General features: G+C 70.6%; 52 protein-coding genes and 1 pseudogene. 36 read left to right on the top strand and 17 right to left on the bottom strand.

What is annotated here, in order from left to right; all coding sequences use genetic code 11:
• Nucleotides 1-134: 134 nt before the first annotated feature.
• The 4 genes from VGR06_RS10490 to VGR06_RS10475 are packed head-to-tail and all read left to right on the top strand — an operon-like array spanning nt 135 to nt 4,901.
• Nucleotides 135-2,033 (top strand): SCO2524 family protein, encoded by a 1,899-nt coding sequence (locus VGR06_RS10490; RefSeq protein WP_327558807.1) that lies wholly within the window; start codon nt 135-137, stop codon nt 2,031-2,033.
• Complete coding sequence (locus VGR06_RS10485; protein ID WP_327558806.1) at nt 2,034-2,945, top strand: SCO2523 family variant P-loop protein; 912 nt, start codon at nt 2,034-2,036, stop codon at nt 2,943-2,945.
• Entirely contained in the window at nt 2,942-3,976 is a 1,035-nt protein-coding gene (locus VGR06_RS10480) for an SCO2522 family protein (RefSeq protein WP_327558805.1), read from the top strand. Before VGR06_RS10485 ends, VGR06_RS10480 begins: the two co-directional genes overlap by 4 nt.
• A complete protein-coding gene (locus VGR06_RS10475; protein ID WP_327558804.1) occupies nt 3,960-4,901 on the top strand; it encodes an SCO2521 family protein in 942 nt (313 codons plus the stop codon). Before VGR06_RS10480 ends, VGR06_RS10475 begins: the two co-directional genes overlap by 17 nt.
• 42 nt (nt 4,902-4,943) lie before the next feature.
• On the opposite strand, the gene VGR06_RS10470 is transcribed toward VGR06_RS10475, so the two are convergent.
• On the bottom strand, nt 4,944-5,774 hold the full coding sequence (locus VGR06_RS10470; protein ID WP_327558803.1) for a hypothetical protein: 831 nt from the start codon (nt 5,772-5,774) through the stop codon (nt 4,944-4,946).
• Between the two features lie 220 nt (nt 5,775-5,994).
• On the opposite strand from VGR06_RS10470, the gene VGR06_RS10465 reads away from it, so the two are divergent.
• Nucleotides 5,995-6,648, top strand: coding sequence for an N-acetyltransferase (locus VGR06_RS10465; RefSeq protein ID WP_327558802.1), 654 nt, complete (start codon nt 5,995-5,997; stop codon nt 6,646-6,648).
• On the opposite strand, the gene VGR06_RS10460 is transcribed toward VGR06_RS10465, so the two are convergent.
• From VGR06_RS10460 to VGR06_RS10435, 6 genes are all read right to left on the bottom strand, one after another.
• On the bottom strand, nt 6,645-7,331 hold the full coding sequence (locus VGR06_RS10460) for a hypothetical protein (protein WP_327558801.1): 687 nt from the start codon (nt 7,329-7,331) through the stop codon (nt 6,645-6,647). The genes VGR06_RS10465 and VGR06_RS10460 overlap by 4 nt on opposite strands.
• Nucleotides 7,332-7,406: 75 nt before the next feature.
• Complete coding sequence (locus VGR06_RS10455) at nt 7,407-8,660, bottom strand: ATP-binding protein (protein ID WP_327558800.1); 1,254 nt, start codon at nt 8,658-8,660, stop codon at nt 7,407-7,409.
• Between the two features lie 149 nt (nt 8,661-8,809).
• A complete protein-coding gene (locus VGR06_RS10450; RefSeq protein ID WP_327558799.1) occupies nt 8,810-10,690 on the bottom strand; it encodes a UvrD-helicase domain-containing protein in 1,881 nt (626 codons plus the stop codon).
• A gap of 87 nt (nt 10,691-10,777) precedes the next feature.
• Entirely contained in the window at nt 10,778-11,236 is a 459-nt protein-coding gene (gene rnhA / locus VGR06_RS10445; RefSeq protein WP_327558798.1) for a ribonuclease HI, read from the bottom strand.
• 90 nt (nt 11,237-11,326) lie between these two features.
• Nucleotides 11,327-11,530 (bottom strand): cold-shock protein, encoded by a 204-nt coding sequence (locus tag VGR06_RS10440; protein WP_327558797.1) that lies wholly within the window; start codon nt 11,528-11,530, stop codon nt 11,327-11,329.
• Nucleotides 11,531-11,725: 195 nt separating this feature from the next.
• On the bottom strand, nt 11,726-12,403 hold the full coding sequence (locus tag VGR06_RS10435) for an MBL fold metallo-hydrolase (protein ID WP_327558796.1): 678 nt from the start codon (nt 12,401-12,403) through the stop codon (nt 11,726-11,728).
• Between the two features lie 119 nt (nt 12,404-12,522).
• On the opposite strand from VGR06_RS10435, the pseudogene VGR06_RS10430 reads away from it, so the two are divergent.
• Nucleotides 12,523-13,590 (top strand): annotated as a pseudogene (locus tag VGR06_RS10430) (acyltransferase family protein); the annotation flags it as partial.
• Nucleotides 13,591-13,649: 59 nt separating this feature from the next.
• On the opposite strand, the gene VGR06_RS10425 reads toward VGR06_RS10430, so the two are convergent.
• The gene (locus VGR06_RS10425) at nt 13,650-14,453 is read right to left on the bottom strand and encodes a maleylpyruvate isomerase family mycothiol-dependent enzyme (protein WP_327558795.1); all 804 of its coding nucleotides are present in this window, start codon (nt 14,451-14,453) and stop codon (nt 13,650-13,652) included.
• A 170-nt stretch (nt 14,454-14,623) separates the two neighbouring features.
• On the opposite strand from VGR06_RS10425, the gene uvrA reads away from it, so the two are divergent.
• Nucleotides 14,624-17,503, top strand: coding sequence for an excinuclease ABC subunit UvrA (gene uvrA, locus VGR06_RS10420; protein WP_327558794.1), 2,880 nt, complete (start codon nt 14,624-14,626; stop codon nt 17,501-17,503).
• Nucleotides 17,504-17,635: 132 nt separating this feature from the next.
• Here the strand turns inward: uvrA and VGR06_RS10415 are convergent, their stop codons facing one another.
• A complete protein-coding gene (locus VGR06_RS10415) occupies nt 17,636-18,520 on the bottom strand; it encodes an oxidoreductase (protein WP_327558793.1) in 885 nt (294 codons plus the stop codon).
• Between the two features lie 9 nt (nt 18,521-18,529).
• On the bottom strand, nt 18,530-18,868 hold the full coding sequence (locus tag VGR06_RS10410; protein WP_327558792.1) for a luciferase family protein: 339 nt from the start codon (nt 18,866-18,868) through the stop codon (nt 18,530-18,532).
• A gap of 80 nt (nt 18,869-18,948) precedes the next feature.
• On the opposite strand from VGR06_RS10410, the gene VGR06_RS10405 reads away from it, so the two are divergent.
• The 4 genes from VGR06_RS10405 to VGR06_RS10390 all read left to right on the top strand — a co-directional run bounded on the left by VGR06_RS10405 (nt 18,949) and on the right by VGR06_RS10390 (nt 21,440).
• Nucleotides 18,949-19,524, top strand: coding sequence for a hypothetical protein (locus tag VGR06_RS10405; protein ID WP_327558791.1), 576 nt, complete (start codon nt 18,949-18,951; stop codon nt 19,522-19,524).
• Between the two features lie 148 nt (nt 19,525-19,672).
• Nucleotides 19,673-20,245: a sigma-70 family RNA polymerase sigma factor gene (locus tag VGR06_RS10400; protein WP_414637220.1), complete on the top strand. Its 573-nt coding sequence runs from the start codon at nt 19,673-19,675 to the stop codon at nt 20,243-20,245.
• The gene (locus VGR06_RS10395) at nt 20,242-20,961 is read left to right on the top strand and encodes an anti-sigma factor family protein (protein ID WP_327558790.1); all 720 of its coding nucleotides are present in this window, start codon (nt 20,242-20,244) and stop codon (nt 20,959-20,961) included. The genes VGR06_RS10400 and VGR06_RS10395 overlap by 4 nt, the downstream gene beginning before the upstream one ends.
• A 32-nt stretch (nt 20,962-20,993) precedes the next feature.
• Nucleotides 20,994-21,440 (top strand): polyketide cyclase, encoded by a 447-nt coding sequence (locus VGR06_RS10390; protein ID WP_327558789.1) that lies wholly within the window; start codon nt 20,994-20,996, stop codon nt 21,438-21,440.
• Nucleotides 21,441-21,570: 130 nt separating this feature from the next.
• On the opposite strand, the gene VGR06_RS10385 is transcribed toward VGR06_RS10390, so the two are convergent.
• Both VGR06_RS10385 and VGR06_RS10380 read right to left on the bottom strand, forming a co-directional pair.
• A complete protein-coding gene (locus tag VGR06_RS10385) occupies nt 21,571-22,023 on the bottom strand; it encodes a (2Fe-2S)-binding protein (RefSeq protein WP_327558788.1) in 453 nt (150 codons plus the stop codon).
• Nucleotides 22,024-22,034: 11 nt separating this feature from the next.
• The gene (locus VGR06_RS10380) at nt 22,035-24,203 is read right to left on the bottom strand and encodes a xanthine dehydrogenase family protein molybdopterin-binding subunit (protein ID WP_327558787.1); all 2,169 of its coding nucleotides are present in this window, start codon (nt 24,201-24,203) and stop codon (nt 22,035-22,037) included.
• A 181-nt stretch (nt 24,204-24,384) separates the two neighbouring features.
• Here VGR06_RS10380 and VGR06_RS10375 point away from each other — a divergent pair, with 181 nt between their 5' ends.
• Together VGR06_RS10375 and VGR06_RS10370 are read left to right on the top strand one after the other, a co-directional pair.
• Nucleotides 24,385-25,596: a helix-turn-helix domain-containing protein gene (locus VGR06_RS10375; protein WP_327558786.1), complete on the top strand. Its 1,212-nt coding sequence runs from the start codon at nt 24,385-24,387 to the stop codon at nt 25,594-25,596.
• Nucleotides 25,593-27,233: a long-chain fatty acid--CoA ligase gene (locus tag VGR06_RS10370; RefSeq protein WP_327558785.1), complete on the top strand. Its 1,641-nt coding sequence runs from the start codon at nt 25,593-25,595 to the stop codon at nt 27,231-27,233. The genes VGR06_RS10375 and VGR06_RS10370 overlap by 4 nt, the downstream gene beginning before the upstream one ends.
• 195 nt (nt 27,234-27,428) lie before the next feature.
• On the opposite strand, the gene VGR06_RS10365 is transcribed toward VGR06_RS10370, so the two are convergent.
• Entirely contained in the window at nt 27,429-28,820 is a 1,392-nt protein-coding gene (locus VGR06_RS10365) for a cation:dicarboxylate symporter family transporter (RefSeq protein ID WP_327558784.1), read from the bottom strand.
• Between the two features lie 157 nt (nt 28,821-28,977).
• Between VGR06_RS10365 and VGR06_RS10360 the strand changes: the two genes are divergently transcribed.
• Nucleotides 28,978-30,543, top strand: coding sequence for a sensor histidine kinase (locus VGR06_RS10360; protein ID WP_327558783.1), 1,566 nt, complete (start codon nt 28,978-28,980; stop codon nt 30,541-30,543).
• Nucleotides 30,540-31,217 (top strand): response regulator, encoded by a 678-nt coding sequence (locus VGR06_RS10355; protein WP_327558782.1) that lies wholly within the window; start codon nt 30,540-30,542, stop codon nt 31,215-31,217. Before VGR06_RS10360 ends, VGR06_RS10355 begins: the two co-directional genes overlap by 4 nt.
• Nucleotides 31,218-31,491: 274 nt before the next feature.
• Here the strand turns inward: VGR06_RS10355 and VGR06_RS10350 are convergent, their stop codons facing one another.
• Nucleotides 31,492-32,265: an aminotransferase class IV gene (locus VGR06_RS10350; protein WP_327558781.1), complete on the bottom strand. Its 774-nt coding sequence runs from the start codon at nt 32,263-32,265 to the stop codon at nt 31,492-31,494.
• A 289-nt stretch (nt 32,266-32,554) separates the two neighbouring features.
• Between VGR06_RS10350 and infC the strand changes: the two genes are divergently transcribed.
• From infC to pheT, 6 genes are all read left to right on the top strand, one after another.
• On the top strand, nt 32,555-33,148 hold the full coding sequence (infC, locus tag VGR06_RS10345) for a translation initiation factor IF-3 (RefSeq protein WP_327558780.1): 594 nt from the start codon (nt 32,555-32,557) through the stop codon (nt 33,146-33,148).
• 52 nt (nt 33,149-33,200) lie between these two features.
• Nucleotides 33,201-33,395, top strand: coding sequence for a 50S ribosomal protein L35 (gene rpmI / locus VGR06_RS10340; RefSeq protein ID WP_327558779.1), 195 nt, complete (start codon nt 33,201-33,203; stop codon nt 33,393-33,395).
• A gap of 68 nt (nt 33,396-33,463) precedes the next feature.
• On the top strand, nt 33,464-33,838 hold the full coding sequence (gene rplT / locus VGR06_RS10335) for a 50S ribosomal protein L20 (RefSeq protein ID WP_327558778.1): 375 nt from the start codon (nt 33,464-33,466) through the stop codon (nt 33,836-33,838).
• 157 nt (nt 33,839-33,995) lie between these two features.
• The gene (locus VGR06_RS10330; RefSeq protein WP_327558831.1) at nt 33,996-34,808 is read left to right on the top strand and encodes an RNA methyltransferase; all 813 of its coding nucleotides are present in this window, start codon (nt 33,996-33,998) and stop codon (nt 34,806-34,808) included.
• Between the two features lie 130 nt (nt 34,809-34,938).
• Entirely contained in the window at nt 34,939-36,006 is a 1,068-nt protein-coding gene (gene pheS / locus VGR06_RS10325; protein WP_327558777.1) for a phenylalanine--tRNA ligase subunit alpha, read from the top strand.
• A gap of 3 nt (nt 36,007-36,009) precedes the next feature.
• Nucleotides 36,010-38,523, top strand: a complete 2,514-nt coding sequence (pheT, locus tag VGR06_RS10320) for a phenylalanine--tRNA ligase subunit beta (protein ID WP_327558776.1) — start codon at nt 36,010-36,012, stop codon at nt 38,521-38,523.
• A 157-nt stretch (nt 38,524-38,680) separates the two neighbouring features.
• On the opposite strand, the gene VGR06_RS10315 is transcribed toward pheT, so the two are convergent.
• Nucleotides 38,681-39,373 (bottom strand): DNA alkylation repair protein, encoded by a 693-nt coding sequence (locus tag VGR06_RS10315; RefSeq protein ID WP_327558775.1) that lies wholly within the window; start codon nt 39,371-39,373, stop codon nt 38,681-38,683.
• Between the two features lie 137 nt (nt 39,374-39,510).
• Here VGR06_RS10315 and VGR06_RS10310 point away from each other — a divergent pair, with 137 nt between their 5' ends.
• Nucleotides 39,511-41,115, top strand: a complete 1,605-nt coding sequence (locus tag VGR06_RS10310; RefSeq protein ID WP_327558774.1) for an alpha/beta fold hydrolase — start codon at nt 39,511-39,513, stop codon at nt 41,113-41,115.
• A 154-nt stretch (nt 41,116-41,269) separates the two neighbouring features.
• Nucleotides 41,270-42,361 (top strand): winged helix DNA-binding domain-containing protein, encoded by a 1,092-nt coding sequence (locus tag VGR06_RS10305; RefSeq protein ID WP_327558773.1) that lies wholly within the window; start codon nt 41,270-41,272, stop codon nt 42,359-42,361.
• Here the strand turns inward: VGR06_RS10305 and VGR06_RS10300 are convergent.
• Together VGR06_RS10300 and VGR06_RS10295 are read right to left on the bottom strand one after the other, a co-directional pair.
• The gene (locus VGR06_RS10300; protein ID WP_327558772.1) at nt 42,354-43,562 is read right to left on the bottom strand and encodes a Shedu immune nuclease family protein; all 1,209 of its coding nucleotides are present in this window, start codon (nt 43,560-43,562) and stop codon (nt 42,354-42,356) included. The genes VGR06_RS10305 and VGR06_RS10300 overlap by 8 nt on opposite strands.
• Before the next feature lie 7 nt (nt 43,563-43,569).
• Nucleotides 43,570-44,394 carry an SDR family NAD(P)-dependent oxidoreductase gene (locus tag VGR06_RS10295; protein WP_327558771.1) on the bottom strand — a complete coding sequence of 275 codons (825 nt, stop codon included), beginning with the start codon at nt 44,392-44,394 and terminating at the stop codon, nt 43,570-43,572.
• 109 nt (nt 44,395-44,503) lie between these two features.
• On the opposite strand from VGR06_RS10295, the gene argC reads away from it, so the two are divergent.
• From argC to tyrS, 13 genes are read left to right on the top strand one after another with little or no spacing between them, the layout of a single operon-like run.
• A complete protein-coding gene (gene argC / locus VGR06_RS10290) occupies nt 44,504-45,532 on the top strand; it encodes an N-acetyl-gamma-glutamyl-phosphate reductase (RefSeq protein WP_327558770.1) in 1,029 nt (342 codons plus the stop codon).
• Nucleotides 45,529-46,680, top strand: a complete 1,152-nt coding sequence (gene argJ / locus VGR06_RS10285; RefSeq protein WP_327558769.1) for a bifunctional glutamate N-acetyltransferase/amino-acid acetyltransferase ArgJ — start codon at nt 45,529-45,531, stop codon at nt 46,678-46,680. The genes argC and argJ overlap by 4 nt, the downstream gene beginning before the upstream one ends.
• Nucleotides 46,677-47,576, top strand: coding sequence for an acetylglutamate kinase (gene argB, locus VGR06_RS10280; RefSeq protein ID WP_327558768.1), 900 nt, complete (start codon nt 46,677-46,679; stop codon nt 47,574-47,576). The genes argJ and argB overlap by 4 nt, the downstream gene beginning before the upstream one ends.
• On the top strand, nt 47,573-48,763 hold the full coding sequence (locus VGR06_RS10275) for an acetylornithine transaminase (protein WP_327558767.1): 1,191 nt from the start codon (nt 47,573-47,575) through the stop codon (nt 48,761-48,763). Before argB ends, VGR06_RS10275 begins: the two co-directional genes overlap by 4 nt.
• Nucleotides 48,756-49,673, top strand: a complete 918-nt coding sequence (gene argF, locus VGR06_RS10270) for an ornithine carbamoyltransferase (RefSeq protein WP_327558766.1) — start codon at nt 48,756-48,758, stop codon at nt 49,671-49,673. Before VGR06_RS10275 ends, argF begins: the two co-directional genes overlap by 8 nt.
• Nucleotides 49,670-50,188 (top strand): arginine repressor, encoded by a 519-nt coding sequence (locus tag VGR06_RS10265; RefSeq protein ID WP_327558765.1) that lies wholly within the window; start codon nt 49,670-49,672, stop codon nt 50,186-50,188. The genes argF and VGR06_RS10265 overlap by 4 nt, the downstream gene beginning before the upstream one ends.
• Nucleotides 50,188-51,384 carry an argininosuccinate synthase gene (locus tag VGR06_RS10260; protein WP_327558764.1) on the top strand — a complete coding sequence of 399 codons (1,197 nt, stop codon included), beginning with the start codon at nt 50,188-50,190 and terminating at the stop codon, nt 51,382-51,384. Before VGR06_RS10265 ends, VGR06_RS10260 begins: the two co-directional genes overlap by 1 nt.
• Entirely contained in the window at nt 51,384-52,793 is a 1,410-nt protein-coding gene (gene argH, locus VGR06_RS10255) for an argininosuccinate lyase (protein WP_327558763.1), read from the top strand. The genes VGR06_RS10260 and argH overlap by 1 nt, the downstream gene beginning before the upstream one ends.
• Nucleotides 52,778-53,401, top strand: coding sequence for a VOC family protein (locus VGR06_RS10250; protein ID WP_327558762.1), 624 nt, complete (start codon nt 52,778-52,780; stop codon nt 53,399-53,401). Before argH ends, VGR06_RS10250 begins: the two co-directional genes overlap by 16 nt.
• 52 nt (nt 53,402-53,453) lie before the next feature.
• On the top strand, nt 53,454-54,038 hold the full coding sequence (locus VGR06_RS10245) for a helix-turn-helix domain-containing protein (RefSeq protein ID WP_327558761.1): 585 nt from the start codon (nt 53,454-53,456) through the stop codon (nt 54,036-54,038).
• On the top strand, nt 54,023-55,273 hold the full coding sequence (locus VGR06_RS10240) for an MFS transporter (RefSeq protein WP_327558760.1): 1,251 nt from the start codon (nt 54,023-54,025) through the stop codon (nt 55,271-55,273). The genes VGR06_RS10245 and VGR06_RS10240 overlap by 16 nt, the downstream gene beginning before the upstream one ends.
• Nucleotides 55,274-55,283: 10 nt before the next feature.
• A complete protein-coding gene (locus VGR06_RS10235) occupies nt 55,284-55,937 on the top strand; it encodes a DNA-3-methyladenine glycosylase (RefSeq protein WP_327558759.1) in 654 nt (217 codons plus the stop codon).
• Nucleotides 55,938-55,985: 48 nt separating this feature from the next.
• The gene (gene tyrS / locus VGR06_RS10230) at nt 55,986-57,260 is read left to right on the top strand and encodes a tyrosine--tRNA ligase (RefSeq protein ID WP_327558758.1); all 1,275 of its coding nucleotides are present in this window, start codon (nt 55,986-55,988) and stop codon (nt 57,258-57,260) included.
• The last annotated feature ends 411 nt before the right edge of the window (nt 57,261-57,671 follow it).

The following is a 57,671-nucleotide window of genomic DNA, read 5'->3' as shown; positions in this document are numbered from 1 at the left end:
CGGGGTTACGGGTACCGGGAGGTCATGGCAGTGCTAGCGTATCGCCGGCCCCGAGACGGTCGTCTGACGCCGGGCAGCCGCACCTTCGCGCGCGAGAACCCCAATCGGCTTGACATTCCTCCAGGACGGCTAGCGTGAGAATCCAACCGCGACGACAGCTCCTCGACGTCTGGAGCTCGGTGGTTCGTACCGCGTTTCAGGACGGCCAGTGGACCTGGGGCGGCCGCGACGAGTCGAACTCCATCAGCGACGCCGAGCAGCTGCTCTGCCTGCTGTACCCGGCGACGGAGCTGACCAACCTCGCGCTCGACCGCCCGGACAGCATGGCCGACGACGTGGCCGCGACGCTGAGTCCTCTCGGTGGTCCCACCACGATCCCGCAGCGGCTGGTCGCCGTGCTCGAGGAGTACATCAAGCGGTACACCGGCGAGGACGGGGAGCCGGACTTCGCCGGCGGCAGCTACCTGCGCACCGCCGCCGACAACGAGGCCGGTCCGGACTCGTCCGGACCCGGAGTCACCGACGAGCAGCTGCGGATCGGTGTCGTCGACTCCTACTCGATGTCGGTGACGCTGTGCCTGGCCGCCCTCGGCTTCCTCGGCGTGTTCCGGCCGCAGGCCGGCCGGCGCCAGACCGGGCTCGCCGAACGGGTCGAGCGCCTCGAGGGCGCGTTCCGCGACCGGCTCACCTGCGCCATGATCGGTCTGCTGCGCAGCTTCGTGGTGAACGCCGTGACGCTCAACGATCCGGAGCACCACCACATGCTCCGGATGATGAACCAGAACAACTCGTCCGACGAGGTGGTCCGGGACCAGCTGTCGGACCGGCTGCTCCGGGTGCGCACCCGGCTGCTCGACGACGTCCGCATCGGTGTCAACGTCGAGGTTGGCCTGGACGACGAGTCCAAGCTGTTCGAGTGCGGGTGGGGCTGGGGCGTCGTGCGGAACGCGACCGAGGTCAAGATCGCGCTCGAGGGCACCAGCCGGATCAACCAACCGTTCATCGGCAGCCAGGACGGCGTCGCCGACCCGCGCCCGTACCTGTACTCCACAGTGCTGGCGCTGGACGGCATCAACGACCTTCGGTCGTCCCGCACCCGTGAGCTCGGCCTGCTGACCGACGAGCAGCGCACGCTGAACGAGGCGCTGCAGCTGCGCTGGGACCTGACCCAGCGCTACTGGGCCACGATCGCCCGGTTCGGCGGCGGGAAATGGCCGCTGGAGGACATCCCGTGGCAGACGTCGGACGGTGAGGAGAAGGACTACTTCAGTCTCCTGGTGTCCGCCGTGCTGGTGCAGGACCTGGAAAACCGCGAAGCCACCGACGACGACCTGAACCGCCTGGTAGCGATCTTCGAGTCGCTCGCCCAGCGCGGTCGCATCACCCGCCGGGTCACGCAGAACGACCCCGCGGTGCGGATGCACGTGCCGGGCGAGCAGATCCGCCTCGGCGGCACCGCCGCCCTCGGCCCGCAGCTGTACTGGACCATCGCGGACTTCGCGCCGCTGCTGCTCAAGCGCGCCGTCCAGTCGGCCCGGCTGTCCGCCAACGTCGACGCCCGCGACCAGCTCATGCAGGTGGCCGAGGCGACGATGGACCACCTCAACCGGCGGCGGATCTCGCACGGCCCGGCGGCCGGGCTCTGGGACGACCCGGCCGAGGCGCTGTTCCCCCATGAGGACCGCAAGCCCATCGACGCGCCCTCCTGGTACCTCACCGAGCGGGTGGTCGAGGCGCTGGTGACGGCCGCCCGCACGTTCGCCGACCCACCGCTGCGCAGCCCGCAACTGCGGTCCCGCGCGCTCGAGGTGCTGCACGAGGCCGACCACCTGCTCAACAAGGAGATGCTGGACGCCGGCGCCGACGACAACCCGGCCCGGCGCGCCACGTTGACCGGCATCGAGGCCACCCTCGCCCGCGCCCGGCGCATCGTCATCCAGCAGCCCGGCACCGCCAACGCGCTGGCCAACGAGGCCCTGCGCAAGCTGGACGAGCTGGCCGTCGCCCACCTCGACGCGACGAGGAGCATGTAGATGCTGGTTTTCGCGGCGTCGGACAAGGGCGGCACCGGCCGGTCGGTGACCAGCTGCAACATCGCCTACCACCTCGCGCAGCGCAAAAGCGTGGCGTACCTCGACTTCGACTTCGGCTCGCCCACCGCCGGGGCGATCTTCGAGGTGGCCAAGGTGGAGCGTGGCATTGACGGCCGGGTCGGCACGCACTCGTATCTGAACGGCGTCGCCTCCGACCCGCGCCAGGTGGACATCTGGCAGAGCTCCAGCCGCACGCACCTGCGCACCGCGAACACCCGGGCCCACCGGCTCGTGCTCTTCCCGGGGGACCGGGGCGGCGCCGAGTTCCCCAACTCGGTCGAGCGGGTCGAGCGCTGCATCGAGCTGTTCGTCAAGCTGGACTCCGAGTTCGACGTGTGTGTGGTCGACCTCAGCTCCGGCCGGTCGGTGGCGGTGGAGATGGTGCTGAAGGCGACCGCCTCCACGCCGCTGCGCTCGCTCGCCGCGCGCTGGCTGGTGTTCCACCGCTGGACCCAGCAGCACATCGTGGCCGCGCACAGCCTCGTCTTCGACGCCCGCGGGTTGCTGGAGGTCGGTAAGCAGGCCGGCCACGACCAGGACGAGCTTTTGGACTCCATCCGGTTCGTCCGCACCGCCGTACCCAACCTCAACTCGCACCTCGCCACCGACAACGCCGCCCAGGCAACCTGGCTGCGGGCGTGCGACGAAGAGCTGAAGAAGCTCGCCAACCGTCACAAGCTGGGTCGCAGCCGGACCTTGGGGCAAACCCCGATGGAGCCGGTGCTGCAATGGCGGGAACAAGTGATCTCGGACGCGGACGTGGCCGCCAACATCGCCAACGAGGCGACGGTCACCGCGTTCCGGGAGCTTGCCGACAAGCTGACCGACAACACGTGGTGGGAAAAGCTGTGAGTACGCCGGATTCCGTCACCTATAGCGAGGCGGCCGAGCAGAACGAGCCGCGGCACCTGCAGCTAGCCCACCTCTCCATCGAGGTGGGTCACTTTTACATGAAGGACCTCCTCGACGGCGAGGACCGGATCCGGGCGCAGTTTCGCCGGGTGGCGCCGTGGATTGACGCGGCCATCGCGAGCGTGGCGGCCGAGTTCGGCCCGCGGCCCCGGGTGAGCACCTGCTTTCTGATCGACGACTATTTCGGCAGCCACACCAATCCCGCCGAGATCATGAAGAAGCTGCTGCGGATCGCGGACGAGTGCGGCATCAGGTTCGACTACATCGCCAGGGAAGCCGGCTGCGCGGTGGCCGAGAACGTGCCGCTGGCCGAGCTCACCGCGGCGATGCTGCTGCCCGAGCCGCCGGTGGGCACCAACGGGTCCCGGCCGCCGCTGCACGAGACCGGCTGGCTGTGCAACGGCGAGCGGTCCGCCGACTCCGACGCCGACCAGGCCATGCAGGTCCAGGAATGGCGCCCGCCGCAGGAGTTCGGCCGGCGCAACCATTCGATCTTCGTGGACGTGGAGCTGTGGAGCTGGAAGGAGCGGGTGGAGAAGGCCGACGGCCGGCTCGTCTCGCAGCGCACCTGGTCCTGCCCGTTCCTCGCCGCCGTGTGGCATCTGCTCCGGCTGGGCATGCTGCGCCACTACGGCGAACCGGTCGCGCAGCCCCAGCTCTGGGCGGATGACGCCGACTGGCCGGAGCACTGGAGCGACCTGCCCACGGTCATCCAGCTCAGCCCGGCGGCCGCGCCGTTCTCCGCCTACCGCACCGCGTCCATCCTGCCGCGCTCCTACCTCGCCATCGAGAACGCGGTGGACGTGATCCTCGGCCACCTCGACCTGGACCGGGCGGTGATCCACCAGGTGGTCGACCGGGGCCGGACGGAGAAGCTGGCCGTCCCGGAGGACATCCGCCGGCGGGTTTCGCACATCTTCGTCGAGGACGTCGACGAGAGTCTGGGAACGCCCGATGCTGATCGTGGGTGAGGTCCGGACCAGCCTGCTGCGCACGTCCAGCCGGCTGGGCCGGGCCGAGGTGGTCGACCTGCTCGGGCTCAAGCCGGGCCAGCGGGTGCTGGTCACGGACCGGCCGGTCAACCGGTCGGTGTCCCCGGACGTGATGGTCGGTGTGGACTGCCGGCTGGCGACCGAGCCCCTGACCCGGGCCCGCGGCATCGGCACGGTGGCCGCGCACGCGGTGGTCACCGGCGGGCTGGTGCTCCAGTCCTCGGCGAAGGCGCGGCTGGAGAAGGCCGCGGCCAACCACCGGCTGGCCTGGGCGCACTACGCCAGCCAGCGCGGCGTGGTCGAGGTGATCAGCAGGGCCGACGTGCCCCAGCTCGCCCGCGGGCACCGCACGGTCGTGCCGGACGGAGCCGTGCTCGATCTCGGTGCGGTGAGCGAGTACCTGATCGGCAACGTCCAGCGGCGGCCGCAGCTCGACCATCAGATCGCGATGCGGTCCCGGTCCACCCGGGTGCGCTGGACCGCGACCGTGGCCGAGGGCGCCGACCCCGCCGTCCGGCTGCATGTGGACGACGACGTGCGGCGCACCGTCGAGCTGAGCCTGCCCCCGGCCCTGCTCGAGACCGCCGAACGGTTCTGCGAGGACCTCGCGCTGCACGACTGGCTGATCACCACGCTCGCCGGGGCGATCGACCAGGCCGACCGGGACATGGCGCTCGGCGTGGACCCGATCAAGACGCTCACCAGCGCCGTCGAACGCCTGGTGCACCTCTGGATGCCCGGCGCGCACGTCGACCTGCCGCTGCGCTCCCTGTGGGCGGCACTCGAGACCAGCCCCGGCTTCTCGCTCCAGTGGAACGCGCAGGTGGCCCGGATCCGCGACCTGATCGCGGTGCGCACGCTCGAGGCCCTGGAGCGCGTCGGCCAGCACGACGCCAGCTGGTGATGTGCCGGGAGTGAACGTGACGTTGCTTCCCTCCGACCCCGTCTAGATCCGGAACCACCGGTGTACCAGCAGGGCGAAGAACACGCTCAGGGAGACCGCGCTGACGTAGCTTTCGGTGACCAGGAGCATCTGCGCGGTTGCGGACAGCTCGTCGGAGCCCTGTGGGTCGAGGTAGTTGGTGACGCTCAGGTAGATGCCGTGCCAGACCGAGCCGGGCACGGTCAGCGCGACGCCGAGGGAGAACACCACGAGCTGGATCGCCACCCAGGCCAGCAGGCGGTACGGCTTGTACCCGTAGCCGCACAGCGTCCAGGAGACGGCCAGCAGCGCTTTCGGCAGGCCTGGGCCGGTCGACTTCTGCCGGAACCGGGTCCGCTCGTACAGGCAGCGGTCGCGGCCGGCGTTGTCGCTCAGCAGCAGGTAGATGCCGGCCGCGCGTTCGAACGCGAGCGCGGCGTGCAGGAGCAGGCCCTCCTTGCCGCAGGCCGCGCCGATCCGCTCGAGGATCGCGGCCAGCCGGCCGTTCTGCGCCTGGGTCAGCCGCAACGGTCCGCGTGACTCCACCTCGGCGGCCATCAGCGCGGCGAGCAGCGCGCGGCACCGGTCCTCGGCCGACGTGTCGTCGTCGCGCTCGCGGTAGAGGTGGACGAACGCCAGGCTTTCCCGGTTGCGCGGCCCCGGCGGCGGGTAGCGGTCGAGCACGTCCGCGGTGTAGTGCTCGAACCGGTCCAGCAGCATGATCTCCTCGGCCCGCTCCAGCCTGCCGTCGGCCTTCGCGGCGTCCACCAGCTCGGCGTAGTGATCGACACGGCGGATGATGGCGGTGGTGACGGCGTCGACGAACGCCGAGGGTTCGGACGGGGATGCGGGCATGAGTTGACGACCAGGCGTGGCTCAGCGCGCGGCGAAACCGCCGGACGACCTGGCCCGGGACCAGGCGGGCGGACCGGAAGCTCCCCGACTGCGACTCATGGCCTCATTATCATCTAGCGACCGGAGCACCGAATGCGCCATTCGGGTGGTAATCGAGCGGAATTCGGCGGCCGGTTGGCGTATCACGGTCACCGTGCGGGGCGGGCGATGGTCCGGTCGCGTGGATCCCCGCGGGCTTGGCAGTGATGTTCACGGGATTGTCATGGCCGGGAACGGCCGTATTATGGTCACTGGGTGGGGCGTAGGCATCCCGCACAGTAATGCTGCCTTTGTGGCCGTGTGCGCCGGCCGCGCCAATCGAGAGAGATCTGGAGGCGAAATCGTACCCCGTCAGCGCGAACCTCATGACACGGTCGTCGGTGGCCCGATCGATGACCGGGATGTCCTTATCCGGAAGGCAAGATCGTCTGATCTCGAGGAGTTGGAGGCGCTCGACGGCTATCCGTACTTCGTGCTGCGGCAGATGTTCGACGTCTACGGAGACTTCTGGATGGTCGCCGACTACCCTGCCGACCACCCCGCCGACCTGCTCGGCTACGCGCTCGTCGCGCCCTGCCCCGACCGGGAGTCGGCCTGGCTGCTCAGCGTTCTGATACGTTCGGACTATCGGCGCCGCGGATACGGTCGATACCTCGTCCATTCATGCCTGGACGCACTCCGCTCGGCGAATTTCCAGCAGGTGCGCCTCACCGTCAGTCCCATCAATACTATTGCTGTCAAGCTTTATGAATCCCTGGGGTTCATCACGAAGTCCTTCCACGAGAACTATCTCGGCCCGGGCGAGGATCGGCTACTGATGGAACTCGACCTCTAAGGCCGCGGAAACTGTGCCGCGACCTCAGCCAGCGCCTTCAGGATGTCGGGCGCCAGGTGGCCGCCGGCGGGCTCGGCCTCCGCGACGGCAACCTGGCTGCCGGTGCGCGCGGAGCCGTAATGGCGGCCGGTGAACCTGATGTCCGCCAGACCCAGCAGCCCGGATGACAGCGGTTTGATGTCGCCGGTGCCGTAAACGTCGATAAGCGCCGTGAAGTCACCGGCCTGGCCGCGTGTGCGGAATCCCACCCACGCGACGGACACCACCGCGTTGTTGCCGGCGCCGTCGCCGACGGCGAACAGGATCCGGTCCAGCGACGTGCACGGCGTCCGCAGGAAGAACTGCCGCACCTGCCCGAACGACGCCGCCAGGCACTTGGCATCCTGCTTGGCCGTCTTCTTCAGCTGACGCATCCCCAGGCGCTGCCAGGCTCCCTCGGCGTCGCCCTTCCTGGCCGCCTTGCCGGCGTCGGCCTTGCGCGCCGCGAGGTTCGGCGCACTCGCCGACGACCCGGCACCGCCCCGGCTGGCGAACAACGAGGCCGCCTCCCCGCCCGCACCGGCGACGCCCAGCACCCCGGCCACCAGCACCCCCGCGGCCACCAACGGGCCAGCTCCGCCCTTCTTGGGGGTGATCGGTCTTGTTTTGCCGTTCTTCTGGTAAAACCCGGCTGGCTGGGTCATCGCGCCCTCCCCGCCTCGATCCGGCGAGAGTAGGCCGCGCACCGGCGGGTCAGCGTGTCAAATGAGGCGCGGTACTCAGGGGGCGAGGTGCCACACCGCGTCCAGCGGCAGGGCTCGGATCTTCGCGCCGAACGGCAGGGTCTGCGCCCCGGTGTAGAGCACGATTCCGGCGACGAACCGGTCGCCGAGGAGGTTCGCCAGGTTCCGCAGGCCGCGCAGGTCCTCGGTGCGCACGGTGGCGCCGGCCTTGACCTCGACGCCGACCACCCGGCCGTCCGGGGTCTCGAGCACCGCGTCCACCTCGAGCTTGTCCTTGGTCCGGTAGTGGAAGAGCCGGGCCCGCTCGTCCGACCAGGTCAGCTGGCGGGCGAGCTCCATGACCACGAGGTTCTCCAGCATCGGCCCGGCCGCGCCGCCGGGCTCGCCGAGCCGCGCGGCGTCCTGGCCCACCAGATGAGCGGCGATCCCGGTGTCGACGAACGCCAGCTTCGGGGTGCCCACGGCCCGCTGCGTCTGCCCGGACGACCAGGCGGGAACGCTCTTGATGAGGAACACCGAGGACAGCAGCTCCAGGTAGCGCACCAGGGTGGTCCGCGGGATGCCGGACTGGTTGGCCACCGCCGCCGGGACGAGCAGGCCGCCGGTGCGCCCGGCGAGCAGGCCGAGCAGCTTGAGCAGGTCACCGTGGCGCTCGATGCTGGCCAGCTCCAGCACGTCCCGTTCGATCAGCGTGGACAGGTAGGAGTCGAAGAACGCCGTGCGTCGCCGGGGAGCGCGGCGCACCGCCTCGGGAAAGCCGCCGACGACGGCGCGTTCCAGATAGTCGCGGCGGCGCAGCGCCGAGGAGTGGTCGATCGTCGGGCCGTGCCGGAAGGCCGCGTCGACGAACCGGTCGGGCCCGCCGCTGATCTCGCCCTGGGAGAACGGCCACAGCTCGATCACCTCCATCCGGCCGGGGAGCGCGTCCGGCAGCGTGCGCAGCGCCAGCACGCGGGACGACCCGGTCAGCAGGAACCGGCCGGGCGCCGGATCCAGGTCCACCCGCACCTTGATCGGCCGGAGCAGCTCCGGGACGAGCTGGATCTCGTCGATGACCATGAGCCCGTCATGCTCGACGAACCCGGTCGGGTCGTCCCGCGCCGCCCGCAGCGTCGCCGGATCATCCAGCAGGCGGTTCACGGTCCCCGCCCGGTCGCCGGCGGCCAGCCTGGTCAGCGTGCTCTTCCCGGCCTGCCGTGCCCCGTTGACCAGCACGATCCGGGTGTCCGACAGTGCCTCGCGCACCAGCGCCTCGGCGCGGCGCGGGATCAGACCGGGTAGTTCGACCACGGCTCGATTGTTCCGGACAATCAAGATCAACGGTCAACTGGACACGCCTTTGGTGGTCATTTAGCCGCCGCCATCGTGGTCACATAGACGGATGCCTAGCGGTCACCTGGCCGCCGGTGCTGATGTCGAGGCGCCCGCGCATCCCCGGCTCACCGGTCGGTGTTGGGCTCCGCCACGGCCCACCACAGGAAGTCTCGGGCCCGGGTGGCGGCCACCAGGTGCTGCCGTTCCTGCCGCATCCGGGTCTCCTCCTCGATGGCCGTGCCGGTCGCGGCGTTGCGGGTGAAATGGACGGCCAGGACGGCCTGGAAGTCCAGCCCCTTGGCCCGGTGGACCGTGCCGACCTTCAACCGGTCGTCGGGCTCTCCCTCGTACTGCTCGAGCGGGAGGAACGCGATGCCGGCCTTGCGCAGGACGGCTGTGCACTGGTCCAGGTCACGGCGCTGGAACGCGATCAGCGCCGTGTGTCCCAGCAGAGGCGCCGGCAGGGCGCTGATCGTCTCCACCAGCGCGCCCGGCAGGTCGCGCTCGGGCCCGCGCCAGGATCTGGCCTCGCCGCCCGAGTTGGCGACCTCGGCGTCCCGCAGCGCGACGCCCGCCGCCCCGTCCAGGTCGTCGACCTCGTTCACCGCGTCGAACCGCTGCGCGAAGCCCAGCACCTCGGCCCGGTTGCGGTAGTTCACCCGCAGCACCTCCCCGCGGCCCTGTATCGGGATGCCCGCATCGGACAGCCGCCACCCGCCCGGGTACACCTGCTGCTGCCCGTCCCCGACCAGGAGCAACCGGTTCTGCCCGTCCCCGGCCAGCTGCCGCAGCAGGCGCAGGCCGTTCAACGTGATGTCCTGCACCTCGTCCACCACGACCGCCGCGTACGGCCGCTCGACCGGCCGGGCGGTGAGCTCGGCCAGCGCGATGCTGATCATGTCGTGGTGGTCGTGCAGCCCCTTCGCCGCCAGATTCTCCTGGTACCCCTCGAACAGCCGCCACACCAGCGCGCGCTGCGCGGCGTCCAGCCGGAGGGTGCGTCCCCGCCTCGGCACCCGGACGTACTCCTCGAGGGTCTGGATCCCCCGACCCTTGATCACCCGATCGATCTCGGCCTGCCAATAGGGCGGTGACTTCTCCAACAATTCCAGGGGTGCGCGGTGCGCCATCCAGGCCCGCCCGAACGCGGTGTCGACCTGGCTGGGCACGACGGTTATCTCCCGGCCCCGCGCAGTCAGAAACTCGCGAATCCACGCGTGCAGGTTGGTGAACTCCACCCGGTCGGCCACCTCCGGCGCCAACCGCCGAAACGACTTCTGGTGCACCAGCGGCAGGGTCCGCACGAACGCCGTGAACAGCAGCGGACCGGTGCTCTGCATGGCCAGGTAGCGCAGCCGGTGCAGGGCGACCACGGTCTTGCCGGTCCCGGCCGGACCACTGATTCTTGCCGGGCCCATGTAATCCCGCTTCACGACGGCATTCTGCTGCGGATGAAGAAAGCTCATCCAGGTGTCGAATGGCCGCTGCTGAGCCTTCTCCAGGTTCTGGTCGGTAACGTCCTTTTCCTCGATCAGTTTGGACTGGTCCTGTTCGCGCTCCGGCGGCGACACCCGTAAGTACCGGAACCCGGGCAGTCGCGCGGACACCTGGTCGGCAATCGCCCCCACCTGACGGCGATCCAGATGTACCGCGTCCCGATCGAATAGTCGCGGCAACTCCAGCTCGCTCAGCAACCAGTACCGCCTGCTGTGCGCGCCGTCCCTGGGGCTTCCACCGGGAACGATGACCACGTGCCGAACGCCCGCCGCCAGCACCTGCCCGCGCGACCCTCGAATGTCGGCGCACCGTTCCTCGGCGTGCCGCATCACCTCGTGGGCGATCACCGCATCGGGTGGCTCCTCGCCAATCATCGCGGCGAACAACCCACTCGGTCCGATCAGGAAGGCATCCGCCTGCCGCGCCCCATCATCCCGAACGAACAGATGCCAACCCTCAGCCGTGCGCACGAGCAACGCGCTCAGCACCCTTCGCCGCAACGCGCTCATCTCCGGGAGGGTCCGCCCGATCAGCTGGTCAGCCTCGCGCTGAACCTTCCGCCGTCCGTGTTCGCTCAGAGCCATAAAGGCGATTATCTAGCCCCGCGCATTCGCCGCGGCGAGAGCCTCCCGCATCCCCTGCACCGCGAGGCGGTCGGCCCGCTCGTTGTCCGGATGCCCCGCGTGCCCCTTCACCCATTCCCACTGCACGTCGTGCACCGCCGCGGCGGCCTCGAGCCGCTGCCACAGATCGGCATTCTTCACCGGCTCCCGGCCCGCCGTCCGCCAACCGTTCCGTTTCCACTGTGCCATCCATTTTGTGATGCCATTGCGGACGTAGGTGCTGTCCGTGTAGAGCCGCACCACGGACGGCCGCGTCAGGCTTTCCAACGCCCGAATGGGAGCGGTCAGCTCCATCCGGTTGTTGGTCGTCCGCCCGGCCTCGCCGCCGCGCAGCTCCTTCTCGTGCCGGCCGGACCTGAGCAGGGCACCCCAGCCGCCCGGCCCCGGATTGCCGCTGCACGCCCCATCCGTGTAGATCTCCACCACCGCCACGCCCGCGAACCTATCGGCTCCGCGCCCCGAACACGGGCAAGCCCCGCCCGGAAAACCGGACGGGGCTTGCGTGCCTGGAGTTGAGCCAGGTCAGATGATGGTGATGCGGGTGGCTTGCGGGCCCTTCTGGCCCTGGCCGACCTCGAACTGCACGCGCTGGTTCTCCTCGAGCGACTTGAAGCCGCTGCCCTGGATCTCCGAGTAGTGCGCGAAGACGTCGGCGCCGCCGTCGTCGGGGGCGATGAAGCCGAAGCCCTTCTCGGAGTTGAACCACTTCACGGTGCCCTGAGCCATGCTTTCTCCTGCAGTCAGCGGTAACGAGTCGCCACCGGTGCGGCGACCCGGGTGTCTGCGGCGGGGGCCTTCTCCGACCAACTGGAGGGATTACACACGCCCGCAACAACGTTTCGCGAGCGCGCGCAAACACGAACACAAAACGAACAACCCAAAACGCAGCCTAGCACGTGACCGGCTCACCCCGCGCCGGCCTCACCACCCGCGTTCCCGCCACTCGTCCAGATGCGGCCGCTCCGCCCCGAGCGTCGAGTCGTCACCGTGCCCCGGGTAGAACCAGGTCTCGTCCGGCAGCTCGCCGAAGATCCGCGACCGCACGTCCTCGAGGAGAGAGGTGAAGTTCTCCGGGGACATGGTTTTGCCGACGCCGCCGGGGAAGAGGGAGTCGCCGGTGAACAGGTGGGGGTGGCCGGTGGGGTCGCGGTGGACGAGGGCGAGGGAGCCGGGGGTGTGGCCGCGGAGGTGGATGACGTCGAGGGTGACGTCGCCGACGGAGATGGTGTCGCCGTGGGTGAGGAGGAGGTCGGGGGGAACCGGGAGGGGTCCGGCGTCCTCCGGGTGGGCGGCGGTGTTGGCGCCGTAGGCCCCGGCGATCGCCCCGAGGGCCTGCCAGTGGTCGGGGTGCTGGTGGGTGGTGAGGATGGTGCGCAGGGTGGGCCGGTCGTCGGCGTGGCCGATGAGGTCGGACAGCCGTTCCGGGTCCGCGGCGGCGTCGATCAGCAGCGCCTCGCCGGTCGCGCGGCAGACGAGCAGGTAGGCGTTGTTGTTCATGGGGCCCACCGACAGCTTGGTGATGGTGAGCGTGGGCAGCACGCGACGGGCGGCGTGGCCGCCCGGTTCGACGTGGCCGGTGTAGTCGTCGACGATCTCCACGGTCGCTGACGGTAGCCTATGGCGAACTTACAGCTCTAGTTAAGGCACTTCACAGGTTTGCGCCATAGCTTCGACGGGAAGAGAGATTGTGACCGACTGTTGCCGACACCTGTGAGCCTGTGCCGAATTCCACGCCCGTGAGCCCTGCCCGGACCCAGCGCAAACTGAGCTGGGACGTTCTGCGGGTCGTGGCGGTGTGCTCGGTGATCTTCCAGCACATCACCCACCAGGCCCCGATCAACCATCCGGAGCTCGGCCCGTACCCGGTGACGCTGCCGCTGCAGTTCGGGGCCAGCACGCTGATGGTGATCTCGGCGTACTTCGTGTGCGTCACCGTGCGTCGCGGGGAGACGGTGCGCTGGCTGGGCAAGCGCCTGGCCCGGGTGCTGCCGGCGTACCTGGTGGCCGTCGTGGTGACCTACCTGGTGTCCCGGATCGCCGCGATCATGATCAACGGCTACCGGTTCGGCGGTCCGCTGTCCCTGCTGTTCGGGCACCCGCTGCCGGCCAGCGGCGGCCCGGCCTTCCCGTGGTACATGCCGAGCCTGGCGGACCTGGTCGGCAACCTGCTCATGGTCCAGGCCTGGTCGCCCGGCCTGCACTGGATCGACGCCTCGTACTGGACGCTGCCCGCCCAGGTCATGGCGTTCACCGCGGCGGCGATCCTGTGGCGGCGGGGGCGGTGGAGCGGCCGCCGGCTGCCGGTGTTCCTCTGGACCATGGTGGTGGCGCCGCTGGTGATCCGGTTCCTCTGGCGCGGCGACGACGCCGCACAGTGGATCAAGTCCGCCTTCGACGGGCTGGCCCTGCACCGGGTGGCGCTGTTCGGCGCCGGCGTGGCCATCTGGCTGTGGACGTCGAAGCGCATGTCCGGCGCGCACCTCGCCGCCTATCTGGCCGCGGTGCTGGTGGCCCAGGACGCGCACGCCTACTTCACCGACACCCCCTCGACCGTGGCCTTCGGCGTCATCCTGCTGGCCATCGTGGCGGCCGCCGGCGGGCCGGACTGGAGCGTCGGGCCGCTGCGCCGGTTCGCCCCGGTGATCACCTGGCTGGCCGCGATCTCCTACGGGCTGTACCTGGTCAACCAGGAGCTCGGTTTCGTCGTGGCGCGGGTGCTGCTGAACGCCGGTGCCGGCGCCTGGTGGCGGATCGTGATCTGTGCCGCGGTGATCATCATGCTCGGCTGGCTGATGACCCGGTTCGTGGAGAAGCCGGCGTACCGCTGGCTCACCGGTGCCGGACCTCAGCCCCAGGCGGCGAGGTCGGGCAGCTTCCCGGTCAGGCCGGTGCCGCTGCCGCGCCCGGTCAGCCAGGCCACCATGGCCGGGGCCGGACCGCTGATCTCCTCAGAGCTGATGGCCGCCGGCACGCGGATGTCCCAGCTGCGCTGACGCCCGCCCGGCAGCTCGAAGCGGACCCGCACGGGGTCGCCCTCGGCGCGCGCCGCGTGCGGGTAGACCGCCGACTCCAGCAGCAGCTCGAGATGCCCGGGCGGGATGTCCTCGAACGCCACGCCGGCGTCCAGGTCGACCAGGTGCACCCAGACCTCGAACAGCCGCATCCACGGAACCTCGCCGGCCGGGAACGTCCGCCCGGTGCGATGGGCGATCGTGGCCCGCCAGTCCGCGCCGGCAAGGCGCCCGGCGTAGTCGTCGAGCCGGCCGCAGGCGGCCAGCAGATCCTCCCGGATCACCTGGGCGAGCCGCTGCGCACCCTCCTCGATGTCGGCGTCCCGGTCCGCGCGGCTGAGGTACATCGGGTGCTCGATCCCGGTCCGTGCCCAGGTGAGCAGGTTCACCAGGGCGTCGGCGTTGCGGGCGAGGTGGGTGACCACGTGCGCCCTGGTCCAGCCGGGGAGCTTGCTGGGGAGCGCGACCTCCCGGTCGTCCAGCCCGGAAACCACGCCGTGGAGCCGTTCGGTGGCCTCGCGCACCGCCGACAGCCCGGTCCGGGCGCGCTCCAGTGCCGACCGATCGGCAGAGCTACGCTGGGCGGGCACGGTGTCGTGCTCCACCGACGTTCCCGGTGTGGTGCTTGATCCCGTCATACCGACATCCCCGGCGCGATCGGTTGTTGGAAGTTGACAGCCTATTACGGCTTTACCAACGACCGGAACCGTCCGGTGGCGGTTGGCGGACAGGTACCGCACGGAATTGTCGGTGCCCGGTCCTAGCATGGCCGTGGCCCAGCCGTCACAGCTCGACCGAAGGGAAATCAGTGGCCGACCGCCTCGTCGTCCGCGGTGCCAGGGAGCACAACCTGCGCGGCGTCGACATCGACCTGCCCCGGGACAGCTTGATCGTTTTCACCGGGCTGTCCGGCTCCGGCAAGTCGAGCCTCGCCTTCGACACCATCTTCGCCGAGGGCCAGCGCCGTTACGTCGAGTCGCTGTCGGCCTATGCCCGGCAGTTCCTCGGTCAGATGGACAAGCCGGACGTGGACTTCATCGAGGGCCTCTCGCCCGCGGTGTCCATCGACCAGAAGTCCACCAGCCGCAACCCGCGCTCCACCGTCGGCACGATCACCGAGGTCTACGACTACCTGCGGCTGCTCTACGCCCGCGCCGGCAAGCCGCACTGCCCGATCTGCGGTGAGGCGATCAGCAAGCAGACCCCGCAGCAGATCGTCGACCAGGTGCTGGCCATGGACAGCGGGGTGCGCTTCCAGGTGCTCGCACCGGTCGTCCGCGGCCGCAAGGGTGAGTACGTCGACCTGTTCTCCCAGCTGCAGTCCCAGGGTTACGCCCGGGCCCGGGTGGACGGCGTGGTGCATTCGCTGACCGACCCGCCGAAGCTGAAGAAGCAGGAGAAGCACGACATCGCCGTGGTGATCGACCGGTTGCAGGTGAAGGCCAGCGCCAAGCAGCGGCTCACCGACTCGGTCGAGACGGCGCTGCGGCTCGCCGACGGCCTGGTGGAGCTGGAGTTCGTCGACCTGCCGGAGCACGATCCGCACCGGGTGCGCGGGTTCTCGGAGAACCTGGCCTGCCCCAACGGACATCCCCTCGCCATCGAGGACCTCGAGCCGCGGTCGTTCTCGTTCAACTCGCCGTACGGCGCCTGCCCGGTGTGCACCGGGATCGGGGTCAAGAAGGAGGTCGACCCCGAGCTGGTGGTGCCGGACGACGAGCTGTCCCTGGCCGACGGGGCGATCGCGCCGTGGGCCGTCGGCCAGACCGCCGAGTACTTCGAGCGGCTGCTGGCCTCCCTCGGCGAGGCCGTCGGGTTCCGCATGGACACGCCGTGGAAGCGGCTCTCGGCCAAAGCGCAGAAAGCCGTGCTACACGGCGTCGACGAGCAGGTGCACGTCCGCTACAAGAACCGCTACGGCCGGGAGCGCTCGTACTACGCCAGCTACGAGGGCGTGATCCCGTTCCTGGATCGCCGGCTGGACCAGACCGAGTCCGACTACATGCGGGAGAAGTACGAAGGGTACATGCGCGAGGTGCCCTGTCCCGCGTGTCAGGGCACCCGGCTCAAGGCGGAGATCCTCGCGGTCACGCTGGAGCACGCGGTGCTGGGCCCGCGGTCGATCGCCGAGGTGTGCGCGCTGTCGGTGCGGGAGTGCTCCGAGTTCCTCGACGGGTTGTCGCTGGGCCAGCGGGAGAAGATGATCGCCGGCGCGGTGCTCAAGGAGATCCAGGCGCGGCTGCGGTTCCTGCTCGACGTGGGGCTGGACTACCTGTCGCTGGACCGGGCGTCGGGGACGCTGTCGGGCGGCGAGGCGCAGCGGATCCGGCTGGCCACGCAGATCGGCTCGGGCCTGGTCGGCGTGCTGTACGTGCTGGACGAGCCGTCGATCGGGCTGCACCAGCGGGACAACCACCGTCTCATCGAGACGCTCACCCGGCTGCGCGACCTGGGCAACACGCTGATCGTGGTGGAGCACGACGAGGAGACCATCCGCACCGCCGACTGGGTGGTGGACATCGGGCCGGGGGCGGGGGAGCACGGCGGCGAGATCGTCCACAGTGGATCCTTCAAGGAGCTGCTGGCGAACCGGCGCTCGCTGACCGGGGCGTACCTGTCGCGCCGCGAGGAGATCCCGGTGCCGATGATGCGCCGGACGGTCAACCGCAAGCGCCAGCTCACCGTGGTCGGGGCGCGGGAGCACAACCTGCGCGGGATCGACGTGTCCTTCCCGCTCGGCTGCCTGGTCTCGGTCACCGGGGTGTCCGGCTCCGGGAAGTCCACTCTGGTCAACGACATCCTGGCCACGGTGCTGGCCAACAAGCTCAACGGCGCGCGGCAGGTGCCCGGCCGGCACACCCGGGTGCGCGGGCTGGACCTGGTGGACAAGCTGGTGCGGGTCGACCAGTCGCCGATCGGCCGCACCCCGCGGTCCAACCCGGCCACGTACACCGGCGTGTTCGACAACATCCGCAAGCTGTTCGCGGCCACCACCGAGGCCAAGGTCCGCGGCTACCAACCGGGCCGGTTCTCCTTCAACGTCAAGGGCGGCCGCTGCGAGGCCTGCGCCGGCGACGGCACCATCAAGATCGAGATGAACTTCCTGCCCGACGTCTACGTCCCGTGCGAGGTCTGCAAAGGCGCACGCTACAACCGCGAGACCCTCGAGGTGCACTACAAGGGGAAGACGATCTCCGAGGTCCTCGACATGCCCATCGAGGAGGCCGAACGCTTCTTCGAGCCGATCAAGGCCATTCACCGATACTTGAGCACGCTGGTGGACGTGGGGTTGGGCTACGTCCGCCTCGGCCAGCCCGCGCCGACCCTCTCCGGCGGCGAAGCCCAGCGGGTGAAGCTGGCGTCCGAACTGCAGAAGCGCTCCACCGGGAAGACCGTGTACGTCCTCGACGAGCCCACCACGGGCCTGCACTTCGAGGACATCCGCAAGCTCCTCGGGGTGATCAACGGCCTGGTGGACAAGGGAAACACGGTCATCGTCATCGAGCACAACCTCGACGTGATCAAGACCTCCGACTGGATCATCGACATGGGGCCCGAGGGTGGTTCCGGAGGGGGAACGATCATCGCCGAGGGCACGCCGGAGCAGGTCGCCGAGTTGGAGGACAGCTACACCGGCCAGTTCCTCTGCCAGGTCCTGGGCGGTGAGACGGCAGCAGTCGCGGGGTGAGGTAGGAGCGGGTCCGTTCCAGCACGCGAGTCGTACCGTCTGGCAACCGAGTCGTACGTTCCAGCAACCGAGTCGTATCAGCTGGCAACTGAGTTGTACGTTCCGGCGGGCGAATTGTATTTCCGAGGCTGGTTAGGTTTGGGGGGTGAGTTTGTAGATGACGTCGGTGAGGTGTTCGGAGAGTTCCCAGAGGCGGCGGGCTACTTCTTCGTTGTGGGAGGCGGCGTTGGAGCGGACAACTTTGGGGTGACCGCGGTTTTCCATGAAGCCGTCGGGGCCCAGGTAGGTGGCGGTGGGGACGTCCATGGTCGCCGCGTAGAGGGTGGGGAGGGCGCCCATTTCCGCTGATTGGGCCAGGCGGTTGCCCAGGGACATTACTTTGTCTTGAATTGATTCTGTGTGGGATTGGAGGTTGGTGGCGGCGTAGCCGGGGTGGGCGGCCAGGGATTTAACCGGGGAACCGGCTGCCGTGAGGCGGCGGGAGAGTTCGTAGGTGAAGAGGAGGTTGGCGAGCTTTGACTGGGCGTAGGCGAGCCAGCGTTGGTAGCGGCCGCTTTCCCAGTTGAGGTCGTCGAGGCGGATGCGGCCCAGGCGGTGGACGCCGCTGGACACCGTCACCACTTTGTCGCGGATGCGGTCGAGGAGCAGCCCGGTGAGGGCGAAGTGGCCCAGGTGGTTGGTGCCGATCTGCATTTCGAAGCCGTCGGCGGTGCGGCGGAGGGGGAGGGCCATGACGCCGGCGTTGTTGATCAGCACGTCGAAGGGGTCGGACAGGGTTGACGCGAAGGAGCGGATCGAGGAGAGGTCCGCCAGGTCGAGGGGGCGGACTTCGACGGTGCCGGCCATGGTGGCAGCGGCGGCTTCGCCCTTGGACACGTTGCGGCAGGCGATGATCACATGGGCGCCGGCGCGGGCCAGTTCGCGGGCGGTGGCGGCGCCGAGGCCGCTGTTGGCGCCCGTGACGACCACCGTTCGGCCGGATTGCGCGGGTATGTCGGCGGCTGTCCACTTGGCCATGGGGTGAGCCTAGTGGGGTGCGCGGGGTGTGGCGCCCGGTGGCGCGCGGTGGGCGGAGGCGGCGAGCTCGACGAAGTGGACGGCTCGAGTCAGGCCGTCGGGGCCGGCGATGTCGACGGTGATCCAGTCGGAGGTGGCCGGCCGCAACGTCACCGTGGGGTCGGCACGCAGCGACGTGCGTAGGGAGCGGATCAGGGCGCGGGTGAGGCGGACGTCGAGCAGGGTGTCCGTCTCGAAGTGGGCGATCTCGGTGCCGTTGACCCAGTAGGCGAGGTCGGGTTTGTAGCGGGACTGGCTTTCCAGCACGCCGTCGATGGTGGTCAGGGCGGCGCGGACGGGCTCGGTCATACCCGGAAGAAATCATGATGAACCGGTCTGGGCAACCGTTCGTGTGGAGGGTGTTGAACCACGTAGCAGGAGGTTGACCCATGATCCGCACCCGAGTCGGCATCGTCGTCGCCACCGCGGCGGCCGGGTTGCTGGCGCTGTCCGCGTGCGGCGTCAAGGAGACGATCAGCGGCTCGCCGCAGCCGGTGGCCGCACAGCAGCAGGCTCAGCCGGCGGGGCAGCAGCAGCAGCAACCGCAACCGGCGGAGCCGCGGGCGGCCGAGGCGAAGTTGGCGGTGGCCGAGGTCGGGTCGCTGGGTGCCGTGGTCACCGACCAGAACGGTCGGACGTTGTACCGGTTCGACAAGGACAAGGCGAAGCCGCCGACCTCGAACTGCAACGGGGACTGCGCGAAGACGTGGCAGCCGTTCACCGTTCAGGACCTCGGCGAGGTCCAGTTGAGCAATGTCGACAAGAGACTGGTTGGCACGGTGGCCAGGGCCGACGGAACGAAGCAGCTCACGCTGGGCGGCTGGCCGCTTTACCGCTACACCGGGGACCGCGCCGCCGGGGACGCCAAGGGTCAGGGCGTCGGCGGCACCTGGTTCGCCTCGACTCCGCTGGGCAAGAAGGCGGAGGCGGCCGCGGCGGTACCCGATGCTGGTGGCGGTTACTGACAGGCCCCGCCGGGCGGGGGCGCTCCAGCCCCTTCCGCTCCCGCCCGGCGGATCCGTACCGAAGGGTGGACATGCGTCATGGACCGGTCCAGTACTGTTCTCGCCGACCACGGTGGTGTCCGATTCAGCCGGGCAGGTGAGGGCAGGCGTGACGTTCCCAGGCTTGCGATCGCGCCAGAAGCGCGCCAAGCAGGAACCCCGCGCGCCGGGCGAGGACCTGATCCGGTTCCTGTACCAGGAGCACGGCCGCAGCGTGCTGGCCTACGCAACCCGGCTGACCGGGGACCGGGCCGCCGCCGAGGACGTGCTCCAGGAAACCCTGCTGCGCGCCTGGCGGCATGCCGAGGACCTGCAGAACGACAGCAAGGGCTCGGTGCGCGGCTGGCTCCTGACGGTCGCACGCAACATCGTCACCGACCGGGCCCGGGCGCGTGCGTCCCGGCCGCAGGAAGTCGGCGAGCCCGTTGACGTGCCAGCCGCCGAGCCCGACCACGCCGAGCGCGTGGTCAACTCGATGGCCGTGCTGGGAGCCATGGACACGCTTTCCGCCGAGCACCGGGAGGTGCTTGTGGAGATGTACTACCGGGGTCGCACGGTGACGGAAGCCGCGCAGGTGCTGCGCATACCGCCGGGTACCGTGAAATCGCGGTCCTACCACGCCTTACGCGCCCTGCGGGTGGCGCTGGCCGGACGTTCCGGAGCAAGGGAGGTGCCAGGATGAACCCGGTCGATCATGACCACTCGATGCTTGGCGCCTACGCCCTCGGTGCGCTCGACCCCCGTGAGGCGCAGCTGGTGCACGAGCACCTGACCGGCTGCCCGGACGCCCGGCGCGAGGTGGCCGACCTGACCGATCTCCGCGGGGCGATGGACGACATTCCGCCGGAGGCGTTCCTGGACGGCCCGCCGGACGGCGGCGATCTCACGTTGCAGCGCACGCTCCGGGCCGCGCGCACCGAGCATGCCGGGTCCTTCCGGCCGATGCAGGCCCCGGCCCGGCGCTCCCGGACGGGCCTGGTGGCCGCGGCCGCCGCGGTGCTCGTCGCGGTGGCGCTCGGCGGCGGGATCCTGATCGGCCGGCAGACCGCGCCGTCCGGTGGCAACGTGGCCGAGTCCGGCACGAACGTGCCCGGGGCCGTACACCGGGAGGCCAAGGACCCCGAAACCGGGGCGACCCTCAAGATCGACCTGGTGAAGCAGGCCGGTTGGGTGCGGGTGCACGCGTTCGCCTCCGGCATCCCGAAGGGCGAGCCCTGCCAGCTTCTGGTGATGCCGCGGAACGGGCAGCCGGTGCTGGCCGGGAGCTGGCTGGTGTCCGACGCGGGCGCGAAGAACGGCACGCCGCTGGACGGCACGGCGCTGATCGACCCGGCTCAGGTGGAGTCGATCGACGTCTACACCACGGACGGCCGGAAGTTCGTGTCGGTACCGGTCTGAACCACGTGGTGCGGCGGAGGCGTACTGATCACGTGTCGCTGAACGAGTACCGGTTCCGGAACGTGTGGTCCCTGGAGGTGGCCGCGGCCAGGCTGTTCGGTGCGCTGGTCGACCTGGCGAACTATCCGGCGTGGTGGCCGGACATCCGCTCGGTCAGCCGGGTCGACGACGACACCGCGGAACTCACCTGCCGTGCCCTGCTGCCGTACGCGCTGGTGTTCCGGCTGCACCGGACCGAGCAGGACGAGCGGGCCGGCCGGCTGCGCGTCGACATGACCGGCGACCTCGAGGGTTACGTGCAGGGGATCGTGGCCCAGCACGAACCGCGCCGGGCCCAGCTGGAGATCGCCCAGCAGGTCGTGGTCAACAAGCGGCTGCTGCGCCGGCTCGCCCCGGTGGCCCGGCCGCTGTTCCGCGCCAACCACGCCGCGATGATGCGCCGCGGCCACCGCGGCCTGCGCACCTACCTCGCCGGTTAGGGCGTGTTTCAGACGTGGTGGGTTGTGCCTGGGGCTGGGTTGGGTGAGTGAGTTCGCATGGCTCGCCGGGGTGGTCCGGTGAATGCGTCTTTCCTCGCACTGGGCGTGAGAAAGGACGCCTTCATCGCACCTACCCGGCAGCTGCGCGCTTGATGGCTTTGCGGATCCGGTGGTAGGTGCCGCACCGGCAGACGTTGTCGATCGTGTCGATGTCGTCGTCGGTCGGGTTCGGCTTGGTGGCAAGGAGAGCGGCCGCGGCCATGATCTGACCGGCCTGGCAGAAGCCGCACGCGGCGACGTCCTCCTCGAGCCAGGCCTGTTGAACCGGGTGCAGGGTGTCACCCTCGGCGAGGCCCTCGATCGTGGTGACCCGCTGGCCGGCGCAGTCCGCGACCGGGGTCACGCACGGGTTGAACGCTGCACCGTTGAGATGGCTGGTGCAGGCCCGGCACACCCCGACGCCGCAGCCGTATTTCGGCCCGGTGACCCCGAGGATGTCCCGCAGCACCCACAGCATCGGCATGTCCGGCGGCGCGTTGACGGTCACCGGCGAGCCGTTCAGCACGAACGTGTAGTTGGGCATCGAACGCTCCTTCAGCCGGCGATCGGGAAGCTGCGCGGACGGGTTCCGGTGGCCCGGGCGTAGGCGTTGGCCACCGCGGCGGCGGCCGCCGGGAAGCCCAGTTCGCCCGCGCCGCCGGGTTTTCCGGTGCTGGGCGGCATGACGTGCACCTCTGTCTGAAGTGGACTGTGCCGCATCCGGGCCCACTTGAAGTCGGTGAAGCTGGACTCGCGCACCGCGCCGTTGTCGATGTGGTTGCCGGCGCGCAGGGTGGCCGAGATCCCGTCCACCACCACGCCGGCCAGCTGCGCCTCCAGCCCGCGCGGGTTGATCGCCCGGCCGACGTCCACCGCGACCACCGCCTTGGTCACCCGCGGCTCGGTTCCGGTCGCGTCGAGTTCCACCAGAACCGCCGCGCAGCCCTTGTACTCCTCGTGGATCGCCACACCCTGGGCGTGCCCGGGTGGCAGCGCGCGCCCCCAGCCGCCCTCGGTGGCCACCTTCTGCACCACCGCCCGCTCGCGCGCGCCGGACAGCCGCGCCAGCCGGAACGCGACCGGGTCCTGGCCGAGCCGCCGGGCGATCTCGTCGACCATGATCTCGTCGGCCACCGCCACCGCGCCGGAGTAGATCGACCGCCACGAGCTGGTCGCCACCCCGAGCGGGACCTCGCCCAGCAGGTAGGTCTCGACGCCGAAGTTGTACGGCATGTTCTGGGTCAGGTGGAACACGGTCTGCGCGAACGGTCCCGGCAGCAGGCCGGCGCCCAGCGCGGTGATCACGTCGCCGAAGCCGTGCCGCAGATCCAGCTCCACCGCGCCGACCCGGTGCTCGTAGGACAGCACGGTGCCGAGCAGGTAGGTGGCCCGGACGCGGTGGAAGCTGGCCGGGCGCATCCGGCCGTGGTGCATGTCGTCGGCCCGGGTGTAGAGCAGCTTGACCGGCCGCCCGATCGCCTTGGACACCAGCGCGGCCTCGGGCCCGGCGTCGAAGAACAGCCCGCGCCCGAACGAGCCGCCGCCGCGGATCGGGTGCAGCGTCACCGCGCTCTGCGGCAACCCGACCGCGGCGGCCACCGCGGCCTGGGCGGGAATCGGGCTCTTCGAGCGCATCCACACCTCGGCCCGGTCGGCGCGCACGTCGGCGATCGCGCCCATCACCTCCAGCGGCGCGTGGTTGAGGAAGGCGAAGCTGAACTCGCCCTCGACGGTGAGCGTGCCCAGCGGCGGCAGCACGAACGGCGGAGCCGCCGCGCGCAGTCGGGTCCGAATGTCGACATCCGACATTCCGGCAACGGGCCCGGGGTTCCAGGTGATCTTCAGCGCGTCCCGGGCCTGCTGCGCCTGGTCGAAGGTCTCCGCGGTGACCGCGACGCCGGTCGGGATCCGGGTCACCGCGAGGACTCCGGGCATGCCGCGGGCCACCGAGTCGTCCACCGAGGCGACCGTGCCCCTGATCGTCGGCGGCCGGGCCACCACGGTCGGCTTGGCGCCGGGCACGTCCAGGTCGTGGGTGTACCTCGCCCGCCCGGTGACGATGTCCAGCGCGTCGATCCGGTTGCGCGGCGTGCCGATCACCGTGAACCGCGTGGGATCCTTGGGTGCCGCGGAAACCTCCGGCAGCAGCACCCGCGCGGCGTCCGCGGACAGCGAGCCGTACCCGGCGGTCCGACCGTCCGGCGCGATCACCATCGTGTCGCGTGTGGACAGTGAGCCGGCCGGCAGGCCCCAGCGGTGCGCGGCGGCGGTCACCAGCCGGGCCCGCATGGCCGCGGTGACCTCACGCATCGGTTGGTACAGCACGGAGACCGACGCCGAGCCGCCGGTGAGCTGGTTCATCAGGTTGGCCGGCGTGGCGTCCTGCAACCGCACCTCGACGTCGGCCAGCCGGGCGTCCAGCTCCTCGGCGACGATCATGGCGAACGTGGTCGTGATGCCCTGGCCGACCTCCTCCCGCGGCAGCTGAACGACGACGCGGTTGGCCGGGGTGATCTCGACGACGAGGTTGTGCACGGTCGGCGCGGCGGCCAGCACCAGGGCGTCGGTGAGGTCGACGATGTCCGGCAGGCCGGGGGTGGCCTCCGACGCGGTTTCCGCGGACAGCGACGCGCCCATGGTGAGCGTGGGCGCGGCGATCACGTAGGTGAGGAACCGCCGGCGTCCGACGGCCGGCTGGTCAGGTGTGGCGGTGGGCTCGGCCATCGGGGAAGCTCCTCGTCAGCGCCGACTCGGGTGAATCCACATCAGACTCAATAGTCGCAGCGCCGGACCGGCCGATCACTGGTTGTAGCGCTCAGTCCAGGCCACTGCTCCTTGTGCGCATTGCACATCCTCCAGACGGCGGAATCTTGCCGTTCGGGGGCAAAACGAGCATCGTGACTCCATGGCAGCGCTGGAGAGTGTCGAGGATGTCGAGGCGGGCCCCGGGCTGATCGGGGTGCTGCGCGACCGGCTGGACGGGATCGCCGACCGCTGGGTCGGGCACATCGTCGCGAAGAACTCCGCCTACCTGGACACCGCGCTGGTGTCGCTGCCGGATCTGCGCAAGTCCTGCCGGGACAACACCGACGCGGTGCTGCGGCTGCTCACCGGGGATGCCGGCGGCGAGCCGTACGCGGTCATCCGGGCCGGCGCCCGGCGGCAGGCCGAGCGGGGAGTCCCGCTGGACTCGGTGCTGCGCTCGTACCGGCTGGCCGGCCTCGCCGTCTGGCAGGAGCTGGTGGACTGCGCCGCCGGCGACCCGGCCCTGCTCGAGCTGGCCGGCTCGCTCTGGCTGATCATCGACGAGGTCTCCGCCGAGGCCGCCACCTGCTACCACTACCACCGCACCGAGCTGGAGCTGCTGCGGATGGCCGAGCAGCGCCGCCGCGCCATGGTCGACGAGCTGCTCCGCGGCCGCGGCCGGGACGCCTCGTTCCTGGAGGACGCCGCGGTCAAGCTGGACCTGCCGGCGGACAGCCCGTACCTGGTGTTCGCGGTGGAGCCGACGTCCGCCGGCCGGCCCGGCGTGGAGATGGCCGCGGAAACGTTGGCGGCCGGCGGTTTCCGGTCGGTCTGGCAGGTCAGCGGGGAGGTGCTGGTCGGGTTGGTGGCGCTGGAGAAGTCCGGCCCGGAAGCGGTGCTGCGCCGGCTGCGTCCGGCCATGCGCGGCCGTGGCGGCGCCGGCCCGGTGGTCGCCGGGCTGGGCCAGGTCGACGAGGGCTTCCAGCTCGCCTCCATCGCGATGGCCACCCTGCCGGCCGGCGCGCCCGGTCTGGCGACGCTCGAGGACCACCTGCCGGAGGCGCTGCTGGTCCGCTCCCCGGACCTCGCCGACATGCTGGTGCGCGAGCTGCTCGGGCCGGTGCTGGACCTGCCCGGGCGGGAAGGCCGGCACCTGCTCACCACGCTCGCCGTGTGGATCGACACGAACTGCTCGGTGGCGCACACCGCGACCCGCCTCTACTGCCACCGCAACACCGTGCTGAACCGGCTCAACCGGCTGGAGGGGTTACTCGGGCGGCCGTTGAAGGGCCGCGCCACGTTCGTCGCCGTCTCGCTCGCCCTCACCGCGTGGGAGCTGCGCAACGTCCGGGAACGGGGTCGCGAGCGGTGAAGAGCACCATGCAGGACGCCCCGCTCACGGTCGCCCGGATGCTGCGCTACGGCACCACGGTGCACGCCGACAGCCGGGCCGCGACCTGGACCGGGACGGCGGCGCGGTACCGCTCCTACGGGGAGCTGGGCCTGCGCTGCGCCCAGCTGGCCAACGCGTTGCGCGCCCTCGGCGTGACCGGCGACCAGCGGGTCGGCACGTTCATGTGGAACAACGCCGAGCATCTCGAGGCTTACCTCGCGGTGCCGGCGATGGGCGCCGTGCTGCACACGATCAACCTGCGGTTCTCCAAGCACCAGCTGGTGTACACGATCAACCACGCCGAAGACCGGGTGATCCTGGTCAACGAGACGGCGCTGCCGCGGTTCGCCGAGCTGCTGCCGGAGCTGCCCACCGTGGAGCACGTGGTGGTCGTCGGCAGCGGGCGCCCGGCGGTCATGCGCAGCGCCGGCAAGCTCACCCACGACTACGAGGAACTCCTTGCCGCACAGTCGGTCCACTACGACTGGGAGGACCCGGACGAGGACAGCGCGGCCGCGCTCTGCTACACCAGCGGCACCACCGGGGAGCCCAAGGGCGTCGCGTACAGCCACCGGTCGATCTACCTGCACAGCATGGCGGTGAACACCCCCGCGGCGCACGGCATGAGCCCGCTGGACGTGCTGATGCCGGTGGTGCCGATGTTCCACGTCAACGCCTGGGGCATGCCCTACGCCGCACTGCTTGCCGGGGCGGGACTTCTGCTGCCGGACCGGTTCCTGCAGCCGGAGTCGCTGGTGGCCATGATCGTGCGGGAGCGGCCGACCATGGCCGCCGCGGTGACCACCACCTGGTCGGGCGTGCTCGAGCACCTGCGCGCGCACTCTGGGGATGTCTCGTCGCTGCGCATGGTGCTGGCCGGCGGCGCCACCTGCCCGCCCTCGCTGATGCGGGAGTTCCAGGAGCGGCACGGGGTTCGCATCGTGCAGGGCTGGGGGATGACCGAGACGTCGCCGATCGCCGCGGTGGCGCACCCGCCGGCCGGGGTCAGCGAGGAGGACGCCTGGCACTACCGGATCACCCAGGGCCGCCTGCTGCCGTCGCTGGAGGCGCGGCTCATCGGTGCGGACGGCCGCCCGATCCCGCACGACGGGAAAAGCGTGGGGGAGTTGGAGATCCGCGGCCCGTGGATCGCCAGCTCCTACTACAAGCCGGAACCCTCCGACCGCGAGGCCCCGTCCCGGTTCACCGGCGGCTGGCTGCGCACCGGCGACATCGGCACGCTCACCCCGGACGGCTACCTGACGCTGACCGACCGGGCCAAGGACGTGATCCGCTCCGGCGACGAGTGGATCTCCTCGGTGGAGCTGGAAAGCCAGCTCATGACCCATCCCGCGGTGGCCGAGGCCGCCGTGATCGCCGTCCCCGACGTCCGCTGGCAGGAACGCCCGCTCGCCGCTGTGGTCTTCCAGGCCGGCCGCTCCGCCACCGTCGCCGAGCTGCGCGACTTCCTCGCCGGCCGCATCGACTGGTGGCAGGTCCCCGAACGCTGGAGCGTCATCCCCGAGGTCCCCAAGACCAGCGTCGGCAAGTTCGACAAGAAGGAGCTCCGCCGCCGCTACGCCGACGGCACCCTCGATGTGATCATGCTCGACTAACCGTGTGTTGGCTTCTCACGTCGCCATGTTTGCGCGTGGCGTCGGTGAATTGGCCCCTGGCGCGGAACACGGGCCGACATGGCCGCGCCACAAGCCAACATGACTGCGCCTGATGCCAACACGCCGACGCCAGGGACCAACACGCCCGGTCGCGGTGGGCCGCCTTCCGACGGAGCAACCCACCGCGACCTTTCCTTACCCCCTTACCGCGGGCGTGGTCTCGCCGTCCGCGCCCGCGGCCGACCGGTCGCCGCCGTCGTCGACCATGGTCGCTTCGTCGAACGGGTCCTCGCCGGCCAGCACGCGGCCGGCCCGGTCCCGGTCGAACTCCTGGGTCCAGACGCCGACCAGCACGGTGGCCACCGCGTTGCCGGCGAAGTTGGTCAGCGAGCGGGCCTCGGACATGAACCGGTCGATGCCGACGATCAGCCCGACGCCGCTGACCAGGTCCGGCCGGTGTGCCTGCAACCCGCCGGCGAGCGTGGAGAGCCCCGCTCCGCTCACCCCCGCGGCGCCCTTGGACGCCACGATCATGAACAGCAGCAACGAGATCTGCTCGCCGAGGGTCAGCGGTGTGCCCTTCGCGCTGGCGATGAACAGCGTCGCCATGGTCAGGTAGATGGCCGTGCCGTCGAGGTTGAACGAGTAGCCGGTGGGCACGGTGATGCCGACGACCGGCCGGCTCACGCCGAGGTGCTCCATCTTGGCGATCAGCCGGGGCAGCGCCACCTCGGAGGACGACGCGCCCAGGATGAGCAGGAACTCCCGGCCCAGGTACCGGAGCAGGGCAAGGAGGTTGACCCGGGCCACGGTCCAGAGCAGTGTGCCGAGCACACCGAACACGAAGATCACGCAGGTGATGTAGAACCCGAGCATGATCACCGCGAGGCTCTTCAGCGCGCTCCACCCGGTGGCGCCGACCACCGCGGCGATCGCGCCGAACGCGCCGACCGGGGCCGTCCACATCACCATGGCGAGGATCTTGAAGATCAGCCGCTGGATGTGCTCGATGCCGCGCAGGATCGGCGCGCCCGCACCGCGGAGCGCCAGCAGCGCGAACCCGACGAGCAGCGAGACCAGCAACGTCTGCAGCACGTTGCCCGCGGTGAGCGAGGACAGCAGGGTGTCCGGGATGATGTTGAGCAGGAACTCGTTGGTGTTCTGGGGCGGTGCGGCCGGCGGTGCGCCCTGCTTGAGGCCACTGCCGGGGTTGAGCACGTTGCCGACCAGCAGCCCGATGATCAGCGCGACCGTGGACATCACCAGGAAGTAGCCGATCGCGAGCGCGCCGACCTTGCCGACGGTCGCGGCCTTGGCCACCCGGCCGATGCCGAGCACGATCGTGCAGAAGATGATCGGGCTGATCATCATCTTGATCAGCTTGACGAACCCGTCGCCCAGCGGTTTCAACGACTTCGCGAACTCGGGGAAGGCGAAGCCGACCACGATGCCGAGGAGCACGGCCAGGATCACCGCGAGGTACAGGTAGTGGGTGCGGTCGCCGCTGCGCCGGGGCGCCGCCTCTGAGGTCGTGGACACGGCCCGCACTATCCGCTCGGGTATGACCCGGGTCACGTTTCCGTACATATCGTTCACACCCTGAGGGGCATTCAAAATGCCGGTCTAGCGAGGGTGGGCCGCCGGCCCGCCCGAGTGGTCGGCCCCACCCACCAGCCAACTTGATCCATGCTCTACCGTGCCGTGGCCTTTGAATGTTCCTCGTTTCGAGTTGGACACTGTGGCCATGAGCCTTGCCCGACAGCTGCTGGTGCTGCAGGTGATCATCGTGAGCCTGCTGGTGGCCGGCGTGGCGGTGTTCGTCTATGTCGACGTGGCCGAGCACACCGAGGACGCCGCGCGGGAGAAGTCGGTGTCGGTGGCGAGCACCGTCGCGGACGCGCCGTCCGTCGTCGAGGCGGTGGCCTCCGCCGATCCGAGCGCGGTCCTGCAGCCGATGGCCGAGGAGATCCGGTCGGACACCGGCGTCGACTTCATCACGATCATGAACCCGGCCGGCCGGCGGTGGACGCACCCGAACCCGGCGATGATCGGCGGCCAGTTCCTCGGGCACACCGAGCAGGCCCTGGCCGGCCAGGTGTTCACCGAGACCTACACCGGCACGCTCGGCCCCTCGGTGCGGGCCGTGGTCCCGGTGTTCAGCGCGGACCACAAGGTGGTGGCCCTGGTCAGCGTCGGCATCACGGTGGAGGCCATCGCCGGGCAGATGCGGGACCGGCTGGTGCCGCTGCTCATCGCGGCCGGCATCGCGCTCGCCGTCGGATGCACCAGCACCTACCTGGTGAGCCGGCGGATCGGCCGGCAGACGCACGGGCTGGCGCCCGCCGAGTTGGGCCGGCGGATCGACTACCACGAGGCGATCCTGCACGCGGTGCGCGAGGGGTTGCTGCTGGTCGACAAGGATCGCCGGGTGACCCTGTGCAACGACGGCGCGCGCGAGCTGCTGGACCTGTCCGGCGGCGTGGAGGGCCGGCGGGTCGACGAGCTCGGGTTGCCGGAGGCGCTGGCGGCGAGCCTCGCCGGGGTGGCGCACGACGAGATCCGGCTGACCGACCGCCGGGTGCTGGTGGTCAACTCCGCGCCGGTGCACGCCGGCGACCGGGCGCACGGCAGCGTGGTGACCCTGCGGGACCACACCGATCTGCAGGCGTTGACCGGGGAGCTCAACTCGGTGCGGGGCTTCGCCGAGTCGCTGCGCTCGCAGGCGCACGAGGCGGCCAACCGGCTGCACACGGTGGTGTCGCTGGTCGAGCTCGGGCGCACCGCGGAGGCGGTCGAGTTCGCCACCGCGGAGCTGCGGATCGCACAGCGGCTCACCGACCGGGTGGTGGGTGCGGTGGCCGAGCCGGTGCTGGCGGCGCTGCTGCTCGGCAAGGCGGCCGAGGCCAGCGAGCGCGGCGCGGCGCTGGTGATCACCGAGGACACCGAGATCGACGAAACCGCGCTCGACGGCGACGGCGCCCGGGACGTGGTGACCATTCTGGGCAACCTGATCGACAATGCGCTGGACGCCGCGCTCGAGGGCGGTGACCAGCCGAAGGTGTTCGTGACCGCGCGGACCGAGGGCGGCGAGCTGGTGCTGCGGATCGCCGACACCGGCCGTGGGCTGGATCCGGACCGGATGCACGAGGCGTTCGACCGCGGCTGGTCCACCAAGCCCGGCAACCGCGGACTGGGGCTCGCCCTGGTGGGCCAGGCGGTCCGGCGCAACCGGGGCACCATCGAGGTCGGCAGCGACGGGGGAGCGGTGTTCACCGTCCGGCTTCCGGTGCGGCCGGGAGTGCCTGCGTGATAAGGGTTCTGGTGGTCGAGGACGACCCGGTGGCGGCCGAGGCGCACCGGCAGTACGTCGACCGGGTGGACGGGTTCACCGTGACCGGTGTCGTGCACACCGGTGCCGAGGCCGTCCGGGCTCTCAAGTGCCAGCCGGTCGACCTGCTGCTGCTGGACTTCTACCTGCCGGACGCGCACGGCCTGGACGTGTGCCGGGCGGTGCGGGCGGCCGGGCACACGGTCGACGTGATCGCGGTGACCTCGGCGCGCGACCTCGCGGTGGTGCGGGCCGCGGTGTCCGCCGGCGTGGTGCAGTACCTGTTGAAGCCGTTCACGTTCGCAGCCATGCGCGACAAGCTCGAGCGCTACGCACGGTTCCGGGCCGGCGTGGACCGCACCGGCCAGGCCACCGGTCAGTCCGAAGTAGACAGTCTACTGTCGACGCTGCGCGGGACGGAAAGCCCGCCGCTGCCGAAGGGTATGAGCGCACCCACCCTGGACGCGGTGGTCTCCGCGCTGCGCGCCGCGGCGGACGGCTTGTCCGCGGGCGCGGCCAGCGACGGCATCGGCGTGTCCCGGGTGACCGCGCGACGCTATCTGGAATACCTGGCGGACAACGGGTTGGCCGTCCGTCGGCTGCAGTACGGCCAGGTCGGTCGGCCAGAACTGTGGTACCACTGGAGATCCGGCTAATGTGCCCCGCCTGAAATTCGTGGCGTAAGTCCGCATGGTGGTCGCGGTTCACCAGGGGCGGCGGTGTCCGATTGGGGCGAATCCGCCGGCCAAGATCGCTGTGCTCGTGTCCTGAAGGGGGCCTTCGGGACGTTGAGCGTCCTGAAGGTCACCTTCAGGACATCGCCCACCGTTTGATCACACCAGCCTCGCCAGCACCCAAACCAAGATCCACACTGGGCGCTCAGTCGTCGGTATGTCACGGATTTAGCGCGCGAATCTCTGACTCGGGACACTAGATCACGTCCCACGGCACGGTCTCCCAGGCCGCCGCCATCAGCTCGGCCAGTTCGCCGGTGCCGGCGAACTCCACCTCGCCGATGCTCGCCACCGGCTGTCCGGCCCAGCTCGAGTACGTGATCACCGCACCATGGAGCTCCGCGAGGTCGCGGACGTACACCGGGCGGGTCACCGAGGGGATCCGGGGTTTCAGCAACTGCATGGTGACGCCGGCGAGCTGCGGAGCGTCCGGCCAGACCACCTGCTCGCCGTCCCACAGCGCGAGGTTCCAGGCCGTGCCCTCGGAGATCCGCCCGGTCTCGTCGGCGAACAGCGCGTCGTCGAAGCCGTCGGCCTGGGCGAGGCGCCAGTGCCGGATCAGGCCCATCGTGGCGACGTGCTTGATGTGCGGCAGATCCCGGACGTAGGTCGTGGTGCGCAGGCGCCACGCGGGTTGCGGGCCGTCCGGCATCGGGTCGCCGACCGACACCAGCACCGAGGGCCCGGCGTCCACGCGCTGGTTGCGGCCGCCGCCGAACACGGTCACCCGGACCGTGGCGTCCCGGTCGTCGCCGAGGGCCGCCCGGATCCAGCCGCGTACGGTCGACCCGTCCACGGGCTCGGCGAACAACTCGCGGGAGGAGTCCTCGAGCCGGCGCAGGTGCACGTCCAGGCCGGCCACCCGGCCGTCGCGGACCTGCATCGACGTGAAGTGGCCGTAGTTGACCGTGGCCAGCCGGTGCAGGTCTCCCGTGGTCGCCGGGGCTCCGTTGATCTCCGCTCGCACCATGGTGATCATGCTGCCAGGTGCGGTACGGAGATGTCGGTTGCCGGTCTGATACCCTGATGGGTGCGACCTGCCCCAGGAGGGGCGGCAAAGTGGAGCCCCGCTCCCACCCGCGTCACCAACTCAGGTGGCCGGGTCCGATCGCGGTGACCGAGGTTGGGTCACGGTGTCCCGGCTCCACGCCGGGCTCGGTCGGATTGCGGGCCCCGTTCGCCAGTTGGCGGCGGGGTTCGGTGTTGTCAGGGGCGTCACGAGGCTATCCGGGCCGCGCGCGACGTACAGAGAGAAGTGAATGACCCTGACCTCGGATCGAGGAGGCCCCATCAGCTCCGAGCAACGTATCAACGACCGCATCCGAGTACCCGAGGTCCGGCTGGTCGGACCGAACGGCGAGCAGGTCGGAATCGTCCGCATCGAGGACGCGCTCCGGCTGGCTCAGGAAGCGGATCTGGACCTCGTCGAGGTCGCCCCGCAGGCCCGGCCGCCGGTCTGCAGGCTCATGGACTACGGCAAGTTCAAGTACGAGAGCGCGCAGAAGGCCCGCGAGTCGCGTCGCAACCAGCAGCTCACCGTGATCAAGGAGCAGAAGCTCCGCCCGAAGATCGACACGCACGACTACGAAACCAAGAAGCGCAACGTGGTCCGGTTCCTGGAGCACGGAAACAAGGTGAAGGTCACGATCATGTTCCGGGGTCGCGAGCAGTCCCGGCCGGAGCTCGGCTTCCGGCTGCTGCAGCGGCTGGCCGACGACGTGGCCGAGCTCGGTTTCGTCGAGGCGTCGCCGAAGCAGGACGGCCGGAACATGATCATGGTGTTGGCGCCGCACAAGGTTCAGAAGACGCGCCAGCGGGCGACGACGCCGAGCGGGGAATCCGATCCGCAGTAGGACCACCCGGACCGTCCTGAAACTCACCGCAACACAGATCAAGGAATGACACATGCCCAAGCAGAAGACCCACTCGGGGATCGCCAAGCGGGTCAAGGTCACCGGTAGCGGCAAGCTGCTCCGCCAGAAGACTGGTCTGCGCCACCGGCTGGAGAAGAAGTCGAGCGAGCTGACCCGCCGTCTCTCCGGCACCACCGAGGTGTCCAAAAAGGACCGTCGCCGCGTGAAGCGGCTGCTCGGCCGTTGAGCCGACTTCTCGTAGACCTTTGACCACCCCGGGCGGAACCCCGCCCACGAGATCGACAGGACGGACCAGTGGCACGCGTCAAGCGGGCGGTGAACGCCCACAAAAAGCGCCGCACGACCCTCGAACTGGCCAGCGGCTACCGCGGGCAGCGTTCCCGGCTCTACCGCAAGGCGAAGGAGCAGGTGCTCCACTCGCTCAACTACGCCTACCGGGACCGGCGGGCCCGCAAGGGTGACTTCCGGCAACTCTGGATCACCCGGATCAACGCCGCCGCGCGACAGAACGGCTTGACCTACAACCGGTTCATCCAGGGCCTGCGGGTCGCCGGCGTCGAGGTCGACCGCAAGATCCTCGCCGAGCTCGCGGTCAGCGACCCCACCGCGTTCGCCGCGCTGGTCGCCGTCGCCCGCGAGAACGCGCCGGCCCAGGGCAAGGCTTCCTGAGCACCAATACTCGGCGACGGCCCCCGTGAAGGCTCACGGTTTCCGAGGGCAGGCCGGAGGCCTGCCCTCGGAAACCGTCCCACCCCAGACCAACCGCCAGTCGACCACGCAAGGGAGGGTTACGAGCCTTCACCCTGAGTCCGGCAGAGTTCGTCCACTGTATACAGAGCGGACGCCCCGGGTCGTTGCCGCCCGGCACCTCACCAAGCGCTCCGCCCGCGACCGCTCCGGCCGGTTCCTCGTCGAAGGCGCCCAGGCCGTCCGCGAAGCCCTCGTCTTCGGCACCGTCCACGAGCTCTTCGTCACCCCCACCGCCGCCGCCCGCAACGCCGACCTCGTGGAAGCCGCCGCCGGCGCCGACGTCCGGGTCTCCCGCATCACCGAGCGCGCCGCCGACGGATTGTCCGTAACCGTGACGCCCCAAGGCATCGTGGCCGTCTGCGACCAGGTCGACATACCGTTGGCCGACGCTCTCGCCGGTTCCCCGAAGCTGGTCGCCGTGCTCGTCGGCGTAGCCGACCCCGGCAACGCCGGCACCGTCACCCGCGTAGCCGACGCCGCCGGCGCCAACGCCGTGATCTTCGCTGGCGACACCGTGGACCCGCACAACGGCAAATGTGTCCGCGCCACCACCGGCAGCCTCTTCCACCTCCCCATCACTCGATCGCGTGATATCAACCAAGCATTAGCGGTTTGTCGATCGGCGGGCCTTAGGCTGGTCGCCGCGGACGGGAACGCTGACGACGAACTCGACTCCGCCGACCTGACCCTCCCCACCGCCTGGATCTTCGGCAGCGAAGCCCACGGCTTACCAGAAGAGGTGCACCCCGCCATCGATCAGTCCCTCCGGGTCCCGATCCACGGCCGGGCCGAAAGCCTCAACCTGGCTACCGCCGCAGCGATCTGCCTCTACTCCAGCGCTACGGCCCAGCGGGCAGGGAGCGCCACGAGCCAAGGAGGAAGACCATGACCCCGCCTCCACCCAGGCGTGGAGTAACCGGGTTCGGACGGGCAGTACCCATCACCTAAGATCGGGGCTGCTCATCGGCTGACCAGGGCCCGTGAGCCGGCCACCATGATCCCGGGAGCTTTCACCAACCATGTCCGGAGCCAACGACTCCTACGACCCCAAAGAGGTCGCGGCGCTCGCGCCGGAGACGCTGCAGGCTGCCGTCGAGCGGGCGCGTGAGGAGTTCGCGGGCGTGACGGACCTGGCGAAGCTGGCGGCGATCAAGCCGCAGCACCTGGGGGACAAGTCGCCGCTGCTCGTCGCGCGCCGGGAGATCGGCGCGCTGCCGCCCAAGGCCAGGGCGGAGGCCGGAAAGCGGGTCAACGAGGCGCAGGTGGCGGTGAAGGCGGCGTTCGACGAGCGGATGGCGCAGCTGCAGGCGGAGCGGGACGGGCGGGTGCTGCGCGACGAGAAGGTCGACGTGACGCTGCCATGGGACCGGTATCCACGCGGGGCCAGACATCCGATCACCACGCTGAACGAGCGCATCGCGGACGTGTTCATCGGGATGGGCTACGAGGTGGCGGAGGGGCCCGAGGTCGAGACCGAGTGGCTCAACTTCGACGCGCTGAACTTCAAGAAGGATCATCCGGCGCGCACCACCCGGGACACCTTCTACATCGCACCGGAGAACTCCGGCATGGTCCTGCGCACCGAGACCTCGCCGATGCAGATCCGCGGGCTGCTCGAGCGGAAGCCCCCGGTCTACCTCATCGCTCCTGGCCGGGTGTTCCGGACCGACGCCCTCGACGCGACGCACACCCCGGTGTTCACGCAGGTCGAGGGGCTCGCCGTGGACAAGGGCCTGACCATGGCCAACCTGCGGGGCACGCTGGACGCGTTCGCCCGGGCGCTGTTCGGCGAGCAGGCCAGGACCAGGTTCCGCCCGCACTACTTCCCGTTCACCGAGCCGTCGGCCGAGGTCGACGTGTGGTTCGCGGAGAAGAAGGGCGGCCCCGGCTGGGTGGAGTGGGGCGGCTGCGGCATGGTCAACCCGAACGTGCTGCGCGCCTGCGGGGTGGACCCGGAAGCCTATTCCGGCTTCGCGTTCGGCATGGGGGTCGAGCGCACCCTCATGTTCCGCAACGGCATCCCGGACATGCGGGACATGGTCGAGGGTGACATGCGGTTCACCCTGCCGTTCGGAACGGAGGCCTGACCGGTGCGGCTTCCCGTCAGCTGGCTGACCGAATATCTCGAGACGGACGAGAAACTCACGCCGGAACAGATCGCCGACGCGTTCGTGCGGCTCGGGATGGAGGTCGAGGACGTCCACCCGCTCGGTTCGGTGACCGGCCCGCTCGTGGTCGGCCGCGTGGTGGAGATCGAGGATCTCCCGGACGTCAAGAAGCCCATGCGGTACTGCACGGTCGAGGTGGCCGAGCCGGAGGGCGACGACGCCGAGGAGGAGCTGGCCGCACGCACCCGCGGGATCGTCTGCGGCGCCACCAACTTCGTCGAGGGCGACCTGGTCGTGACGGCGCTCCCCGGCACGGTGCTGCCCGGCGGTTTCACCATCGCCGAACGCAAGGCGTACGGGCGGACCAGCCAGGGCATGATCTGCTCGGCGCGCGAGCTGGGCCTCGGCGAGGACCACAGCGGCATCCTGGTCCTTCCGCCCGGGGAGGCCGGAGCCGGCGACGACGCGATCGAGCTGCTCGGCCTCGATGACACCCTGATCGACCTGGAGATCACGCCGGATCGCGGCTACTGCCTGTCCCTGCGCGGCCTGGCCCGGGAGCTGGCTTGCGCGTTCGACGTCCCGTACCGCGATCCCGCGGCGGTCGACGTGCCGGAGGCCGACGGCGAGTCGGTCGGCGTCACGATCGAGGACCCGGAGATCTGCCGGCGGTTCGCGGTGCGCCGGATCACCGCGGTGGACCCGACGGCGCCGACGCCGTGGTGGATCCGCCGCCGCCTGATGCTGGCCGGAATCCGGTCCATCTCGCTGGCCGTGGATGTCACCAACTACGTGATGCTCGAGGTCGGCCAGCCGATGCACGCCTACGACACGCCGTCGCTGCACGGCGCGATCAGCGTGCGGAACGCCCGGCCGGGCGAGAAGCTGACCACGCTGGACGACGTGGAGCGCGCGCTCGACCCGGACGACGTCGTGGTGTGCGACGAGTCCGGTCCGATCGGTCTTGCCGGCGTGATGGGCGGGGCCACCACCGAGATCCGCACCGACAGCACCGACATCCTGCTCGAGGCCGCCATCTGGAACCCGGCTTCGGTGGCCCGCACGGTGCGCCGGCACAAGCTGCCCAGCGAGGCGTCCAAGCGGTTCGAGCGGATGGTCGACCCGGCGCTGCCGCCGGTGGCGCTGGAGATCGCCGCGCGGCTGCTGCGCGAGCACGGCGAGGGCACCATCCGGCCGGGCCGCACCGACGTGGGCGAACCGCTGTCGCTGCCGCCGATCACGATGCCGATCAACCTGCCGGACCGGGTCGCCGGGGTGAACTACGAGCGCGGCGTGACCGCCCGCCGGCTTCAGCAGATCGGCTGCCAGCCCACCGTGGAGTCCGGCCCGGACGGCACCACCCTGGTGGTCGCCTTCCCGCCGTCCTGGCGCCCGGACCTGGAGCAGCCGGCCGACCTGGTCGAGGAGGTGCTGCGGCTGGAGGGCTACGACACCATCCCGTCGGAGCTCCCGGCGGCCGCCCCGGGCACCGGGCTCACCCTGGCCCAGCGCCGGCGCCGCAGCGTGTCCCGGGCGCTGGCCGAGGCCGGCTACGTCGAGGTCCTGCCGTTCCCGTTCGTGTCCGAGACGGTCTGGGACGCCTTCGGCCTGGACGCCGAGGACAGCCGGCGGCGCACCCTGACCGTGCTCAACCCGCTCGAGGCCGACCGTTCCCAGCTGACCACCACGCTCCTGCCGGGAATGCTGGACATCGTGGTGCGCAACGTTTCCCGGGGCGCGCGGGACGTGGCGCTGTTCCACCTCGGGCAGGTCGTGCAGCCCAAGGCGCAGCGGGTGCCGGTGCCGGAGCTCGGCGTGTCCCAGCGGCCCACCGACGACGAGTTGGCGGCCCTGCTGGCTTCCCTGCCGCAGCAGCCGGTGCACGTCGCCGTGGTGCTGGCCGGCAACCGGCAGCGGGCCGGCTGGTGGGGCCCGGGGGAGAAGGCCACCTGGGCGGACGCCGTGCAGGCCGCGCACATCGTGGCCGCCGCCTACGGCGTGACGCTGCGGGTGCAGTCCTGGGAACTGATGCCCTGGCACCCCGGGCGGTGCGCGCAGCTCCGGGTCGGCGACTGGCCGGTCGGCCACGCCGGCGAGCTGCACCCGAAGGTGGTCGAGGCACTCGGCCTGCCCCAGGGGACCGTCGCCCTGGAGCTCGACCTGGACGCCCTTCCGCTCGCCGAGACCCGCCCGGTGCCGCGCGTGTCCCCGTACCCTCCGGTGCTGCTCGACGTGGCGCTGGTGGTGGACGAGTCGGTGCCCGTCGCCGAGGTCGCCGAGTCGCTCCGCACCGGCGGCGGCGACCTGCTCGAGGACCTGAGCCTGTTCGACGTGTTCACCGGCGACCAGGTCGGCGTGGGCAAACGGTCCCTGGCCTACTCGCTGCGTTTCCGCGCCCCCGACCGGACCCTCACCCTCGACGAGGCCACCGTCGCCCGCGACGCCGCGATCGCCTCGGCCACCAGCCACCACGGCGCCACCCTCCGCACCACCTGAGGTCTGTGCCTGTCGTGCTCGGGCGGAAGATTGACATGGCTTGCGCCTGCCAACGGAACCTCAGGGGACCGTGACGGCACTCAGCCACAATCCACCACACCACCGCAGCGTTCCCCAGGAACGCAACCACCGTGAGAAATTCCGGAGAGGCGGACTGTCACAGGTGCTTCAAGGCTTCTCGGCGGGACAGCGGCGAGAGGCCGGGGTGGGCGGCCACGAAGGAGCGGACCCAGCCGGGCTCGGTCTTGGCGAACTCGCGCAGCGCCCAGCCGATTCCCTTGCGCAGAAAGAAGTCCGGGTGGTCCACGTTGGCCTCGACGCAGTCCGACAGCAGCGCCACGTCGGTGTCGTCCTTCGAGCCGAGCTGGCAGATGATCGAGGTGCGGCGCTTCCACCGGTTGCGGTCCCGGCTCCAGGCCCGCATCACCGGCGCGAGCTCGGCGGGGTACGCCCGGACCAGCGGGCCGATCCGGCGGTTGGCCACCTCGTCGACGAGGTCCCACCAGGCACCGGTGACGATCAGCTCCTCGTAGAGCGGCAGCAGGCCGGGCTGCTGCCAGCGCCGGTACGGGCGGAAGTCGGTGAGATCCACCGCCAGGTAGCGCTCCTCCCGGTACTCCGCGCCGCGCCACAGCTCCAGCACCGTGGCCGTCCACGTATTCACATCCGACAATAAGTGTGCGGCGAACAACCGCGTGGCAAGCTCCTTGCGGGCCGGCTTCTGCACCCCCCGGAACGGCATCAACGACTTCATATAGCGCTGCATCTCCGGCGCCTTCGCCGGGTCCGCCAGCTCGGCGAGTCCGGTGCGGACGGCGGTGACCAGTCCGCTGTCGGCTAGGTTGGGCACCTCGCTATCCTGCCGGGTCACGATCCGATAAAGCGACGAACGTCGTGTTCCCAAGTTGAATGCGTGCCGGGCAAGCTCTGCCGCATGTCGTGGATCGGTGCTGTTCGCGACGGGAATAAGGGACGAAAAGGGGAAACGTGAAGAAACTAGTTGCCGCAGTAGCGGCCGCCGGGGCGATGGTCGGCGGCTTGCTGGCGGTGCCTTCCGCGGTGGCCGCGCCCGGCCCCGCGGCCGACTACACGCCGCCGCCGATCAACTGGGGAGCGTGTCAGCACCCCAGGCTCATCAGCGCCGGCGCGGAGTGCGGGTTCGTCGAGGTTCCGCTCGACTACGCCAAGCCGTCCGGCACCAAGATCCAGCTCGCGGTGTCCCGGGTCAAGCACAAGACGCCGGACTCCGAGGCGCAGGGACCCATGCTGGTCAACCCGGGTGGCCCGGGCGGCTCCGGCCTGATCTACGCCATCTTCGGCGAGTTCGTGCCGGACGGCGGCGGCGACGCTTACGACTGGGTCGGCTTCGACCCGCGCGGGGTCGGCTCCAGCCGGCCGGCGCTGAGCTGCATCCCGGACTACGCCGGCTACAACCGGCCGTTCTACGTGCCGATCACGCCGAACCTCGAGCGCACCTGGCTCAAGCGGTCCCAGGACTACGCCAACGCCTGTGACAAGGCGCAGAGCTCGCTGCTGGACCACCTCAAGACGATCGACTCCGTGCGTGACATGGACAGCATCCGCAAGGCCCTGGGCGCGCCGCAGATCAACTACTACGGGTTCTCCTACGGCACCTACCTCGGCCAGGTCTACGGCACGCTGTTCCCGGACAAGTTCCGCCGGGTGATCTTCGACGGCGTGGTGGACCGCACCCGGGTCTGGTACGACGCGAACATCGACCAGGACATCGCGTTCGACGCCAACATCAAGATCTACTTCGACTACGTGGCGAAGCACGACGACGTCTGGCACCTCGGCAAGACCGGCCGGGACGTGGAGCGGCTGTTCTACGGCGAGCAGGCGAAGCTGCTGCGCCAGCCGGCCGACGGCAAGATCGGCGCCGACGAGTGGACCGACATCTTCCTCTCCGCCGGCTACTACGTGTACGGCTGGGTGGACATCGGCAACGCGTTCGCCGCCTGGGTGCACGACCACGACGCGCAGCCGCTGGTCGACCTGTACGGCTCGCCGCCGTTCAACGACAACAGCTACGCGATCTACCTGGGCGTGCAGTGCACCGACGTGCAGTGGCCGCTGGACTGGAACAAGTGGCGCCGGGACAACTGGATCACGTTCCTCCGGGCTCCGTTCGAGACCTGGGGCAACGCCTGGTTCAACGCGCCGTGCGTGTACTGGAAGGGTGACGTCGGCACGCCGGTGCGGGTCGACGGCCGCCGGGTGCAGAGCGCCCTGCTGATCGAGGAGACCCACGACGCGGCCACGCCGTTCAACGGCGCGCTCCAGGCGCGGAAGGACTTCCCGGGCTCGGTGCTGATCGAGGGCGTCGGCGGCACCACGCACGCCGGCTCGCTCTCCGGTGTCACCTGCACCGACGACAAGATCGTCGCCTACCTGAAGACCGGCGCGCTGCCGGCCCGCAAGCCGGGCAACCGGTCCGACGTGCAGTGCGACCCGGTTCCGGCACCCGAGCCGGACCAGGCCTCGATCGCGTCGAAGTCGGTGTCGGCCTCGTCGTCCGAGATCAACTCGGTCGCCGACCTGCACCGCGAGTTCTTCAACTCCATGCGCTGAGCCGCCTCTCCGGAATTTGACTCCGGTGGTTGCGTCTCGGCGAACGCTGCGGTTGTCGGGGTGGATTGTGGCTGAGTGCCGTCACGGTCCCCTGAGGTTCCGTTAGCTGGGCGCCCCGGCCGAAATGGTCGGGGCGCCCGGTTAGTCTCCGGGCATGCCGGTCGAGGTGCTCACCAGCCGCGAGCTGAACCGCGCCCTGCTGGCCCGCCAGCTGCTGCTCAAGCGGGTGGACCGGCCCGCCGTCGACGCGGTCGAGCACCTGGTCGGCATGCAGGCGCAGTCGCCGAACGCGCCGTACCTCGGTCTGTGGTCCCGGTTCGACGGGTTCGCCGTGGCCGACGTGTCGGACGCGATCCTCGACCGCCGCCTGGTCCGGGCGAGCCTCATGCGCGGCACCATCCACCTGGTCAGCGCCCGCGACTGCCTGCTGCTGCAACCCCTGCTGCGCTCGATTTTCGCCCGTGCGGTGCAGAACTCGCCGCTGCTGCCGCCGCCGGCCGAGGTCGACGCCGTGCTGAAGCTCGCCGGCGACCTGCTCGACGAGGCCCCGCGCACCCTGGCCGAGCTGCGCGTGCTGCTCGGCGAGCGCCGCCCCGACCTCGATCCCGAGTCGATGGCCCGCGCCGCCCGCTATCTGCTTCCGCTGATCCACGTGCCGCCCAAGGGAATCTGGGGTCGTGGCGGCCAGGCCCGGCTCACCACGATCCAATCGTGGCTCGGCCGCGACGTCGACCCGGACGCCCGGCTCGATGCCGTCATCCCGCGCTACCTCGCCGCGTTCGGCCCCGCGTCGGTCAAGGACATGCAGACCTGGTGCGGCCTCACCGGCCTCCGCGACGTCGTCCGACGCCTCGATCTCCGCACCTTCCGCGACGAGTCCGGCACCGAGCTCTTCGACGTCCCGGACGGCCTCTTCGCCGACCCGGACACCGCGGCCCCGGTACGCCTGCTCCCGGAATACGACAACTGCCTCCGCTCGCACACCGACCGCCGCCGGATCATGACCGACGAATCTCGCGCCGCATTGTTCGCCACCAAGAACGACGCCCCGATGCCCGCGTTTCTCATCGACGGATTCGTCCGCGGCACCTGGAAGCTCGACCGGACCCGCACCACCGCCACCGCCCACATCAGACCTTTCGGCAAGCTGTCCAAGAAGGACGCCTCAGCGGTGGCCGCGGAAGCCGCCCGGCTGCTCGATTTCACCGACCCGGACGGCCGCACACACGAGGTCAGGCTCAGCTGACGGTTTCGTTGCTGGCCGTGGTGACGTGCCATTCGGCGCGGGCGAGGAGTTCGTCGAAGGTCACGATCTCCGGCTCCTGCAGTTGCCGCCGGTAGAGCTCGAAGGAGCGGACGCGGTCGCGGTTGTCGCCCCCGGCCGTTCCGCGCAGCTGGTCGAGGTTGCCGATGACGAGGAACGCCCGCGGCCGCAGCATGTAGGTGAACTCGCCGGGCAGGTCGGAACCGTCCGCCGCGGTGTCCTGGAGCCGCTCGCCGATCTCGGTGACTGCGCGGTGCACGGTGCCCTGCACCTGGGCGACCCCGCCGGACAGTTCGGTGGACGGCGCCCAGCAGCCCGGCCGGTACTCCTTGCTGGCCAGCAGCGCCGCCCGGTGGGTCTTGATCTCGGCGAACACCATGGACTTGATCCGGCCCGAGGTACGGAGCAAAGCGTCCGCGCGCTTTCCCGCCCCCGAGACCGAGGACCCAGCGACCACCTGCTCCAGCCGTTCGTGGCTCCACGAGGTGAGCAGCTGGCCGGTCAGCGGGACGCCCAGAATCCACGGGTTCTCCTCGAAGAACCGCTGCCACACCGCCTCCCGCCGGCGGCCGGGCGTGCGGGCGACCTCGCCGGCGAAGTAATCGTCGTCGTCGAGCAACCGCCGGAACCGCTGGACCTGGTTCCGGCGGCGCGACACCGCGATCACGTCCCGGGCCGACTCGTCATCGGAGATCAGCTGCCGGAACCGCTCGGGGTCCTTCTGATAGATCGACATCAGTACGCCGGGGGTGCGGAACAACTCCCGGATCAGAGCGTCGTCGACCCGAACCGTCTCCTCACCCTCGATCGGAATGTAATCCAGGTTGCGCAACAGCTCGACCAGCCGGCCGAGCTCCGGCTGGCTCAGGTTCAGCAGCACGTCGACTTTCCCGGAGCCGCCGTCGCCCGGAACGCGCTGTATCCAGAGCTGCTTGACTTTCCCGGCTTCCCGGGCGACGAGCAGCTTGACCTGATAGCGGCCCGCCTTGGTCTCCCGAATCACCCACTGCTCGCCGTCGAACTCCGCAACGGTTTCCCCGGCGGGATCGAAGACCTTGTGCACAAACCTGGCCGGCTGACCGTGGTCGGCGGAACTGGCCCAGGGGTAGGGAAATGACTTCGACGCGTAGGTGCGATCGGGTAGCCGCCCCTGGGCATATGTGAGTTCGGCGTCATCGGCCACCCGGCCATTATGAGCCCAGTGCCCGCCTGACCAGTTCCTCGGACAGCTCGCGGAGTCGCGCTCGTGCGGCCGGGTCGTAGGCCTGGTCGAGCGCGCGGGTCTCCCTGGTGCCGTCGAAATACCGGCCGGTCACCCGGTCCAGCGCGGGGTCCGCGATGAGCCGCAGCGTGGCGGTGCCCCCCTCCTCGACGGTGTTCAGCACGCCGATGCCGGCCTCGTGCACCATCGCGGTGTCCATGAACGTGGCGGGGTGCAGGGCGTTCACGGTCACCCCGCGGTCCCGCAGCTCTTCGGCGAGGTCGAAGCTGAACATGATCTGGGCGAGCTTCGCCTGCCGGTAGGCGGAAACCCCGTCGTAGGACCGTTCCAGCTGCACATCGGCGAAGTCGATCGGCTGCTGGCCGGCCGAGGAGACGTTGACCACCCGCCCGGCCAGGAGCGGCAGGAGCCGGCGGGTGAGGTGGTAGCCGGCCAGATAGTTGACCGCGAAGCGCAGCTCGTAGCCGTCCGCGCTGACCTGCCGGCCCGAGTCGGGTGCCCCGAACCCGATCCCCGCGTTGCTGACCAGCACGTCGATCCGGTCGAAACGGCGCTCCAGCTCGCCGGCCAGCGCCTCGACCTCGGCCAGCGAGGCCAGATCCGCCCGGACCGTGTCCATATGCTCGTTCCCGGTCGCGGCGGTGATCTCGTCCCGGGCGCGCTCGAGCCGTTCGGAGTCCCGGCCGTGCACCACCACCTGCGCCCCCAGGGCGGCCACCTGCTCGGCCAGGTAGCGGCCAAGCCCACTGGTCGCCCCGGTGATCACAACCGTGCTCTTCTCCAGTGATCGCACCCGTCCCACTGTAACCGGGCCCTTAGCTGATCGAACGACCGCGCGCCAGGACGCCGGTGGGTACCTCGTCACGTTGATTGGATTTGCAGGGTTGTGCATAATCATCCACGTGAAGGTCAGGGTCGCGGTTGCCGGCGCCAGCGGTTACGCCGGCGGGGAGTTGCTCCGCCTGCTGCTCGGCCACCCTGACGTGGAGATCGGCGCGCTGACCGCGGGCGGGAACGCCGGCACGACGCTCGCCGCCCACCAGCCGCACCTCCTGCCGCTGGCCGGCCGGGTGCTGGCCGACACCACGCCCGAGGCGCTGGCCGGCCACGACGTCGTGTTTCTCGCGCTGCCGCACGGGCACTCCGCCGCGATCGCCGCGGAGCTGGGCGCGGCCGTGCTCGTCGTCGACTGCGGCGCCGACCACCGGCTCACCAGCGTGGCGGACTGGCGGCGCTGGTACGGCGGCGCGCACGCGGGGTCCTGGCCGTACGGGCTGCCGGAGCTGCCCGGCGCCCGGGAGGACCTGCGCGGCGCCCGCCGGATCGCGGTGCCGGGATGCTACCCGACGGCGGCCTCGCTCGCCCTCGCCCCGGCGCTGGCCGCGGACCTCGCCGAGCCGGACGTGGTGGTGGTCGCGGTGAGCGGGACGTCCGGCGCGGGCCGGAGCCTCAAGCCGCACCTGCTCGCCGCCGAGGTGATGGGCTCGGCGAGCGCCTACGGGGTCGGCGGAACCCACCGGCACACCCCGGAGATCGCCCAGAACCTCGGCCGGATCGCCCAGACCCCGGTCAAGGTCTCGTTCACCCCGGTGCTCGCCCCGATGCCGCGCGGCATCCTGGCCACCTGCAGCGCGCCGGCACGGTCCGAAGTGGACACCGAAGCCGCGCGCGCCGCGTACGGGAAGGCCTACCGGGACGAGCCGTTCGTGCACCTGCTGCCGGCCGGAGCCTGGCCCACGACCGCCGCCGTGCTCGGCTCGAACGCCGTGCAGCTGCAGGTGACCGTGGACGACGACGCGCGGCGGCTGGTGGTCGTCGCGGCCATCGACAACCTGACCAAGGGCACCGCCGGCGCCGCGGTGCAGTCCATGAACCTGGCGCTCGGCCTGCCCGAGACCGCCGGCCTGACCACCGTGGGAGTCGCACCATGACCGTGACCGCGCCGAAGGGGTTCCGGGCCGCCGGGATCACCGCCGGGCTGAAGCCGAGCGGCAAGCCGGACGTGGCCCTGGTGGTCAACGACGGCCCGGCGGACGCCGCCGCCGCGGTGTTCACCGCCAACCGCTGCAAGGCAAATCCCGTGCTGTGGAGCGAGCGGGTGATGGCCACCCGGCGCGCGAAGGCCGTCGTCCTCAACTCCGGCGGAGCCAACTGCTACACCGGTCCCGAGGGATTCCAGAACACCCACGCCTCCGCCGAGCGCGTCGCCAACCTCCTCGACGTCGGCGCCATCGACGTGGTGGTCTGCTCCACCGGGCTCATCGGCGAGCAGCTCGACGGGCCCAAACTCCTTGCCGGTATTGACAACGCCGCCGCCGCGCTGTCTCCGCAAGGCGGTGCGGACGCCGCCACCGCGATCATGACCACGGACACCCGCAGCAAGGAAGCCGTGTACCGCGGCGACGGCTGGACGGTCGGCGGGATGGCCAAGGGCGCCGGCATGCTCGCCCCGGCGCTGGCCACCATGCTGGTCGTACTCACCACCGACGCCGCCGTGGACGCCGGTACCGCCGACCGCGCCCTGCGTGAAGCCTGCCGGGTCACCTTCGACCGGCTCGACTCCGACGGCTGCATGTCCACCAACGACACCGTGCTGCTGATGTGCAGCGGGGCCAGCGGATCCACGCCGGACGACGACGCGTTCGCCCAGGCGGTCCGCGAGGTCTGCCACGATCTCGCCCAGCAGCTGCTCGCCGACGCCGAGGGCGCCGAGCACGACATCGCCATCGAGGTGGCGCACGCCGCGAGCGAGGACGAGGCGGTCGAGGTCGGCCGGGCCATCGCCCGCAGCAACCTGTTCAAGTGCGCGGTGTTCGGCAACGACCCCAACTGGGGCCGGATCCTGGCCGCTGTCGGCACCACGAGAGCCACCTTCGAGCCGTCCACTTTGGACGTCGCGGTGAACGGCGTGTGGATCTGCCGGGACGGCGGGCCGGGGGAGTCGCGGGACAAGGTGGACATGAAGAACCGCGCGGTGAGCGTCACCGTCGACCTCAAGGCGGGCGAGGCCACGGCGACGATCTGGACCAACGACCTGACCCACGGCTACGTCCACGAGAACAGCGTGTACTCCACATGAGCCACGTGCGGGAACGGGACCAGGCGGTGGCGAAGGCCGCCGTGCTGGTCGAGGCTTTACCGTGGTTGCAACGGTTCCACGGCGCGACCGTGGTGGTGAAGTACGGCGGCAACGCCATGGTCGACGAAGAGCTGAAGGCGGCTTTCGCGCAGGACATGGTGTTCCTCAAGCTCGCCGGCCTGCACCCGGTGGTGGTGCACGGCGGCGGCCCGCAGATCACCGCGATGCTCAGCCGGCTCGGCATTCCCGGCGAGTTCAGGGCGGGCCTGCGGGTGACCACCCCGGAGACCATGGACGTGGTGCGGATGGTGCTCACCGGCCAGGTCAGCCGCGAGCTGGTCGGGTTGATCAACGCGCACGGCCCGTACGCCGTCGGCATCTCCGGCGAGGACGCGCGGCTGCTCACCGCCGAGCGGCGCACCGCGGTGGTGGACGGCGAGACGGTGGACCTCGGCCTGGTCGGCGAGGTGGTCAAGGTGAACCCGGCCGCGGTGCTGGACATCGTGCACGCCGGCCGGATTCCCGTGGTGTCCACCGTGGCCTCGGACGTCAACGGCGTGACGCACAACGTGAACGCCGATACCGCGGCCGCGGCGCTCGCGGTGGCGCTGGGGGCCAAGAAGCTCGTCGTGCTGACCGACGTCGAGGGTCTGTACGCCGACTGGCCGGACCGAACGTCGCTGCTGCAGGAGATCCGGGTGACCGACCTGGAGAAGCTGCTGCCGCACCTGGCCACCGGGATGATCCCGAAGATGGAGGCGTGCCGGGACGCGGTGCGCGGCGGCGTGCCGAGGGCGCACGTGATCGACGGGCGGCTGGCGCACTCGGTGCTGCTCGAGGTGTTCACCAGCCACGGCATCGGAACCATGGTGCTACCGGATGTGGAGGACGAATGATCGCGTCCAATGTGGATGGACAGGCGCGGTGGCGGTCGTCGTTGATGAACAACTACGGCACGCCGGCGCTCACCCTGGTACGCGGCGAGGGCGCGTACGTCTGGGACGCCGACGGGAAACGCTACCTCGACCTCGTCGGCGGGATCGCGGTGAACGCGCTCGGCCACGCGCACCCGGCCATCGTCACCGCGGTGACCGAGCAGATCGGGGCGCTGGGCCACACCTCGAACCTCTACGTCAACCCGGTCACCGTGGCGCTCGCCGAGGCGCTGCTCGACGTCGCCGGCCTTGCCGGGCAAGGAAAGGTGGTGTTCTGCAACTCCGGCGCGGAGGCGGTCGAGGCCGCGCTGAAGCTCACCCGGCTCACCGGCCGCACCAAGCTGGTGGCCTGCACCGGGGCGTTCCACGGCCGCACCATGGGTGCCCTCACGCTCACCGGCCAGGAGCCCAAGCGCACCCCGTTCGTGCCTCTCATTCCCGGTGTCACGCACGTCCCGTACGGCGACACCGCGGCCCTGGAGTCCGTTGTGGACGGTGAGACCGCGGCAGTGTTCCTGGAGCCGGTGCTCGGCGAGGGCGGCGTGGTGCCCGCGCCCGACGGCTACCTGCAGGCGGCCCGGGAGATCACCGCGAAGGCCGGCGCGCTGCTGGTGCTGGACGAGGTGCAGACCGGGATCGGCCGGCAGGGGAGCTGGTTCGCCTTCCAGCAGGCCGGGATCACCCCGGACGTGATCACCCTGGCCAAGGGCCTCGGCGGCGGGCTTCCCCTCGGGGCGTGCATCGGCGTGGGCGCGGCGGCCGACCTGCTGCAGCCGGGCCAGCACGGCACCACGTTCGGCGGCAACCCGGTGGCCTGCGCGGCCGGGCTCGCGGTGCTCCGCACGATCGCCGCGGACGGGCTGTGTGAGCACGCCGCGGCGATGGGCAAGGACCTCGCCGCCGGCGTGGAGGCGCTCGACCACCCGCTGGTGGCCGGCGTCCGCGGCACCGGATTGCTGCTCGGCATCGCGCTGCGCGAGCCGGTCTCCGCCGCGGTCGCCAAAGCCGCACAGGACTCCGGTTTTCTGGTCAACAACGTGCAGCCGGACACCATCCGGCTGGCCCCGCCGCTGATCGTCGATCACCAGCAGGTCGAGGACTTCCTCGGTGCCCTGCCGGCCGTCCTGGAGGTGGGGTCCCGTGGTTAGGCACTTCCTGCGCGACGACGACCTCAGCCCGGACGAGCAGACCGCCGTGCTGGACCTGGCCGCCGCGGTGAAGCGGGACCCGCTCGGCACCCGGTCGCTGGCCGGGAAGTCGGTCGCGGTGATCTTCGAGAAGAACTCCACCCGCACCCGGCTGTCCTTCGAGGTCGGCATCGCCCAGCTCGGCGGGACGCCGGTGATCGTCGACGGGCGGACCATGCAGCTCGGCCGCGAGGAGACCATCGAGGACACCTCGCGGGTGCTGTCCCGCTACGTCGACTTCGTGGTGTGGCGGACGTTCGCCCAGGCCCGGATCGACGCGATGGCGGCCGCCTCGCGGGTTCCGGTGGTCAACGCGCTGACCAACGAGTTCCACCCGTGCCAGATCCTGGCCGACCTGCAGACCATCCGCGAGCGGCACGGGCGGCTGGCCGGCCTGGTCATGGCCTACGTCGGCGACGGCACCAGCAACATGGCGCCGTCCTACCTGCTCGGCGGCGCCACGGCCGGGCTGCACGTCCGGGTGGCCACCCCGGACGGTTTCACCCCGCCGCAGGAGGTTCTGCTCGACGCGAAGCACCGGGCGAAGGAGACCGACGGCAGCGCGGTCATGCTCACCGACCCGCGTGCCGCGGTGGACGGCGCGCACGTCGTGGTCACCGACGCGTGGACGTCGATGGGGCAGGAGAACGACGGCCGCGACCGGGTCACCCCGTTCCGCCCGTTCCAGGTCAACGCGGAGCTGCTGGCCCGCGCCGCGCCGGACGCGATCGTGCTGCACTGCCTGCCGGCACACCGCGGCTGGGAGATCACCGACGAGGTGCTCGACGGCCCGCAGAGCGCGGTCTGGGACGAGGCGGAGAACCGGCTGCACGCCCAGAAGGCGCTGCTGACCTGGTTGGCGGACCGATGACCAACTCGGCGTCGACCCGGGTGGCGCGGCAGGCGCGGATCGTCGAGCTGGTCACCTCGATGGGCATCCGCAGCCAGACCGAGCTCGCGAAACTCCTTGCCGGGGAAGGGATCGAGGTCACCCAGGCGACGCTGTCCCGGGACCTCGACGAGCTCGGCGCGGTGAAGCTGCGCGGGGCCGACGGGGGAGTGCCGGTCTACGTGATCCCCGAGGACGGCAGCCCGGTGCGCGGCGTGCAGGGCGGCACCTCCCGGCTGACCCGGCTGCTCGGCGAACTGCTGGTCTCCGCCGACCACTCGGGCAACATCACGGTGCTGCGCACCCCGCCGGGAGCGGCGCAGTTCCTGGCCAGCGCCATCGACCGCTCGGCCCTGCACGAGGTCGTCGGCACCATCGGCGGCGACGACACCCTGCTCGTCGTCGCGCGAGAACCGTTGTCCGGCAGGGATCTGGCCGATCTTTTCACCGGGATGGCCGTCCGGGTTTCCACCGTTGACGTGAAGGAGAGTGAGTGATGACCGAGCGGATCGTGCTGGCCTACTCGGGCGGCCTGGATACCTCGGTGGCGATCGGCTGGATCGCCGAGGAGACCGGCGCCGAGGTGGTCGCCGTGGCGGTTGACGTCGGCCAGGGCGGCGAGGATCTTGACACGATCCGCAAGCGCGCGCTGGACTGCGGGGCCGTGGAGGCGGTGGTCACCGACGCGCGCGACGAGTTCGCCGAGGGCTACTGCCTGCCGGCGCTGCAGGCCAACGCGCTCTACATGGACCGCTACCCGCTGGTGTCGGCGCTGTCCCGGCCGCTGATCGCCAAGCACCTGGTGGAGGCCGCCCGCTACCACGGCGCCGGCACGGTCGCGCACGGCTGCACCGGCAAAGGCAACGACCAGGTGCGGTTCGAGGTCGGCATCGGCGCGCTGTCCCCCGAGCTGAAGGTGGTCGCCCCGGTCCGGGACTACGCCTGGACCCGGGAGAAGGCCATCGCCTGGGCCGAGGAGCGCCGCCTGCCGATCGAGGTGTCCAAGAAGTCGCCGTTCTCCATCGACCAGAACGTCTGGGGCCGGGCCGTGGAAACCGGGTTCCTCGAGGACCTGTGGAACGCGCCGACCAAGGACGTCTACTCCTACACCCAGGACCCGACCGCCTGGCAGGCGCCGGACGAGCTGGTGATCACGTTCGACCGGGGCGTCCCGGTGGCCATCGACGGCGAGACGGTGACGATGCTGCAGGCCATCCAGCAGCTCAACCGGCGGGCGGGCGCGCATGGCGTGGGGCGCATCGACTTGGTCGAGGACCGGCTGGTGGGCATCAAGTCGCGCGAGGTCTACGAGGCACCGGGCGCCATCGCGCTGATCACCGCGCACCAGGAGCTGGAGAACGTCACCGTGGAGCGGGATCTGGCCCGGTTCAAGCGGTCGGTGGAGCAGCGCTGGGGCGAGCTGGTCTACGACGGGCTCTGGTTCTCCCCGTTGAAGAACGCGCTCGACGGGTTCGTCGCGAAGACCCAGGAGCACGTCAGCGGCGAGGTCCGGCTCACCCTGTGCGGCGGCAACGCGGTGGTCACCGGGCGGCGCAGTGAGCAGTCGCTGTACGACTTCAACCTGGCCACCTACGACGCCGGCGACTCCTTCGACCAGTCCCTGGCCAAGGGCTTCGTGCAGCTCTGGGGCCTGCCCAGCAAGATCGCCGCCAAGCGCGACCTGGCCAAGTGATGGGTGAGCCCGTGCAGCTGTGGGGCGGCCGGTTCGACTCCGGGCCGGCCGGCGCGCTGGCGGCGCTGTCGGTGTCGACGCATTTCGACTGGCGGCTCGCGCCGTACGACATCGCCGGCTCGCGGGCGCACACCCGGGTGCTGCACCGGGCGAAGCTCCTCACCGACGACGAGCTGAAGGCCATGCTGTCCGCGCTGGATACCCTCGCCGCCGATGTGGCGTCCGGCGCGTTCGCCCCGTCGCCCGATGACGAGGACGTGCACACGGCGCTGGAGCGGGGGCTGCTCGAGCGGGCAGGGGCGGACCTCGGCGGGAAGCTGCGGGCCGGGCGCTCGCGCAACGATCAGATCGCGACGCTGTTCCGGATGTACCTGCGCGACGCCGCCCGCCGCGTCGTGGCCGGCGTTCTGGACGTGGCGGATTCGCTGGTGGCGCAAGCGAAGCGGCATCCGGATGCGGCGCTGCCCGGCCGCACGCACCTGCAGCACGCCCAGCCGGTGCTGCTCGCCCACCACCTGCTGGCGCACGTGCAGGCGCTGCTGCGGGACGTGGACCGGCTGCGCGACTGGGACCGCCGCGCGGCCGTCTCGCCGTACGGCTCCGGCGCGCTGGCCGGCTCCTCGCTCGGGCTCGACCCCGCTGCGGTCGCCGCGGAGCTGGGTTTCGCCGCCCCGGTGGAGAACTCCATCGACGGCACCGCGTCCCGGGACTTCGCCGCCGAGATCGCGTTCTGCCTGGCGATGCTCGGCGTCGACCTGTCCCGGATCGCCGAAGAGGTGATCATCTGGACCACCGCCGAGTTCGGCTACGCGGTGCTCGACGACGCCTGGGCCACCGGCAGCTCGATCATGCCGCAGAAGAAGAACCCGGATGTCGCCGAGCTGACCCGCGGCAAGTCCGGCCGCCTGATCGGCAACCTGACCGGCCTGCTCGCCACCTTGAAGGCCCAACCGCTGGCCTACAACCGGGACCTCCAGGAGGACAAGGAGCCGCTGTTCGACTCGGTCGACCAGCTCGACCTGCTGCTCCCCGCACTCGCCGGCCTGCTCGCCACCCTGCGGTTCGACACCGACCGGATGGCCGAGCTCGCCCCGGCCGGCTTCACCCTCGCCACCGACATCGCCGAATGGCTTGTCCGCCAAGGAGTTCCGTTCCGGGTGGCGCACGAGGCGGCCGGCTCCAGCGTCCGCCTCGCCGAGTCCCGCGGCGCCGGCCTGGACGACCTGACCGACGACGAACTTGCCGGCATCCACGCCGCCCTGTCGCCCGAGGTCCGCGACGTGCTCACGGTCGAGGGCTCGATCTCGTCCCGGGACGCCTACGGCGGCACCGCCCCGGCCCGGGTCGCCGAGCAGCGGGACCGCGTCGAGGCCGTGCTCACCGAGCTCCGCGCGTGGGCCGCCGGGTGATCGATCACCTGGTCTACGCCACCCCGGAGCTCGCCCCGACCGTGCGCGACCTCGGCCGCCGGCTGGGCGTCGAGCTCACCGCGGGCGGCCGGCACGTCGGCCTCGGCACCATGAACTTCCTTGCCGCGATTGGCTCCGGTGCCTACCTCGAGGTGCTCGGGCCGGACCCGGACGCGCCGGCGCACACCCCGCCGTTCGGTCTTGCCGGGCTGACCGAGCCACGCCTGGCGACCTGGGCGGTGCGGGTCTCCGACCTGGCCGGCGCGGTGGAGCGGGCCCGCGCCGCCGGCTACGACCCGGGGGAGATCAGGTCCATGTCCCGCCGCCGGGAGGACGGGGTGCTGCTCGAGTGGCGGCTGGCCTACCCCGAGCCGGACAGTGGTGACGGCGTGGTGCCGTTCCTCATCGACTGGGGTGACTCGCCGCATCCGTCCGCTGGCGCGGCGCCCGGTGCCGAGTTGCTGTCGTTCGGCGGCGTGCACCCGCGACCCGATCTGATCAGCGCCAAGCTGGCCGCGCTCGGCGTCTCGCTTCCCGTGACCGAGGGCCCGCGGCCGGCCTTGCGCGCCGTGCTCCGTACTCCCGCTGGTGAGGTGGAGCTGTCATAGGACCTATGCACAATAGCTGTGCATAGGTTCCATGCACAGTTATTGTGCACGCATGGGACGACCCGAACATCTCCAGCTCGACAGCCACGCCCTGCGCGTGCTCGCCCATCCGCTGCGGTCGCGCCTACTGAGCGAGCTGCGGCTGCACGGGGCCGCCACGGCGACCACCCTGGCCGTCCGGCTGGCGACCAACACCGGCGCCACCAGCTACCACCTGCGCAAGCTCGCCGAGGTAGGGCTGGTCGAGGAGACTGGCGCGGGGCGCGGCAAGGAACGCTACTGGGCCGCCGCCCAGGGGTCCCACGGCTGGCGGGAGGCCGACGTCGAGGGCGACCCGGACGGGCGTGCGGCGTCGAACTGGCTGCGGCAGCACCACTGGCGGATCTACCTGGACATGGTCGGGCGCTGGGAGGAGGTCCGCGCCGGCTGGCCACTCGAGTGGCGCGACGCCCTCGAAATGTCCGACTTCCTGCTCACCCTGAGCCCCGGGCAGGTGCGGGAGCTGACGGCCGAGTTGGAGGAGGTGATCAGGCGGCATGCCGCGCGCGCTGAGGCCGAGGCCGTGGAGGGGCGACGGCGGATCTCGGTGTACTGGCAGGCGCTGCCGACCGAGCCGACCGAATGGGCGGAGTCGTGACGCCGCGGCAGGTCCGGCGACGGTACCTGGTGTTGCTGGCGCTGCGCTGGTTACCGGTCGGGCTGTGGGTGCCGATCACCGTCCTGCTGCCCCTGGACCGGGGGCTGACGCTGGCCCAGGCCGGGCTCGCGTTCTCGTTGCAGGGCTTCGTGGTCCTGGCGCTGGAGCTGCCGACCGGTGGCCTGTCCGACTCGTGGGGCCGCCGTCCGGTGCTGCTGCTCGCCGGCGCGGTCGCGCTCGTGTCGATGGGCCTCGTGGCGGTGGCTCACACGTTCGCGATGTTCGCGACGGTCGCCGTGCTGCAGGGCGTGTTCCGGGCGTTGGACAGCGGGCCGCTGGAGTCCTGGTACGTCGACACCACGCTGGCCGCCGATCCGAACGCCAAACTGGAGCGGGGGCTCGGCGCGGGCGGCGCGGTGACCGGCGTGTCGATCGGCGCGGGTGCGCTGGTCACCGGTGGAATCGTCGCCTGGATCCGGTTACCCGGGATTCCCATTCTGGTGCAACCGATCCTTCTGGGTCTCATTGTGCAACTGATCGGCCTCGTCGCCGTCGCGCTGCTGGTGCGTGAGCCCGTGCGAGCACATCGGCGCACCCTGCTGGCATCGGTGCGCGAGGTGCCCGGGGTGGTGGCCGACGGCGTCCGGGTGGTCCGGCGGTCCAAGGTCCTGCTGGCCCTGGTCGCGGTGGAGTTGTGCTGGGGCTTCGGCATGGTGACCTTCGAGCAGCTCATGCCGGTGCGGCTGGCCGAGCTGGTCGGTGGCCCGCGGGAGGCCGCAGCGATCACCGGTCCGGCCGGCTCCGCGGCGTGGCTGGTCTCCGCCCTGGGTGCCGCCCTCGTGCCGCTGCTGAGCGCCCGGATCGGCGTCGCGGTCACCGCGGGCGTGTTGCGGATCGGGCAGGGCGTCGCCGTGCTCGGCATGGGCCTGCTCGCCGGACCGGCCGGCGTGCTGACCGGATACCTCGCGGCCTACCTGGTCCACGGTGCGAGCAACCCGGTCCACAGCACGTTGCTGCACCGCGAGGTGTCCGCCGCGCACCGCTCGACCGTGCTGTCGGTCAACTCGATGATCAGCCAGCCGGCCAGCGCGCTCGGCCTGATCCTGCTGACCGCGCTCGCCACCGCGACCTCCGTCAGCACCGCGATCGTGACCGGTGCGGTGGTGCTGGCTCTGGCCGCACCGCTGTACCTGCCGGCGGCCACGGCGGAACGGCAAACGCCGGTCACCGTATAGGCTCGGCGTCGTGTCCGTTGCCGGTGAAGCGCCGCCCGGCCGGCAGCTCACCCGGCAGGAGCTGGCGGTCGACCCTGTTGACGCGGCGAAGTTTCTGCTCGGTTGCGTGCTCGAGTCGGAGTTACCCGAGGGGGTCGTCGGTGTCCGGCTCACCGAGGTCGAGGCGTACCGCGGCGGCGACGACCCGGCCTCCCACTGCTACCGCGGCCGGACCGCGCGCAACGAGGTGATGTTCGGCCCGGCCGGCCACCTGTACGTGTACTTCGTCTACGGCATGCATTTCTGCGCCAACGTGGTGTCGTTGACCGACGGCGTGCCGGGCGCGGTGCTGCTCCGCGCCGGCGAGGTCGTGTCCGGAGTGGACGTTGCCGCCCTCCGGCGCCCGGGCGCGCGCAGCACCGCCGAGTTGGCCAAGGGCCCGGCCCGGCTCACCGGCGTGCTCGGCCTGGACCGCGACCACAACGGCGTGGACCTCACCGACCCCGGCTCCCCGGTGCGGCTGTTGGCCGGGAACCCGGTGGCGGATCACGAGATCCACGTCGGCCCCCGCGTCGGCGTCGCCGTCGCCGTGGACGTCCCCTGGCGCTTCTGGCTCAACAGCTCCACGTCCGTCAGCACCTACCGCCGCGGCGGCAAACGGCGCGGGTCATCCTCGCCGGCATAGCCGGCATCCACCGAAACCCGCTGGATTCGGTGCGGGAAGATGACATTCGTGGCCGAACACATTCTCGACGAGCTGAGCTGGCGCGGGCTGATCGCGCAGTCGACCGATCTCGACGCGTTGCGCCGGGACCTGGACGCCGGGCCGATCACGCTGTACGCCGGGTTCGACCCGACCGGGCCGAGCTTGCACGCCGGGCACATGATCCCGCTGCTCGGGCTGCGCCGGTTCCAGCGCGCCGGGCACCGGCCGATCGTGCTCGCCGGTGGCGCCACCGGGCTGGTCGGCGACCCCCGCGAGGTCGGCGAGCGGGCCATGCAGTCCCTGGACACGGTCGCCGAGTGGACCGAACGGATCCGGGGCCAGCTCGAGCGGTTCGTCGACTTCGACGCCTCGCCGGCCGGAGCGCTGGTGGAGAACAACGTGACCTGGACGGCCGACCTACCGGTCACCACGTTCCTGCGGGACATCGGCAAGCACTTCTCGGTCAACGTGATGCTGGCCCGGGACACGATCAGACGGCGGCTCGAGTCGGACGGCATCTCCTACACCGAGTTCAGCTACATGTTGTTGCAGGCCAACGACTACCTGCAGCTGCGGCGCCGGCACGAGTGCCGGCTGCAGGTCGGCGGCGCCGACCAGTGGGGCAACATCATCTCCGGGGTGGACCTGGTCCGCCGGGTCGACGGAATCGCGGTGCACGCGCTGACCTTGCCCCTGGTCACCGATTCCGACGGGAAGAAGTTCGGCAAGTCCACCGGCGGCGGGAACGTCTGGCTCGACCCGGTGATGACCTCGCCGTACGCGTGGTACCAGTACTTCGTCAACGCCGGCGACGAGGACGCGTTGCGGTACCTGCGCATGTTCACGTTCCTCACCCGGGAGGAGATCGACGAGCTGGCCGTGTCCACGGCGGAGAAGCCGCAGTTGCGGGCCGCCCAGCGCCGGCTGGCCGGGGAGTTCACCACGCTGGTGCACGGTGAGCGCGAGACCCGGCAGGTGATCGCGGCGAGCCAGGCCCTGTTCGGGCGGGGCGAACTGCGCGAGCTGGACGCCGCCACGCTGGACGCGGCCATGGCCGAGGCGCCGACCGGGACCGCTCGGCTGGCCGAGCAGCCCACGATCGTCGATCTGCTGGTCACCGCCGGGCTCGCGGACAGCCGGGGCGCGGCTCGCCGCACGGTCAACGAGGGCGGTGCCTACGTGAACAACGCGAAGGTGACCGCCGAGGACTGGCGGCCGACGGAGGGCGACCTGCTGCACGGGAAGTGGTTGGTGCTGCGCCGGGGCAAGCGCAGCACCGCGGGCGTGGAAGTGGTTGCCTGACCTGCGCTTTTCCCGTTAGGGGATACCGGTTTGATCGGGCTGACGGCGACCGTGTAACCTTCCTTCTCGCCAGCACGAAACGGGCTCCGGACAGGGGAACGGGTGCTGGCAGAGGGGCCGCGAACCAAGCTCCCACAGCAAGTGGTAGAGTGGGCGGTCCCTGGCTCGGACGAAGTTCGAGTCGGGAAAACTCGAGGCAGTAACAAGCCCCTGGATCGCGTTGCGTGCGTGTGATGGGTGTGCGTGTGTTGTTTGAGAACTCAACAGTGTGTCGATAGATTAAGCCAGTAGAGCTTATATGAAGGATCCCTCGTTTTGGGGTTTCTTTGAGTTGGGCTGACCTGTGGGTTGGTCTTTTGTGGGTCAGGTTTTTTTGGAGAGTTTGATCCTGGCTCAGGACGAACGCTGGCG

It is taken from the genome of Actinophytocola sp., from assembly GCF_036002505.1.
GTDB lineage: Bacteria > Actinomycetota > Actinomycetes > Mycobacteriales > Pseudonocardiaceae > DASYTH01.
The sequence above is the reverse complement of the archived record's forward strand: the minus strand, read 5'-3'. Positions and strand labels throughout refer to the sequence as shown.

Coding starts and splice junctions, on each gene's coding strand:
- VGR06_RS10485 (WP_327558806.1), top strand. CDS start 2,034: ATGCTGGTTTTCGCGGCGTCGGACAAGGGCGGCACCGGCCGGTCGGTG.
- VGR06_RS10475 (WP_327558804.1), top strand. CDS start 3,960: ATGCTGATCGTGGGTGAGGTCCGGACCAGCCTGCTGCGCACGTCCAGC.
- VGR06_RS10470 (WP_327558803.1), bottom strand. CDS start 5,774: ATGCCCGCATCCCCGTCCGAACCCTCGGCGTTCGTCGACGCCGTCACC.
- VGR06_RS10460 (WP_327558801.1), bottom strand. CDS start 7,331: ATGACCCAGCCAGCCGGGTTTTACCAGAAGAACGGCAAAACAAGACCG.
- VGR06_RS10450 (WP_327558799.1), bottom strand. CDS start 10,690: ATGAGCGCGTTGCGGCGAAGGGTGCTGAGCGCGTTGCTCGTGCGCACG.
- VGR06_RS10440 (WP_327558797.1), bottom strand. CDS start 11,530: ATGGCTCAGGGCACCGTGAAGTGGTTCAACTCCGAGAAGGGCTTCGGC.
- VGR06_RS10425 (WP_327558795.1), bottom strand. CDS start 14,453: ATGACGGGATCAAGCACCACACCGGGAACGTCGGTGGAGCACGACACC.
- VGR06_RS10415 (WP_327558793.1), bottom strand. CDS start 18,520: ATGGCCAAGTGGACAGCCGCCGACATACCCGCGCAATCCGGCCGAACG.
- VGR06_RS10410 (WP_327558792.1), bottom strand. CDS start 18,868: ATGACCGAGCCCGTCCGCGCCGCCCTGACCACCATCGACGGCGTGCTG.
- VGR06_RS10405 (WP_327558791.1), top strand. CDS start 18,949: ATGATCCGCACCCGAGTCGGCATCGTCGTCGCCACCGCGGCGGCCGGG.
- VGR06_RS10395 (WP_327558790.1), top strand. CDS start 20,242: ATGAACCCGGTCGATCATGACCACTCGATGCTTGGCGCCTACGCCCTC.
- VGR06_RS10385 (WP_327558788.1), bottom strand. CDS start 22,023: ATGCCCAACTACACGTTCGTGCTGAACGGCTCGCCGGTGACCGTCAAC.
- VGR06_RS10380 (WP_327558787.1), bottom strand. CDS start 24,203: ATGGCCGAGCCCACCGCCACACCTGACCAGCCGGCCGTCGGACGCCGG.
- VGR06_RS10375 (WP_327558786.1), top strand. CDS start 24,385: ATGGCAGCGCTGGAGAGTGTCGAGGATGTCGAGGCGGGCCCCGGGCTG.
- VGR06_RS10365 (WP_327558784.1), bottom strand. CDS start 28,820: ATGTACGGAAACGTGACCCGGGTCATACCCGAGCGGATAGTGCGGGCC.
- VGR06_RS10360 (WP_327558783.1), top strand. CDS start 28,978: ATGAGCCTTGCCCGACAGCTGCTGGTGCTGCAGGTGATCATCGTGAGC.
- VGR06_RS10350 (WP_327558781.1), bottom strand. CDS start 32,265: ATGGTGCGAGCGGAGATCAACGGAGCCCCGGCGACCACGGGAGACCTG.
- infC (WP_327558780.1), top strand. CDS start 32,555: ATGACCCTGACCTCGGATCGAGGAGGCCCCATCAGCTCCGAGCAACGT.
- rpmI (WP_327558779.1), top strand. CDS start 33,201: ATGCCCAAGCAGAAGACCCACTCGGGGATCGCCAAGCGGGTCAAGGTC.
- pheS (WP_327558777.1), top strand. CDS start 34,939: ATGTCCGGAGCCAACGACTCCTACGACCCCAAAGAGGTCGCGGCGCTC.
- VGR06_RS10305 (WP_327558773.1), top strand. CDS start 41,270: ATGCCGGTCGAGGTGCTCACCAGCCGCGAGCTGAACCGCGCCCTGCTG.
- argJ (WP_327558769.1), top strand. CDS start 45,529: ATGACCGTGACCGCGCCGAAGGGGTTCCGGGCCGCCGGGATCACCGCC.
- argB (WP_327558768.1), top strand. CDS start 46,677: ATGAGCCACGTGCGGGAACGGGACCAGGCGGTGGCGAAGGCCGCCGTG.
- VGR06_RS10275 (WP_327558767.1), top strand. CDS start 47,573: ATGATCGCGTCCAATGTGGATGGACAGGCGCGGTGGCGGTCGTCGTTG.
- VGR06_RS10265 (WP_327558765.1), top strand. CDS start 49,670: ATGACCAACTCGGCGTCGACCCGGGTGGCGCGGCAGGCGCGGATCGTC.
- VGR06_RS10260 (WP_327558764.1), top strand. CDS start 50,188: ATGACCGAGCGGATCGTGCTGGCCTACTCGGGCGGCCTGGATACCTCG.
- argH (WP_327558763.1), top strand. CDS start 51,384: ATGGGTGAGCCCGTGCAGCTGTGGGGCGGCCGGTTCGACTCCGGGCCG.
- VGR06_RS10245 (WP_327558761.1), top strand. CDS start 53,454: ATGGGACGACCCGAACATCTCCAGCTCGACAGCCACGCCCTGCGCGTG.
- VGR06_RS10240 (WP_327558760.1), top strand. CDS start 54,023: ATGGGCGGAGTCGTGACGCCGCGGCAGGTCCGGCGACGGTACCTGGTG.